Below are 55,452 nucleotides of genomic sequence, written 5' to 3'. Positions count from 1 at the left end.
TATCCGCTCACGCACCCAACTGACTGAAGAAATCTTCGACTGCGCCAAGAAACTGGTCGCCGTTGGCTGCTTCTGCATCGGTACCAACCAGGTCGACCTGGAAGCTGCCCGCCAGCGCGGTATCGCGGTATTCAACGCCCCGTACTCCAATACCCGCTCGGTGGCCGAGCTGGTACTGGCCGAGGCCATCCTGCTGCTGCGCGGCATCCCGGAGAAAAACGCATCCTGCCACCGTGGCGGCTGGATCAAGAGCGCGGCCAACTCCTTCGAGATCCGTGGCAAGAAGCTGGGCATCGTCGGCTATGGCTCCATCGGCACTCAGTTGTCGGTACTGGCCGAAAGCGTTGGCATGCAGGTCTATTTCTTCGACCCGCTGACCAAGCTGCCGCTGGGTAACGCGGTACAGGTCACCAGCCTGCACGAACTGCTGGGCCTGGCCGACATCGTGTCGCTGCACGTACCTGAGCTGCCCTCCACCCAGTGGATGATCGGCGAGAAGGAAATCCGCGCGATGAAGAAGGGCTCGATCCTGATCAACGCCGCCCGCGGCACCGTCGTAGAGCTGGACCACCTGGCCGCCGCGATCAAGGACAAGCACCTGATCGGCGCCGCCATCGACGTGTTCCCGGTAGAGCCGCGCTCCAACGATGAAGAGTTCGAAAGCCCGCTGCGCGGCCTGGACAACGTCATCCTCACCCCGCACATCGGTGGCTCCACCGCAGAAGCCCAGGCCAACATCGGCCTGGAAGTCGCCGAGAAGCTGGTCAAGTACAGCGACAACGGTACGTCCGTGTCCTCGGTCAACTTCCCTGAAGTGGCCCTGCCGGCGCACCCTGGCAAACACCGTCTGCTGCACATCCACGAGAACATCCCGGGCGTGCTCAGCGAGATCAACAAGGTGTTTGCCGAGAACGGCATCAACATCTCCGGTCAGTTCCTGCAAACCAACGAGAAAGTGGGTTATGTGGTGATCGACGTCGACGCTGAATACTCCGACCTGGCGCAAGAAAAACTGCAACAGGTCAAGGGCACCATCCGCTCCCGCGTGCTGTTCTAAGTACGCTGCCCCCGCGGCAAGCAAAGCCCAGGTTGCTGACACCCGTCAGTCAAGCAACCTGGGCTTTTGCTTTGGCGCTTGATCTTCGCAACTTCAGGGGCCGGACTTGCCACGGCTGAGAGTCGCCGATAACCCGTCTGCCACATACCTGCCTGTGCAGAAAATTTTGGCCTGCGGTCAAACATCGCCGAGACTTCAATGTCATAGGCTGCGCTCGATCACGGCGAGGAAGAAAGCCATGACGACAGGTACTCATTAGCTGAAAGAAAGGGGCAAGCATGCGTTCGACCATAGGAGTACTGCTGGCAGTACTGATCAGCCCACTGGCTCAGGCAGAGCTGCTGGACGAAATCGCCGACCGCGGTGAACTGCGTATTGCCGTGCAAGCCGACAACTCGCCGTATGCCTTCAAGCAGGACGACCACTTGACCGGTTTCGACATCGAGTTCGGCCAGGCACTGGCTACAGAGCTGGACCTGCGCGCCGAGTTCATCGAAGCCCCGGCACCGGACGTGATCCCGGGTGTGGAAAGCGGCAAGTACGACGTAGCGCTCACGCCTGCCAGCGAGGCCCCCAAGGCCGATAGCCCGCTTGACGCCAGCCAGTCATTCGGCGGCGAGCAGAAGCTGGTGATCCCCTTCCAGCAAGACAACCCCGCGTTCGAAAGCGCGCTCAACAACGCCCTGCAGCGCCTCAAGGACAGCGGCCGCACCGCCGAGCTTGAGCAAAAATGGTTCAGCCCCTGACCCCAGCGGCAGCCACACCGGTCAGCGGCGGGGCGCAGCTTGCGATAGCACGCACCCCAGTGCCTGCTCCGCCTCCGGCAGCTCCAGCTCGCTGAACACCTGCACCCCGGCCCGCAGCAACAGGGCAGCAGTCACCCCCTGCCCGGCCACCTTCACCCCACTGAAGGACCCATCGTACGTCAGCAGGTTGCCGCACGATGGGCTACCGGCCTTCAGCACCGCCACCTGAATGCCATGCCGTTGCACCAGCGCCAATGCCTGGTGTGCACCTGCGAGAAACGCGGGGGTTACATCCTCCCCCAGCAGCGTCAGCACCTGCGCATGGCCATCGAGCACCTGCGTGCCCTGCCCGCCCGGGATTTCTGCAGCGGGCCGCGGCGTGGGCAAACCGCCAGCCACTTCTGGGCACAACGGCACCACTCGCCCCTCTGCCTGCCAACGCTGCAGCAGGTCAGGGTGGCCGCTGGCACGCCCGTCATAACGCACAGGCTGGCCGAGCAGGCAGGCGCTCACCAGCACCTTGGGCAATTCAGAACGGGTCATTGCCGCGTCGCCTGTACCAGCCGGTCAACGACAACCGCTCGCGGCCTGCCGGCAGTACTTCATGGGGCACATCGCCCGACAGAAACACCACCAGGCAGCCGGCCACAGGCTCGACATCATGCTCAACGCCCTGGGCCAGGAACATGCGCAACTGGCCGCCGTCCTCGGGCTGCCAACCTTCGTTGAGGTACAGCACTGCCGACACCGTACGCCGGTCATCGTCGCGAAAGCGGTCCAGATGGCGGCGGTAGAACGCACCCGGCGGATACAACGCAAAATGGCACTCGAAGTCTTCCAGGCCGAGGAACAGGCCCTGGTTGATCGCCAGGCGCAATTGGTCCATCGCAGCCAGGTACTGGTCGCAGGCATCGGCCTGGCCCGGGTCGACCCACTGGATCTGGTCGCCGCGGATGGCTTCACGCACCTCCTGGGAGGCGCCGCGCCCTACGCCTGCAGGGTTCATCTCACCTTCGGCATTACGCCGCCGGCATTCGCTCGCAAGCGCCCGCACCAGGTCGCCGGGTAAAAAAAGCGCTTGCTGGGACCAGCCACGGGTGGCCAGATCGTCGACGACGGCCGCTAGCATCGGGTTTTCAGGGGAATTTTGCATGGCGCATCATATCCATTCGTCAGATCGGCGCACAGCGCCACTTGGCCGAGAACCACGCACATATCTCGACAAACAGCCGCTGCCACACAGACAATAGCCACCTGCCGACAGGAGTCTTGAATGCGCCGTCTGTTTTCCCTGATTCTGCTGATGATCTGCACCGTACCTGTCTGGGCAGATACCCTGGATCAGCTGTACAAGGTCGCTGGCTGGCCCGACCAGCGCGCCCACTTCACCGATGCCGTCACCGCCGCCCAGCAGCGCTACCGCAACAGCTTGCCGCCGGCCGTTTACCAGGCGCTGGTCAGCAACAGCAACCAGCGCTTCCAGGCCCAGGCCATGGACCGGCGTGCCCAAGCCCAACTGCGCACCGCCTTGCCCAACCCGGCGCCGGCCCTGGCGTTTTTCCAGTCGCCCCTGGGCCGCAAGGTGGTGGCCGCCGAGCTCAAGGCCACGCGCAAGGATGAACTGGCACGCAATGCCCAGGGCCTGCCAAAGATTCAGGCCAGCGATACTCGCCTGCTGATCATCGGCCACCTCGCGCAAGCCCTGCCGGCCCGGGAAGCCGGTGCCGAGGTCAGCCTGGCCATCGCAGGCGTGGCAGCCGACAGCCTCAGCTCCATGATCCCCGGCCTGTTCGGCGGTGGTCAGGCACAGGGCCTGCTCGACGGCCAGCGCCAGCGCCTGATGAACCAGATTGGCGAAGACCTGAACAACACCCTGCTGTACGTCTACCGTGATTTGTCGGATGCCGAGCTGGAAGAATTCGCCACCTTCGCCGAATCTGCCGATGGCAAGGCGTATTACCAGGCTGCCCTCACCGCCGTGCGCGCGGGGCTGGCTGTTGGCCAGGACGCCAACCAGCTGAATTGATCAGCCTATCTGCAGGTCGAGGAAATCGAAATAGCGCTGGCGGATAGCCGGTAGCTCGTTTGCCAGGTGATGGCGGGCCCCGGGCAGCATCAGCACCCGGGGCGTGTCGAACTTGGCCTTGAGCACGGCGAGGTTGTACGGCCAGTCCACAGTGCCGTCGTTCTCCCCTTGCACGATCACCGGGTGCCGTGCACTGCAGGGCGCGGCTTCTATGCGTTTGATCCAGGCGATCAGCGCGCCCACCCAGGCCGTGGGCAGGCGACGGGGCTGCAGCGGGTCGGCCTGAAGAAACGCCAGGAATGCCGGGTCATTGGTGTTGTCGCTGAAGCGCCGTTCGATACCGTTCACAAAGTGACGCAGCACCTGGTAGCTGAACTTCGACCAGCCCCAGGCACACGGGCGCACCAAGGGTGCCAACAGGATGACCTCGCCATCCACAGGGCTGTACTCGGCCTGGTGCAACAGGTGGTCGACGGCGATTGCACCACCGGTGCTTTGGCCGCACAGGTGCCACGGGTGGGGCAGCCGCAGTGCCCGAGCTTGTTCGAACAGGGCGTCGAGCACCTGCTGATACACCGCAAAGTCATCGATGCTGGCACGCTCGCCGCTGGACAAGCCATGGCCCGGCAGGTCGCAGCTGATCACCGCAAAACCATGTTTCAGCGCCCAGGCAATCACATGCCGGTACAAGCCCATGTGGTCGTAATAACCGTGCAGCAGAAACAGCGTTGCCTTCGGCTGCAGGGGCGACCACACCTGCCCCACCACCTCGAACCCAGCAACGGGGAAGCTGCCCAGCCAGCTGTGCACGGGCACATCCAGACCATAGAAGCGTTGATAATGCTGGGCATGCGCCGACAGCGGCTGGCGCGCGCCGAGAGGGGCCAGGCTGGTGCGCAACAGGTCGGGGTGAAAGGCAGCGGGCATCGGGTACATCCACAGTGCAACAAGTATTGACTTGGGATATTCAGCTCATGGCCGCGCCGTGGCAAGCTTGCCGTTCACCCCACACGAGCCTGCATCCGGTTCATGAATACCCGAACCCTCAAAACGTCGTGCCTGGCGCTTGGCCTGATCGTGGGCGCAGTCATCCTCTGGCAGGCCTACAGCAGTTTCCAGGCCCGCTACCTGCGCCCGTTCGACAACCAGGCCACGGTGTTCGATGGCAGCCAGCTGCAGTTGCCTGCAGCGCTTGCGGGCCCCGGGCCCATCCGCGTGGTGCATTTTCGCGACCCGGCCTGCCCCTGCAACGTTGGCAACCAACAGCACCTAGCCGACCTGGTTGGCCAGTTCGCAGGCAAAGGCGTGAGGTTTTATGTGCTGCAAAAGCCTGGCAGCCAAGGCCGCATGCCTGCAGACCTGACCGCCTTGCAGCCCCTGGCCAGCCTGCCGGGCAGCGAACGGCTGCCGGCCTCACCTGCGGTCGCCATCTGGGACCGCCAAGGCCATCTGGCCTACTTTGGCCCCTACAGCGAGGGCGCGGTGTGCAACGCCAGCAACAGCTTCATCGAGCCGATCCTCAAGGCACTGCTCGACGGCCGCCAGGTCCAGGCATCCAATACCTTGGCCGTTGGCTGCTATTGCCCGTGGGCCGGTTGACGGATACGCGCCGGGTTGCCCACCACCACAGCGCCCGCCGGCACGTCACGGGTGACCACGCTGCCAGCGCCCACCACCGCATCATCGCCAATGGTCACGCCAGGCAGGATGATCGCCCCGCCGCCGATCCATACATTGTTGCCAATGGTCACCGGCCGCCCGCTCTCAAGGCCGGTGCGACGCACCTCGGGGTCCAGGGGGTGGTCAGCCGCGTAGATCTGCACGTTGGGGCCGATCTGGCAATCGTCGCCGATGCGCACAGGCAGTACATCGAGAATCACACAGTTGAAGTTCATGAACGTGTTACGGCCCACACTGATGTTGTAGCCGTAGTCGCAGTGAAACGGCGGGCGAATCACCGTGTTGTCGCCGATGTGGCCGAGGTGCTCGGCCAACAGCCCATGGCGGGCTTGCGAGGGCATCTCTGCACCGCCGTTGTACCGTAGCATCCACTGCCGGTTGGCGCTTTGCTCGGCCTGCAGCTCTGGACAGGTGGCGTGGTACAGCTGGCCTGTCAGCATTTTCTGTTTTTCGCTGAGTGACATGGAAACTCCTGCCTGGGGGCTATGCTCTTTTCGCGAATGTGTCGATGATCGGACCACACAATCTGCCCAATCACTCAAAGGAGACTGCATGAAGCGCGGCCTGGCCCTGTTGGTTGTCGTTATCGCCCTGGCCGTCGGGGCTGGCTACGTATACGTACAGGGCAAACTGCCGCGCCGCGACGGCGAGGTAGTGGTCGCCGGCCTGCAGGCCCCCGTCAGCGTGCGTTACGACACCCGGGGTGTGCCGCACCTGCAGGCGCAGAACGAGCCTGACCTGTACCGGGCACTGGGGTACGTGCACGCCCAGGACAGGCTGTTCCAGATGGAGATCCTGCGCCACCTGGCACGGGGCGAGCTGGCTGAAGTGCTGGGTGAAAAACTGGTCCCTACAGATACCCTGTTCCGCAGCCTGCGCATCCGGGAGCAGGCCACCCTGATGGCCCAGCGTCAAGACCACCAGGCCCCTGCCTGGCGCGCACTGCAGGCCTACCTCGCCGGGGTGAACAGCTGGCAGGCCAGCCACCCAAAGCCCGTGGAGTTCGACTTGCTCGGCATCAGCCCGCGCCCCTTCACCGCCGAGGACACCCTGAGCATCGCCGGGTACCTGGCCTACAGCTTTGCCGCCGCATTCCGCACCGAGCCTGCACTCACCTTCATCCGCGATCAGCTGGGGCCTGAGTACCTGGGCATCTTCGACCTCGCCTGGCAACCAGGCGGCGCACTGGGCACGCCGCTGGCGGCTGCCGACTGGCGCAGCCTGGAAACCCTGGCCACGGTCAGCCACAACGCGCTGACGGCATTGGCCGTGCCGCAGTTCGAAGGCAGCAATGCCTGGGCAGTGGCCGGCAGCCGCACCCGCAGCGGCAAGCCGCTGTTGGCCGGCGACCCGCATATCGGCTTTGCAGCGCCGGCAGTGTGGTATGAAGCGGAGCTGTCGGCACCGGGTTTCAACCTGTACGGGTACTTCCAGGCCCTGAACCCTTTCGCCTTGCTGGGCCATAACCGTGATTTCGGCTGGAGCCTGACCATGTTCCAGAACGATGACATCGACCTGATCGCAGAAAGGCCCAACCCAGCCGATGCCCAGCAGGTACTGGTCAAGGGCCAGTGGCAGCCACTGGAGCACAGCGAACAGACCATTTCCGTAAAGGGCGGGCAGCCGGTCACCCTGCAACTGCGCCGCTCCCCCCACGGCCCGATCGTCAATGATGTGCTTGGGGAGTCGGCGGGCAACACGCCCATTGCCATGTGGTGGGCGTTTCTGGAAACCGAAAACCCCATTCTCGACGGTTTCTACCAGCTCAACCGTGCCGACACCCTGGGCAAGATGCGCCAGGCCGCCGCCCAGGTGCATGCACCCGGTTTGAACTTCGTGTGGGCCAACGCCCGTGGTGATATCGGCTGGTGGGCGGCGGCGCGCTTGCCGATCCGCCCTGACGGTGTGAACCCGGCATTCATCCTCGATGGCAGCAGTACCCAGGCGGACAAACTGGGTTTCTACCCCTTCAGCGCCAACCCGCAACAGGAAAACCCTGCCAGTGGGTACATCGTTTCGGCCAACTACCAGCCGCCGGCCGTCATGCCGATACCCGGCTACTACAACCTGCCCGACCGGGGCCGCCAGCTCGATCGCCTGCTGGCAGACACGCAAACCCAATGGAACACCGCCAACAGCCAGGCCCTGCAGCTCGACACCTCCAGTGACTACGGCCCGCGCACCCTGGCGCCACTGCTGGCGACACTGCGCGCAGTAGCCGAGGGTGATGAGGAAAAGGAGCTGGTGGAACAGTTGGCGGCCTGGGAGGGCGACTACCCACTGGGCTCCATCAACGCCACGGTGTTCAACCAGTTCTTGTATGAGTTGGCATTTGCCGCGATGCATGACGAACTGGGTGACGCCTGGTTCCCGGTACTCATCAGCACCCGAGCCATCGACGCTGCCTTGCCACGCCTCGCCGCCGACGCCGGTTCCCCCTGGTGGAACACCCGCGGCGCCAGCCAGCCCACCGACCGCACCGGGGTTGTGCGGGTGGCCTGGCAACAGACGGTGCAGCACCTGCGCAAGGCCCTGGGCGACGACCCCGCCAGTTGGCAGTGGGGCAAGGCGCATACCCTCACCCATAACCACCCGCTGGGTGTGCAAAAGCCCCTGAACCTGCTGTTCAACGTGGGCCCGATCCCGGCCCCTGGCACCCACGAAGTGCCCAACAATCTATCGGCCAAGATCGGCCCCGCGCCGTGGCCGGTCACCTACGGCCCGTCCACCCGGCGCCTGATCGACTTCGCCGATGCCAGCCAGGCACTGACCAGTAACCCGGTCGGGCAAAGCGGCGTGCCTTTCGACAAGCACTACGCGGACCAGGCCGAGGGGTATGTGCAGGGGCAGTACCAGAAAACACAGATGGGGGCCATTCCGGCGCACAGTACCTTGAGACTCGTGCCTGGCGGTTGATCAGCGGGGCTGCTACGCAGCCCCGGCCAGCCCGTCACCCCTGCCACTTGCCGCCTTCTACGATCACACTCTCGGGCTTGGTGTCGTCGCTCAGCTCCTTGCGTACATATTGGTCATACAGTTTCAGCAGGAACTTCTCTTCGCCCAGCTTGGCCAGCTCGGCGTTCACCCAGTCGCGCAGTTCGGTGTTGCCCTTCTTCACCGCCGGCGCAATGGGCGCCTCATCGCCCAGCAACTCAGGCAATACACGGTAGCCCGGGTTTTGCTTGGCCCAGCTGAACAGGATCAGGTTGTCCTGGGCGTAGGCATCGCCACGGCCGGTGGCCAAGGCCTGGAGCGACTCGCTGTTCTTCTCGAACTTCAACAGCTTCCAGTCCGGATGATGCGTTGTCAGCCAGATATCAGCTGTGGTGCCCGTGGTGACGATAATGGTCTTGTCGGCTAGGTCGTCGAGTTTCTGCACCGGGCTGCCATCGGCAACAATGGCTTGTACCGCCACCCGCAAATTGGGGTTGGTGAAATCCACGGCCTCTTTACGTTCGGGGGTCACGGTCATGTTGGCAAGGATCAGGTCCACCTTGTCGCTCTGCAAGAAGGGGATACGGCTGGCCGGCTCCACGGCAACAAACTCGACCTTGTTCTCGTCACCCAGCAGGTCCTTGGCCAGGCGACGGCCAATGTCGGTATCGAAGCCAACGTAGCGGCCCTTTTCGTCAACGAAACCGAACGGCGGCTTGTCGGTGAATACCCCGACGATCAGCTTGTCCCTGGCCTTGATGGTTTCCAGGTAACTGGTAGCCGGTGATGCCACACCGGGTTTGGGCGGCTCGTCGGCCTTGTTGCAGCCGGCAAGCAGGGCAAGGCCCAGGAGGGGTGCGAGCAGTTTGGTGTAGTGGGCAATTCTCATGACAGTTCCTTGTGCAATGTTTTCGGCAGGGTTTCTACGAAGGAGAATTTCTCCAGGAACTGCTGCGCGCGTGCGGTTTGCGGTTGGGTGAAGAAGCTCTCGGGGTCGCCCTGTTCAAGGATCCTGCCGGCCTCCATGAACACGATGCGGTCGGCCACCGCGCGAGCGAAGGCCATTTCGTGGGTAACAATCAGCAAGGTCATGCCGTCACGGGCCAGGCCCTGGATCACCTGCAGCACTTCCTTGACCATTTCCGGGTCGAGCGCTGCGGTGACCTCGTCGAACAGCATCACTTCGGGGTTCATGCACAGCGAGCGCACGATCGCGATGCGCTGCTGCTGGCCACCAGACAACTGCCGTGGAAAGGCGTCGCGCTTGTCCAGCAGGCCGACACGCGCCAGCAATGCCTCGGCCTGGGCCTGGGCCTCACCGCGTTCACGCCTCTGCACCTTCAACGGGCCCAGCAGCAGGTTATCCAGCACGCTCATGTGGCCAAACAGGTGGTAGCTCTGGAACACCATGCCGACACGCTGGCGAACCGCGCGCCAGTCCGTACCGGGCGCCAACAGCGCCTGCCCGGCAAGGCGCAACTGGCCGCTGTGGGCCTGCTCCAGGCCGTTGAGGCAACGCAGCAGCGTGCTCTTGCCGCAACCGCTGGGGCCGAGGATGACCACGACTTCCCCGGCGGCCACTTTCAGGTCGACGTTTTCGAGCACCTGGTGCTCACCGAAATACTTGTTGAAACCCTGAAATTCGATCAATGCGTTCATGAGTGGGCCCAGCGCCGTTCCAGCACGCGTGAAGCGGCCGACAGTGGATAACAAACGATGAAAAAGAACAGAAACAGCGCCCCATAAATGAGCACCGACTCGTAGGTGCGCTCGATGATCTGCTGGCCCGCCTTGATCACTTCGACCACGCCGATCAACACCGCCAGCGAACTGGTCTTGATGATCCGCGTGTAGATATTGATGGTGGGCGGGGTCATGCGCTTGAGCGCCTGCGGCAGCAGCACGTAGCCGTAGAGCTGCCACCCCGCCAGGCCGATCGACAGGCCCGCTTCACGCTGACCGCGTGGCAGTGAGCGCAGCGCGCCGCGTACCACCTCGCCGACTTCACTGGCACCCCACAGGCCCAGTACCAGTACGGCGCACCAGAAGCTGGGAATGCTGATGGCAAAAAAGATCGGCAAGCCGAAGAACACCAGGTACAGCCACACCAGTACCGGGATGGCGCGAAACAGCTCCAGGTACACCTGCAGCGCGATATCCAGCACACGGCTGCCCAGGGTTGCCAGTACGCCGTACAGCACACCCCCCAACGTCGCGAATACAATGCCCAGCGCAGAAATAGCCAGGGTTTGCGCGGCGCCGCCTGCCAGCTGCGGCAGCGCCTGGGTCAGCAGCTCAATTGCCGAACTGGCCATCTTGCAGCCTCCGTTCCACGTGACGCAGCAGCAATGAAAGGGGTAGGAACAGCAACACGCAGAGCAGGGTCAGCACCGTGAGCATTTCGTAGGTCTTGTAGTACAGGGCAATGTAGTTCTTGGTGGTGTAGAGGATCTCTGGCACCGCCACCGCCGATACCACTGTGGTTTCCTTCAACAGGAAGATGAAATTTGCGAACAGTGCCGGCAGGCTGAGGATGCCGGCTTGGGGCAGTACCACGTGGCGCAGCAACTGCCCTTCGGACAGCCCGATGGAGCGCCCGGACTCAAGCTGAGCCTTGGGGACGGCTTCGACACCGGCTCTGAGCACCTCGGTCAAGTAGGCGCCGCCCATGAAGGTCATGGTGATGATCGCGGCTGCAAACCCGGAAACCTTCACACCCAGGCTTGGCAGGGCGAAGTAGATGAAGAACAGCTGGATCAGTAGCGGTGTATTGCGTGCCAGTTCCACATAGGCTTTCACCAGCCGCCACAGGTAGGGAACACGCAGGACCAGCAAGCTGGCGTTGATCAGGGCAACCAGCAGTGACGTGGCAATGGCGATCAGGCCGACCTGCAACGTCACCCCAACGGCCTTGAGAAAAGTGGGTAGTGTGCTGAGGATGAAGGCGGTGTCGAGGGTCATGGGAGCATGTCTACAGGGTGAGGGGCGGCACGACAGATAGACTCTAATGCTCTAAAAGACTTTAGATAAATACCTTTATGGAATATCCATAGTTTGCGTATGAAGGGGGGCCAAACCGCCACCCGCAGCCCGCCCAATGCCCCAATAAATAAAAACGCCGACACATCAGTGTCGGCGTCAGGTCACACTACCAGCAGCAAACGCATCAGAACGCTGGCAGCACAGCACCCTGGTACTTCTTGGCGATGAATGCCTTCACCTCGGGGCTGGTCAGGGCCTTGGCCAGTTTCTGCATGGCGTCGCTGTTCTTGTTGTCCGGGCGGGCTACCAGGAAGTTCACGTAAGGCGAGTCGCTGCCTTCGATCACCAGCGCATCCTTGGCCGGGTTCAGGCCGGCTTCAAGGGCGTAGTTGGTGTTGATCATGTCCAGGTCCACCTGGTCCAGTACGCGGGGCAGCATGGCCGATTCAAGCTCGCGGAATTTCAACTTCTTGGGGTTCTCGGCGATGTCCTTGGGCGTTGCCAGGGCGTTTTTCGGATCCTTCAGGGTAATCAGGCCTTCCTTCTGCAGCAGCAGCAATGCACGGCCGCTGTTGCTGCCTTCGTTGGGGATGGCAACCGTGGCGCCTTCTGGCAGGTCTTTCAGGCTCTTGAATTTTTTGGAGTAGCCACCGAAGGGCTCCACGTGTACGCCGATCACGGTTTCCAGGTGCGTGCCCTTGCCCTCGTTGAAGCTCTGCAGGTACGGCAGGGTCTGGAAGTAGTTGGCGTCCAGACGCTTCTGGTCTACCTGCACGTTAGGCTGCACGTAGTCGGTGAAGACCTTGATCTGCAGGTCCACCCCTTCCTTGGCCAAGGTCGGCTTGATCAGCTCCAGGATCTCGGCATGGGGTACGGGGGTTGCAGCAACCACCAGTTTTTCGGCGGCAGCGGCCAGGCCGGCGAACGACAGGGCGGCAGCCAGGGCGGTGGTCAGCAGGGTCTTCTTCATGGTGATCCTTGTTCTGAATGCGGGCCATCGGCGATGGCAGATATATGTGCCTACCGACGATTCAGCGGGCGTGAGGCGGACAATACCTAGATTTTTTATGCCGGAACAATATCTTTTAATTAGCTGCTTATTCCAAAATCAAAATGCCACCTACCCATTTGCTTATTAGCGCGTGCTACCGCGCAGCGCTGGGCAAATCGAGGTCTTGAGGCAGGATCTCTTCCCCGTCGTTGACCAGCAAGGCAAAGTGGATAACGTTCTCCAGTTCCCGGGTATTGCCCGTCCAGGGGTGAGCCTCAAGTAACTGCTGCGCCGCCTCGCTCACCAGCGGTACCGACCGTTGCAGGCGAACGCTGTAGATCCCCACGAAATACTCGGCCAACGCCAGGATATCGCCGGGCCGCTCGCGCAAGGGTGGCAACTCCAGCGCACCTTCGCGCAAGTATTGATACAGGCGCTCATTGAACCGCCCGGCCTTGACCACCCGGGCCAGGTCGATGCTGGTAGCAGCCACCAGGCGGACATCCACCGGCTGCGGCTTCTGCGCGCCTACCCGCGTCACTTCACGGTTCTCCAAGGCTGCCAGCAGCTTGCCCTGTATGGTCAACGGCAGGTCAGCAATTTCGTCCAGGTACAGCGTGCCGCCGTTGGCCGAACCGAACCAACCGGCGCGGCTACTGGCCGTGCCCCCCTGGCTGCCGGCGCTGTAGCCGAACAGCTCGGCATCGGCGTAGGTCGCACTGATGGCGGCGCAGTTGACCGAGACGAACAGGCCGCTGCGGTCACTGGCGCGGTGGATCTGGCGGGCCAGCAGTTCCTTGCCCGAACCTGTTTCACCCCGGATGAGCACTGGCAATGGCAGTGGTGCCAGGCGTTCCAGGTCCTCACGCAGTTGCTGCGAGCGGGGGTCGATGAACACCAGGGCCTTGGCACGAATGCTCAGTGGGCTCTTGTCCAGTTCGGGAAAGGTCAGCAGCGGCTGGCCAAACGGGTTTTGAAACGTCATGACAAACTCCCACACCGGCCCTGCTGGGCCCGGCTTCACGCCGACAATAAACAGAAAAGGCTGTCAGGCACGGCGCAGTGCGCGCTGCTCCACCCGGCTTTGCAGGCGGTACAGGTAAGCGAAACCGCCCTCCCAGCGCTCATGGCCTGACTTCACGTTGATGTGCCCCGCATTGCTCAGCAACCCCGCTTCGGCACCCCAGGCCTGAGCCAGCGACAGCGCCCGCGGTACGCTCACCGCCGGGTCGTTGTCGGAGCTGACGACCTGGCTTGGAAACGGCAGTGGCGCGCCGGGGATGGGCGCGAAGTTGCGCAGCGCCGCCGCGCAGGTTGGCCGCTCCACATCGGCCGGCGCCACCAGCAATGCCCCCCGTACCCGCCGTAGCAGGCCGGGGCTGGCTTGCGCGGCCCAGTGGGCAACCGTGATGCAGCCAAGGCTGTGGGCAATCAGGATAACGGGCGAGCGCTCGGCGGCAATCGCCTGCTCCAGCGCCTGCACCCAGTCCTGGCGCTGCGGGGTGAGCCAGTCGTGCTGCTCCACCCGCGCGCTGTTGGGCAGGGTGCGCTGCCAGTGACTCTGCCAATGGTTGTCTGGCGATCCTTGCCAGCCCGGCACAATCAGGTAACGAATTGACTCATTGCGCATGGGACGCCTCCAGGGGTGTTTGCGTGCTTGGAGACCAGTATAGGGTGGGGGTTATATTCGTAAAGGAATAAGAAGCTATTTGTTAATAACTAAAACTTTAAACTGTGGGAGCGGGTTTGCCCGCGGCGCCTGTTACCCACAGCGGCGAAAAAAAGGGCCATCCCCTGCCAAGAGATATGGCCCATAAGCATTGCCTGAAGAGGTTGATGGCATCAGCGCGCAGTAATGACCGCCAGTTTGCTGATGCCGGCACGTTCGATGGCGGCCATGGCGCGCGCCACCTCACCGTAGTTCACGCCGTCGTCGGCCTGCAGTTGCACACGCAGGTCAGCATCCTTGGCCTTGGCGGCCTTGAGGCTGCCTTCCAGCGCGTCAGGCTGGATCTCGTCCTTGTTGATGAACAGCTTGCCGCTGCCATCGATGCTGACCACCAGCGGGTCCTTCTGCTCCACCGGGGCCACGGCCTCGGTCTTGGGCAGGTTGATGGGGATGGCATTGGTGAGCAGCGGTGCAGTGACGATGAACACCACCAGCAGCACCAGCATTACATCCACCAACGGCGTCACGTTGATTTCGCTGAGGACTTCGTCGCTGTCCTGGGTCGAGAACGCCATGTCAGGAGGCCTCCTTCACGGGCTGGGTAAAACCACCCTGGGGCTTGTGTACAGCCGGGTGGACCAATACGCGGAAGGCACTCTTCTGCGCCAGGCTGTAGAAGTCGTGGGCGAAATCGTCCAGGTCAGCGGCTGTCAGCTTCAGGCGGCGCAGGAAATAGTTGTACACAAGCACCGCCGGCACGGCCACGGCGATGCCCACGCCGGTAGCAACCAGCGCAGCGCCAATCGGCCCGGCTACGGTCTCCAGGCTCGCAGAGCCCGCCGCACTGATGCCCTTGAGCGCCTCCATGATGCCCCACACGGTGCCAAACAGCCCGATGAAGGGTGAGGTACTGCCGATGCTCGCCACCACCGCCAGGCCGGTTTCCAGCGAACGCCGCTCACGCACGATCTGCTGGCGCAGGGCCCGCTCCAGGCGGTCCTGGTGATTGATGGCGTGGCTCAGGTCACTGGCCTGGGCATCGCCTACTGCGATGGCAGCGTAACCGGACTGCGCCACCCGTGCCGCAGGGCCTGGCAGCTCGTGGCTGAGTTCGGCAGCCGAGTCCAGGCTGGACGCCGCCCAGAATTGTTGATGGAAGCGTCTGTCCTGATTTTTCAGGCGCACGAACTGCAAGGTTTTCACCAGGGCCAGGCCCCAGGTGACGACGGAAAAGCCGACCAGCAACCAGATGACGGCGCTTTCTACGGACTCGAGGGGGGATGCCAGCACGCTCATGGGATGTCTTCCTGTGTTCTGCAAAGGGGGAGTTAGCGAAGCTTGAAGTCGATGGGCACACTGACCCAGCCGGTCTGGGCAACGTCACCCTGCTTGGCGGGGACGAAGCTCCAGCGCTTGACTGCAGCCAGGGCTGCGGCGTCCAGCGCATCACGGCCACTGCTTTTCTGGACCTGGATCTGCCCGGGCTTGCCGCTGGGCAGCACTTCTACACGCAACAGCACCGTGCCTTCCCAGCCCCGCCGTTGGGCCATCTGCGGGTAGTCCGGCGCCGGGTTCTTCAGGTAAGCGGCGTTGGCCGAGGCCGGTGTAACCGGCGCGGGCGCAGGTGGCGCTGGTGTGGCCGGGGCCGGGGCCGCGACCGGAGCTGGTGGTGGAGCCTCCACCGGCTTGGGCTTGGGTGGCGGCTTGGGCGCCTGCTTGACCACGGGTTTGGGCACGGGCTTGGGTTTTGGCTTGGGCTTGGCAGCCAGCTCGTCAACCACCGGCGGCGGAGGTGGCGGCTCGACCACCGGCGGTGCAGGTGCAGGCGGCGGGGGCTCGACCACAGGCGGTGCGGGTGCCGCGAACTCGATGGTCATGGGCGGCACCTGTGGCGGCACCACAGGCAGCTCGGGTGTGGGTGCTTGGCTGATCCAGTAAGCGGCAGCGCCGTGCAAGGCCAGCACCAGCAGCCCCAAGGCCAATTTGTCCCGCCGTTTGAGGCCGCTGACGGGTGAGCGTTGCAGGCGCAGTTGGCCAAGGGGAAGGCGCGCAGTGCGTCCAAGCTCGACCAGTTCGCCCGGTGCTGGGCGCCATGGCAGGTCGTAGGCCCTGACGGCCGAGTGGGCATTACCCATTGATGAAACTCCTGGGGCTGGATTCAGGTAAGTGGCTGAATCATCGGGCCAGAGGCATATCTCTGAAAGTAATGTTTAAATTTATTGTTATAACTTTATTGAATATTGGTTTGGTAGGGTTGCGCGAAGGGCCCAGTTTTACGGGGCTTTGCAGGCGGGGGGCTGAAATGATGCAACGTAGGCATTAAAACTATTCGTCAACGGCATGGAAGATGCCCCTGTAGGAGCGACCGCCAGGTCGCGATGGGGTGTTGTAGGAGCGACCGCTAGGTCGCGATGGGCTGCATAGCAGCCCTAAGGGCATAACCCGTACGGGGCTGCTGCGCAGCCCATCGCGACCTAGCGGTCGCTCCTACGGCACCCCATCGCGACCTGGCGGTCGCTCCTACGCGCTCCTACGCGCCCCTACAACGGCAGCTTCGGCCGGAAGAAGAGGGTTTCGCCACGGGCCAGGTCGGTCAGGCTGTCGTGGTCCTTGACCACTTCGGCCTCGATCAGGTCGCTCTGCCCTTCCACCTTCAGGGTGACCCGCGTGGTGGCACCCAAGGGCCGGATGTCACGCACCTCGGCGGCCTGATGCCCTTCGGTTTCGTGCCGCGACAACGACACTTCGTGCGGGCGGAACAGCACATGGTGGCCCTCGCTCAATGCCAGGCGGTTCGAATCCCCGAGGAAGTGGTAGACGAAGTCGTTGGCCGGTTGCTCGTACACCTCACCTGGCGAGCCGATCTGCTCGATCACGCCCTTGTTCATCACCACAATGCGGTCAGCCACCTCCATGGCCTCCTCCTGGTCATGGGTGACAAACACCGACGTCAGGTTGATGTCCTCATGCAGCCGTGCCAGCCAGCGGCGCAGCTCCTTGCGCACCTTGGCGTCCAACGCCCCGAACGGCTCATCCAGCAACAGTACCTTCGGCTCCACCGCCAATGCCCGCGCCAGAGCGATACGCTGGCGCTGGCCACCGGACAGCTGTTCCGGGTAGCGGTCGGCCAGCCAGTCCAACTGCACCATGTTCAGCAGTTCATGCACCTTCTCGGCGATGCGGCTTTCACTCGGGCGCTCGCCCTTGGGCTTCATGCGCAGCCCAAAGGCGACGTTGTCGAACACGCTCATGTGGCGGAACAGCGCGTAATGCTGGAAGACGAACCCCACGTTGCGGTCACGCACGTCGTGGCCGGACACATCCTCGCCATGGAACACGATGCTGCCCTGGTCCGGGGTTTCCAGGCCGGCGATGATGCGCAGCAAGGTGGTCTTGCCGCAGCCCGACGGGCCAAGCAGGGCGACCAGCTCGCCACTGTTGATATCCAGGTTGATGTTGTCCAGGGCCTGGAAGCTGTTGAAGCGCTTGCTGACGTTACGAACTTCGATCGACATGAATCATTCCTCCGCGGCGCTGTGGCGCAGGCGGTTAATACGGTTCTCGCTCCACTGCTTGAGCAGCAGGATGAAGAGCGCCAGGATCAGCAACAGGCTGGCCACGCTGAAGGCCGCCACGTGGTTGTATTCGTTGTAGAGGATCTCCACATGCAGCGGCAAGGTGTTGGTCACACCGCGGATATGGCCGGACACCACCGACACCGCGCCGAACTCGCCCATTGCCCGCGCGGTACACAGCACCACGCCGTAGATCAGGCCCCATTTGATGTTGGGCAGGGTCACGTGCCAGAACATCTGCCAGCCATTGGCCCCCAGCAAACGTGCGGCTTCCTCTTCCTGCGTGCCCTGCTCCTGCATCAGCGGGATCAGCTCACGGGCCACGAACGGCACGGTGACGAAGATGGTGGCCAGGACGATGCCCGGCAGGGCGAAGACGATCTGGATGTCGTGGTCCTGCAGCCACGGGCCGAGCAGGCCCTGGGCGCCGAACATCAGCACGTAAACCAGGCCGGCGATTACCGGCGATACCGAGAACGGCAGATCGATCAGGGTGACCAGGATGCTTTTGCCACGGAAGCTGTACTTGCTGACGCACCATGCCGCGCTGACGCCGAACACCAGGTTGAGCGGCACCGATATCGCCACTGCAAGCAGGGTGAGCCGCAAGGCCGCCAGTGCGTCGGGTTCGAAGATGGCTTCGAAGAAGGTGCCGAAACCGTTTTTCAGCGCCTGCGATACCACAATCACCAGCGGCAGCAGCAGGAACAGCGCGAACACCAGCCAGCCAAGGCCGATGAGCACCCGGCGCGAGGTGGCGCTGCCGCGGCGGGCGGCATTGGCAGCGGCGGTTGCATTCAGGGATGAACTGGACATGCCGGCCTCCTTCAAGGGGTTTCGATGCGGCGCTGCAGCAGGTTGATCAGCAGCAGCAGGATGAAGGAAACCACCAGCATCAGCACGCCGATGGCGGTCGCGCCGGTGTAGTCGTACTGGTCGAGCTTGACCATGATCAGCAGTGGCAGGATCTCGGTCTTCATCGGCATGTTGCCGGCAATGAAGATGACCGAACCGTACTCACCCACGCCACGGGCAAACGCCAGGGCAAAACCGGTGAGCCAGGCTGGCAGCAATGCCGGCGCCAGCACATGGCGGAACACTTGCAGCGGCTTGGCACCCAGGCACGCAGCGGCTTCCTCGACCTCGCGTGGAATGTCGGCCAGCACCGGCTGCACCGTGCGCACCACGAACGGCAGGGTGACGAAGGTCAGCGCCAGGGTGATGCCCAGCGGGGTGTAGGCGATCTTGAAACCAAGGTCGGTGGCGAACTGGCCAACCCAACCGGCCGGCGCGTACAGGGCGGTCAGGGCGATACCGGCAACCGCGGTGGGCAGGGCGAACGGCAGGTCGATCATGGCGTCGATGATCTTGCGGCCGGGGAAGGTGTAGCGCACCAGCACCCAGGCCAGCAGGGTGCCGATCACGCCGTTGATGATGGCCGCGAACAGGGCAGTGCCGAAGCTCAGCTTCAACGCGGCGATCACTCGCGGCGCGCTGATGATGGTCCAGAACTGCTCCCAGGTGAGCTGGGCGGCATGCACGAACATGGCGGCCAGCGGTATCAGCACGATCAGGCTGAGGTACACCAAGGTGTACCCCAGCGTCAGCCCGAAGCCGGGTATGACGGGGGAAATGCGACGTGACATAAATATCCCTGGTTGAACGCACGAGGCCCGGCAGTCATGCCGGGCCGGTGCTGGCTTTCGATTCTGGGGCTGTCACACAGCCCCGCATCATCCTGGCCGCTTACTGTGCCTGATAGATCTGGTCGAAAACACCGCCATCATTGAAGAACTTGGGTTGCGCAGTCTTCCAGCCACCGAAATCCTTGTCGATCGTCACCAGGTCCAGTTTCGGGAACTGCTTGCCGAACTCGGCCGCCACCTTCTCATCACGCGGGCGGTAGAAGTTCTCGGCGGCGATCTTCTGCCCAGCCGGGCTGTACAGGTGTTTCAGGTACTCGGTGGCAATTTCCGTATTACCCTTTTTCTCGGCGTTCTTGTCCACCACCGCAACCGGTGGTTCAGCCAGGATCGACAGCGACGGCACCACGATGTCGAACTTGTCGGCGCCGCCGTCTTCCTTCAGCGCCAGGAACGCTTCGTTTTCCCAGGCCAGCAGCACATCGCCCTGGCCATTGTTGACGAAGGTGATGGTGGAGCCACGCGCCCCGGTATCCAGCACCGGCACGTGCTTGAACAGTTCCTGCACGTAGGCTTTGGCTTTCTCTTCGCTGCCACCGGTTTTCAGGCCATAGGCCCAGGCCGCCAGGAAGTTCCAGCGTGCGCCGCCGGAAGTCTTCGGGTTGGGCGTGATCACCGAGACGTCTTTCTTGATCAGGTCGCCCCAGTCCTTGATGCCCTTGGGGTTGCCCTTGCGCACCAGGAACACGATGGTGGAGGTATAGGGGGTGCTGGCATCGGGCAGGCGCTTCTGCCAGTCCTCGGGCAGGGTCTTGCCCAGTTTCGCGATTTCGTCGATATCACCGGCCAGGGCCAGGGTTACCACGTCGGCACGCAACCCGTCGATCACCGCACGGCCCTGCTTGCCCGAGCCACCGTGGGACTGCTGGATTTTCACCTTGTCGTCCGGGTGGGACTGCTGCCAGTGCTTGATGAATTCGGCGTTGTACTGCTGGTACAGCTCACGGGTGGGGTCGTAGGACACGTTCAGCAGTTCGTAGTCCTTGGCGACGGCGGAACCGGCAAAAACAGCGCTGGCCAGGGCGGCGAGTGCATAGCGGCGGATGGACATGGTGAAGCTCCCGATTGGCATTTTTCTAGTTCTGAAGGGTAAGGCGGGTCAGCTGGGCTTGTTGCCAGGCTGTTGCAGGCGGAATTTTTCCTTGCGTTCGATCTGCACCACCTGGGCGTTGTGCACGGTGATCTCCACCGCACCGAAACGCAGGTCGCGCAGGGCGCTCTGGATTTCCCGCAGGATGGTGGCTTCGTCCTGACCGTCGATACTGCGCAGCGATGCACTCATGCTCGTTCTCCTTGGAGTGAGGTGCCGGGCTGAGAGATGGGAAGGGGAATGCGCCTGGCTTGAGGGCAATAGTAGTGAGGCGGGGATATTCTTAAAAATACTGTTTAAGAATGTTTATATAACCAAAAATCTTAGGCCGGTTTTGAGGTGAGAAACCTGATCCCTGTGGGAACGGGCTGGCCCGCTCCCACAGGTTTTCATGTCAGGTTGGGCGCTGTGCTTGCGTAGTATTTTCAGGCTCGCGGATCTTGTACCACGCCACATACAGCGCCGGCAGGAACAACAGCGTCAGCAAGGTGGCGACGATGATGCCACCGATCATGGCGTAGGCCATCGGCCCCCAGAACACTTCCCGGGCAATCGGGATCATGCCCAGGCTCGCGGCGGCTGCCGTCAGCAGGATCGGCCTGCGACGGTGGTTGGTAGCCTCCACCACAGCGTCCCAAGGCGAGAAGCCCTGCGCTTCGAACTCGTCGATCTGCGTCACCAGAATCACCGAGTTACGAATGATGATGCCTGCCAGCGCCAGGATGCCGAGAATCGCTACGAAGCCCATCGGCGTACCCGTAGGAACCAGCGCCAGCACCACGCCAATCAGCCCCAACGGTGCCACGCTGACCACCAGGAACAGCTTCTGCACGCTGTGCAGCTGAATCATCAGGAAGGTCGCCATCAGGAACAGCATCAGCGGAAGCACCTTGGCGATCGGGCCTTGCGCCTTGCCGCTCTCCTCCACCGTGCCGCCGGTGGCTACCTCGTAACCGGTCGGCAACTCGCTAGCGAATTTCTCGATATCGGGTTTCAGTTGCGCCACCAGGTCGGTCGGCTGGATATCGCCATTGACCGACGCCTTGAGGGTGATGGTGGGCTTGCGGTCACGGCGCCACACCAGCGGCTGTTCCAGCTCGTAGCGCACCGTGGCGAACGCCAGCAGCGGGATGGAGGTGCCGCTGGGGGTGAGGATCTGCAGGTTCTGCAAGGTGTCCGGCGAGCCACGCTCGCTGTCCACGGCACGGGCGACCACGTCGATCAGGTAGATATCGTCGTTGACCTGGGTGACCGGCACACCGGTGACGATACTGTTCATCACGTTGGCCACGTCTTCCGAAGACAGCCCCAACTGGCGTGCCTTGTCCTGGGCGATCTCGATGCGCAGCACCTTACCGGGCTCGTTCCAGTCGTAGATCATCTCGCCAACATTGGGGTTCTTGTCCAGCAAGGTAGCCAGTTCGATGGCGTGCTTGCGCACCTGGTCGATGTCCTTGCCACTGACCCGGTACTGGATGGGGCGGCCAACAGGCGGGCCCATCTCCAGTGACTGCACGTTGGAACCGATGCCCACGAAGTCTTCACGCAGGCGCTTCTGCAAGCGGGCGATCAGCTCGCCGCGCTGCTCCAGGCCTTTGCTGACGATGACCAACTGGGCGTAGTACGGGTTCTGCAACTGTTGGTCCAGCGGCAGGTAGAAGCGCACCGCGCCCTCGCCGATATAGGTGCTCCAGTGGTCGATGTCCTCATCGTCCTTGAGCGTCGCTTCCAGGCGGTCGACCACCTTGCGCGTCTCTTCGATAGAGGCGTTCTGCGGCAGGTTGAGGTCGACCAGGATCTCCGGGCGGTCCGAGGCCGGGAAGAACTGGTTCTGCACATACCGCATGCAGAACACCGACAGCGCGAACAGCACCACCGTGCCGATGATGGTCAGCCAGCGGTGGCGCATGCTCCACAACAGGCCATGTTCGAAGGCGCGGCCCACCCTGCCCGGCTGGTTGTCGTGGGCCTTCATTTTCTTGGCATTGAGAATATGCACGCCAAGCACCGGCGCGAAGAACACGGCCACCACCCAGGACACCAGCAACGCCACGGCAATCACCGCAAACAGGGTGAAGGTGTATTCCCCTGCCGAACTGGCATTGAGGCCAATGGGCACGAAGCCTGCCACGGTCACCAAGGTGCCGGTGAGCATGGGGAATGCAGTGGAGGTGTAGGCGAACGTAGCTGCCTGCTCCCTGGTCTCGCCCATTTCCAGGCGCGTGACCATGACCTCCACGGTGATCATGGCATCGTCCACCAGCAACCCCAGCGCGATAATCAGCGCACCCAGCGAGATGCGCTGCATGGTGATGCCGCTGTACTCCATGAACACGAACACCATGGCCAGCACCAGCGGTATCGAACACGCCACCACCAAACCGGCGCGCACGCCCAGGCTGACGAAGCTTACCGCCAGCACGATGATCACCGCCTCGAACAGCGCACTGGTAAAGCCGCCGACCGCCTTCTCGACCACCACCGCCTGGTTGGACACCGTGTGCACGTCAACGCCTACGGGCAGCTCATGGGTGATGCGCTGCATGGTCTCTTTGAGCGCTGTGCCGAACACCTGGATGTTGCCGCCTGCCTTCATGCCGATGGCCAGGCCCAGTGCCGTTTGCCCGTTGTAGCGGAACATCGGTGACGGCGGGTTGCTGTAGCCGCGCTCCACATCGGCGATATCCGCCAGCCGGAAGAAGCGGTCGTTGATGCGCAAGTTGACGTTCTGCAGGTCTTTCTCAGAGGCGAACTGCCCGGTGGTGCGCACCGATATGCGCTCTGGCCCGGCTTCGATCACCCCGGCCGGCGTTACCGTATTCTGCGCCTGCAACGCCTGCATCACCTGGCGCTGGTCGATACCCAGCGCAGCCAGCTTGCGCGTGGAGAAATTCAGGTACAGCACCTCGTCCTGAATGCCGACCATCTCGATCTTGCCGATGTTGGGCACTTCCCGCACTTCGGCCCGCGCCCGCTCCACGTAGTCGCGAAGCTGGCGCAAGCTGAGCCCGTCGGCGGTAAAGGCATAGATCGAGCCGAACACGTCGCCGAACTCGTCGTTGAAGCCAGGGCCCTGGATACCGTCGGGGAAGTCACCGCGGATGTCCTGGATCTTCTTGCGCACCTGGTACCAGATCTGCGGAATGTCGCCGGCCTTGGTGGTGTCGCGCAGGTAGACGAATACCGTCGACTCCCCGGGGCGCGTGTAGCTTTTGGTGTAGTCGAGCGAGTCCAGTTCCTCGAGCTTCTTCTCGATGCGGTCGGTGACCTGCAACAGGGTCTCGTCCTGGGTAGCGCCTGGCCAGCGGGTCTGGATGACCATGGTCTTGATGGTGAAGGACGGGTCCTCCTCACGGCCCAGGTTGAAGTACGAGAAGATGCCCATCAGCAGGCCAACGAACATCAGGTACCAGACGAACGACTGATGCTTGAGCGCCCACTCGGACAGGTTGAAGCTTCCTTTCATTGCGCGTCCTCGTCGAAGGCGACTTTCTGGCCAGGCTTGAGGCTGTTGACGCCGGCGATCACCACTCGCTCGGCAGGCTGCACGCCGGCGGACACGACAATGCTGTCGCGGGTGCGGTCGATCAGGGTCACATCGCGCAGGGCAACGGTTTTTTGCTGCGGGTCGATGACCCACACCTGGGTTTTGCCCTCGCGCTCCAGCAATGCGGTGGCGGGCAGTTCGCTGCGGGGGGTGACCTGCGAGCTCAGGGTGACGCTGATGGCCGTGCCCAGGTGAAACGCCGCAGGGGTACTGGCCAGGGTCAGCCGCGCACGGCGGGTACGGGTGGTGGCATCGGCCCTGGGCTCCAGCTCGCGCAAGGTGGCTGTGGTGCTGAGCGCAGGGTCAAGCTGCGAGGCGACGATGAAGGTCAGGTCGGGGTTCAACTGCTCGGCAACGCCGATCGGCAAATCGATCACGGCTTCCTTCACATCGGGCCGGGCCAATGTGACCACGGCCTGGCCGGCAGTAACGGTTTGCCCCGCTTCGGCCTGCCAACCGGTGATAACGGCGCCGTGATCACTGCGCAGGGTGCTGTAGCCCAGCTGGTCACGGGCCTGGTTGACCGAGGAACGGGCCTGTTCCAGCGACGCACCGGCGGTTTTCAGGTTGGTCTGCGCAATGTCCAGCTGCGCCTGGGCTCCCACGCCACGGTCGTACAGCTGCTGCTGACGGCGGGCATCGGCCTGGGCGTTTATCCACTGCGCCTGAACGCGGGCCAGGTCACCCTCGGCTGCGCGCAGTTGGTTCTGCTGGTCGGTCGGGTCCAGGGTGGCCAGGGTGTCGCCAGGCCTGACCTGTGCGCCTACATCCAGCCACCTGCGGGCGATACGGCCGCCGACACGAAAGCCCAGGGTGCTCTCATAACGCGCCTCGATCACCCCGGCGAACCGGCCCAGCAAGGCTTCCACCTGGGGCTGCACCACCACGGAAAGTACCGGGCGGACCGGGTCAGCGGGCGGCTCATCTTCACTGCAGCCGGCCAGCAGCAGGCCTGCACACATCACCCACAGCAGCGGTTTCATAGCGGGCTCTCCGCAGCATCGGCTGCCACCTTTTCCACCTGCATGCCAGGGTGCAGCAACTGCCCACCGGTAACCACCACGGTTTCGCCCCCTTCAAGGCCCTTGCCGATCACCACCTTGCCGGTGAGATAGCGGCTGACTTCCACTTCACGCAACTGCACCTTGTCGCCCTCGCCTACCACCCATACCGCTGGCTGCTTGATGCCCTTGGTCAAGGCCGACCAAGGCAACGCCACGCTGGATTTGCCCCGGCCCTGTGTGCTGACCGTCACCGGTGCCCCCAACTGCATGGCCGCCGGTACATCCTTCAGCCCGACCTTCACCTGCACCGTGCCGCTCTGGGCAGAAACGGTGGGGGTGATCTCGCGTACGGCGCCTCGGGCCTGCACCTTGGGGTCGTCCAGCAGGCTTACCACCACGCTGGCATCGCTTGGCTGGGCCGCCAGCAGGGATTCGTAAACGTTGAACACGGCATCACGGTCGCCGTCACGGGCCAGGCCGAAAATCGGCATGGTCGCCTGCACCACCTGCCCGACTTCAGCCTGGCGCTCGGTGATTACACCGTCCGCTTCAGACACCAGCGCGGTGTAGCTCAACTGCTCGTTGGCATTGGCCAGTTGTGCCTGGGCGGCCTTGAGGGCGCTCTGGTTGCTGCGCAGGGCGGCCTCGGCGGCGTCGTATTCACTCTGGCTGGTATAGCCTTTGGGCAGGAGTTTCTGTTGGCGCACAAAAGCGGCTTGCGTCTGGGTGACCCGCGCCTGGGCAGCAAACACCTCGGCCTTGGCAGAGGTGACGTTGTTCTGCAGGTCTTTAGGGTCCAACCGCGCCAACACCTGGTTGGCCTTGACATGGTCCCCCACATCCACGCTGCGCGAAATGATCTTGCCACCCACGCGGAATGAAAGGTCCGTCTGCACACGCGCCTGTACGTCGCCGGTCAGGGTGACCCGCGCAGCGAAGTCGGCAGGCTGCACCTGCTGCACGCCTACCCTGGGCAGCGTTGGCGGCAGTTCTTCCTGGCTACAGCCGGCAAGCGCACACAGCAGCCCCAGGCCCACAACCGATAGCGCACGCGTCAACGTCATGCAGGCTCCTTTCTTGCGCGCAAAAGATTCTTGGCATGCGACTGTTAGCGTAGGTCAGGGTTCGATAAAGATCATCGACATGTTGCTTGCCTCGTACCTGGCATATTCAGAAACCCTCTACTTCGTCCCTGTTCCTGGCCTGCACTAACCTGAACAGTGAACCACCCTGCAAGGAAGAACTGATTGCCCAGGGCTAACTCCCAACTGCTTCGTCGCGGCCGTTTCTCAGAACCTGGCAGGCTGTATCTGCTGACCACGATCACACACGGGCGTAAGCCCCTCTTTCACAATTTCGCTCATGCGAGGCTGGTCATCCAGCACCTGTACCAGTCGGACAAGGAGCAAAGCTGTCGTTCCCTCGCCTGGGTGTTGATGCCAGACCACTTGCATTGGCTCATACAATTGGAGAACGCAACGCTAGGTACATTGATGCGCAGGTTCAAATCCAGGTCCAGTCGCGCATTACACCAGGCAGGGCTTGAGCATGATCCAGTGTGGCAACCTGGGTATCAGGATCGAGCTCTGCGACGGGAGGAAAGCATCGTGCATGTGGCCCGGTACATCGTCGCCAACCCCTTGCGGGCTGGCTTGGCAAGGCGTGTCGGGGACTATCCACACTGGGATGCGGTATGGCTCTGAGTCATGACTTCAGGCATTCGCGGGTAAACCCGCTCCCACAGAGGCACCCCACACTGCTAGTCAGAAAAATTGCGCAATCCTTGTAGGTGAAACTGTCTTCCACAAGATCTCAAAGCTGGCGCAATCACTTTGGGAACAACTGTCTTCCGCAAGATCTCAAAGTTGGCGCCATCACTGTGGGAGCGGGTTTACCCGCGAACACCGGCGAAGCCGGTGCCATGCACCGCGCTGCCTGCTTCGCGGGTAAACCCGCTCCCACAGGAGAGGGGTCCACCCGCAAAAGCACCTGGTCAGGCGGAAGCGCCCAACTGGCCTGGGCGTCGCACCTGGGGCTGCGGGGCATTGGCGGCTGAAGTACCAGACGAAGAGGTCACCAACGAGACAGACAGCAGAATCAGGCCCCCACAGAGGCACCCACACTGCTAGTCAGAAAAAAAGCGTAATCCCTGTGGGTGAAACTGTCTTCCACAAGATCTCAAAGCTGGCGCAATCACTGTGGGAGCGGGTTTACCCGCGAACACCGGCGAGGCCGGTGCCATGCACCGCGCTGCATGCTTCGCGGGTGAACCCGCCCCCACAGGATGGGGGTTCACCCGCGAAGGCGCCTGGTCAGGCGGAAGCGCCCAACTGGCCTGAGCGTCGCACCTGGGGCTGCGAGGCGTTGGCGGCTGCGCCTTCTTCAATAGCCTGCTGAATCGCCTTGCGGCGGCGTTCTTCGGCGCGGCGGCTGAAGTACCAGACGAAGAAGGTCACCAACGAGACAGACAGCAGAATCAGGCTGGCCACCGCGTTGATCTCGGGCTTCACACCCAACCGCACCGCCGAGAACACTTCCATCGGCAAGGTGGTCGAACCCGGGCCCGACACGAAGCTGGCCAATACCAGGTCATCCAGCGACAGCGCAAACGACATCATGCCGCCAGCCGCCAGCGAAGGCGCGATCATCGGGATGGTGATCAGGAAGAACACCTTCCACGGCTTGGCACCCAGGTCCATCGCCGCTTCCTCGATCGACAGGTCCAGCTCGCGCAGCCGCGCCGATACCACCACCGCCACATACGCCGCACAGAACGTGGTGTGGGCGATCCAGATGGTGACGATGCCACGCTCCTGCGGCCAGCCGATCATCTGCGCCATGGCCACGAACAGCAGCAACAGCGAAAGGCCAGTGATCACCTCGGGCATGACCAGTGGCGCTGTGACCAGGCCACCGAACAGCGTCCGCCCCTTGAAGCGGGTGACCCGGGTCAGCACGAACGCCGCCATGGTCCCCAATGCCACCGCCGCCACCGCCGTGTAGCAGGCAATTTCCAGCGAGCGCATCACCGACCCCATCAACTGGGTGTTGTCGAGCAGGCCGACATACCACTTGACCGACCAGCCGCCCCACACCGTCACCAGCTTGGAGGCGTTGAACGAATAGATCACCAGGATCAGCATCGGCAGGTAGATGAACAGCAAGCCGAGCACCAGCATCAGCTTGGAGAAACTGAAGCGCTTCATGCCCTGCCCTCCATTTCTTTGGCCTGGCTACGGTTGAACAGCAGAATCGGCACAATCAGAATCGCCAGCATCACCACCGCCAGCGCAGACGCCACCGGCCAGTCGCGGTTGTTGAAGAACTCCTGCCACAGCACCTTGCCGATCATCAGGGTTTCCGGCCCGCCGAGCAGTTCAGGGATCACGAATTCACCCACCACCGGAATGAACACCAGCATGCAGCCGGCAATGATGCCGTTCTTCGACAGCGGCACGGTGATTTTCCAGAAGCTGTTGAAGGTGCTGGAGCCAAGGTCGGACGCGGCTTCGAGCAAACTTGAGTCATGCTTAACCAGGTTGGCGAACAGCGGCAGGATCATGAACGGCAGGTACGAATAGACCACGCCGATATACACCGCCAGGTTGGTATTGAGAATCTGCAGTGGCTGGTCGATCAGGCCCGTCCACATCAGGAAGCCGTTGAGCAGCCCGTTGTTGCTCAAAATGCCCATCCACGCATAGACGCGGATCAGGATCGCCGTCCAGGTGGGCATCATGATCAGCAACAGCAGCACCGTCTGGGTTTCTTTCTTGGCATTGGCAATGGCATAGGCCATGGGGTAGCCGATCAACAGGCACAACAGGGTGCTGAAGAAGGCCATCTTCAGCGAGCCGAGGTAGGCCGAGATGTACAGGTCGTCCTCAGTCAGCAGGCCGTAGTTGGCCAGGTTGAGCACCAGCTGGATCTTGTCTTCGACGTAGCTGTAGATCTCGGTGTACGGCGGGATCGCCACGTCAGCTTCGGCAAAGCTGATCTTCAGCACGATGAAGAACGGCAGCATGAAGAACAGGAACAGCCAAACGAACGGCACACCGATCACCAGGTGCCGCCCCTCAGGGGTGATGCGCCGGAAGGCTCGCTTGAGCTTGCGCAGCTTCATGACCGCAGTACCACGCCGCTGTCGTCTTCCCACCACACGTAGACTTCATCGTCCCAGGTGGGGCGGGCGCCCTGGCGCTCGGCGTTGGCGACGAACGACTGGACGATCTTGCCGCTCGGCAGTTGCACATGGAACACCGAGTGGCCGCCCAGGTAGGCGATGTCGTGGATCTTGCCGCGTGACCAGTTGTATTCAAAGTCTGGCTGCTGGGTGGTGACCAGCATCTTCTCGGGGCGCAATGCGTAGGTGATGTGCTTATCTTCCACCGAGGTGGAAACCCCGTGGCCCACATAGATCTTGCGTTCGAGCTCTGGCGAGGCGATCAGGGCGTGGCCCTCGGCATCGTCGATCACCTCGGCGTCGAACAGGTTGACGTTGCCGATGAACTCGCACACCAGGCGGCTGGTGGGGGTTTCATAGATGTCCACCGGCGAGCCTATCTGGGCGATCCAGCCCAGGTGCATGATGGCGATGCGCTGGGCCATGGTCATGGCCTCTTCCTGGTCGTGGGTGACCATGACGCAGGTCACGCCCACACGCTCGATGATCTCCACCAGCTCCAGCTGCATCTGCGAGCGCAGCTTCTTGTCCAGCGCGCCCATCGGTTCATCCAGCAGCAGCAGCTTGGGGCGCTTGGCCAGCGAACGGGCCAGGGCCACACGCTGGCGCTGGCCACCGGACAACTGGTGCGGCTTGCGCTTGGCGTACTGGGTCATGTGCACCAGTTTCAGCATCTCGGCCACACGGGCTTCGATGTCGGCCTTGGGCATGCGGTCCTGCTGCAGGCCAAAGGCGATGTTCTGCGCCACGGTCATGTGCGGGAACAGCGCGTACGACTGGAACATCATGTTGATGGGCCGTTCGTAGGGCGGCATGTCGGTGATGTCGACACCATCGAGGAAAATGCGCCCCTCGGTGGGCCGCTCGAAGCCGGCGAGCATGCGCAGCAAGGTGGACTTGCCAGAGCCGGACCCACCGAGCAAGGCGAAGATCTCGCCCTTGCGGATTTCCAGGGACACATCGTCCACGGCGACCGTTTCGTCGAATTTTTTCGTGACCCGGTCGATCTTGACCAGCACCTGCTTGGGTTGCTGGCCACCCTCGAGGGCTTTTTTATAGGCACCGGAGGCAACTGCCATGAGTGAAACTCCCAACAAGATTTTTTATGCCCGCCGGGCCTGACGCGCAGGCACCGGTGCGGGCCTGGTGGATTACTTGCCCGACTTGACCTTGGTCCAGCTACGGGTCATCAGGCGCTGCACCTTGGGCGGCAGCTCTGAGTTCACGAACATCTTGTCCAGTACGTCCTGCGGTGGGTAAACCGCGGCGTCAGTCCTCACGGCCTGGTCCATCAGGTCGCCAGCCTTCAGGTTGGGGTTGGCGTAACCGACGTAATCACTGACCTGGGCGATAACCTCAGGTTTCAGCAAATAGTTGATGAAGGCATGGGCCTGTTCGACGTTCTTGGCGTCCTTGGGGATGGCCAGTACGTCGAACCAGAGGTTGCCGCCTTCCTTGGGAATGGCATAGGCCAGGTTCACGCCCTTCTTCGCCTCTGCGGCGCGGGCCTTGGCCTGGAACACATCGCCCGAGAACCCCGCTGCCACACAGATATCGCCGTTGGCCAGGTCGGTGATGTATTTGGAAGAATGGAAGTACGTCACGTACGGGCGCACGGCCAGCAGCTTCTGCTCTGCGGCCTGGTAATCCTTGGCATTGGTGCTGTTGGGGTTCAGCCCCATGTAGTTGAGCACTGCCGGGAGCATTTCGTCTGCCGAATCGAGGAACGCCACCCCACACTTGGAGAGCTTTTTCATGTTCTCGGGTTCGAACAGCACAGCCCAGGAGTCGATGGTGTCCACGCCCAGCGCAGCCTTCACCTTGTCGACGTTGTAACCAATGCCGTTGGTGCCCCACAGGTAGGGCACGGCATACAGGTTGCCCGGGTCGTTCTTGTCCAGCCGCTTCATCAGCGACGGGTCAAGGTTGGAATAGTTTGGCAGCAGGTTTCTGTCGAGCTTGCGGAAGGCGCCCGCCTTGATCTGCTTGCCGAGAAAGTGGTTGGACGGCACGACCACGTCGTAGCCGGTGTTACCGGCCAGCAACTTGCCCTCCAGGGTTTCGTTGGAGTCGAACACATCCAGCACAGGCTTGATGCCAGTGGCTTTTTCGAAGTCCGCGAGTGTGGTTGGGCCGATGTAGTCGGACCAGTTGTACACGTGCACCGTCGGCGCCGCTTGGACGCTGCATGCCAGCGTCAGGCCCGCTGCAGCCATGAAGGCCTTGCGTAATACAGAATTGGACAAGTGGGAGGTCCTCACAATCAGTGCCTGGGTAGCGACAATGCTGCCGCACACGCAAAACCGGCGCGCAACTTACCTTCGCAGCCTCGATGACGCAATCATCAATTGCCATTCTTGGCCTCCAGGCCGGAAAAGCCCGGCCCAGAGGTGCTGCAACGGGCTTACTTGCCCGATTTGATCTTGGTCCAGCTACGGGTGATAACCCGCTGTACAGCCGCATCAGGCGCTGCAATTGCGTACAGCTGCTTTTTCACTTCGGCGGACGGGTAGATGCTCGGGTCGCTGGTGATGTCCTTGTCCACAAATTGAGTGGCGGCCTTGTTGCCGTTGGGGAAGCGCACGGCATTGGTGATCTCGGCCATGACTTCTGGCTGCATCAGGAAGTCCATGAACTTGTAGGCCGCTTCCTTGTGCTCGGCGTCCTTGGGCATGGCGACCATGTCATAGAACGTGCCGGCACCTTCCTTCGGAATCACGTAGTCCAGCTTGACCTTGTCGCCAGCTTCGTGGGCGCGGGTCTTGGACTGTTCCAGGTCACCCGAGTAGCCGACCGCCAGGCAGATGTTGCCGTTGGCCAGGTCGCCGATGTACTTGGAGGAGTGGAAGTAGGTGATCGAAGGACGGATGGAGAGGAACAGGTCCTCGGCGGCCTTCAGGTCTTCTTTCTTGGTGCTGTTGGTCGGCAGCTTCAGGTAGTGCAGCGCAGCCGGCAGCATCTCGGTGGGGGCGTCGAGGAAGCTCACGCCGCAGCTCTTGAGCTTGGCGATGTTCTCGGGCTTGAACACCACATCCCACGAGTCGATCTTGTCGACACCCAGTGCGGCCTTGATCTTCTCTGGGTTGTAGCCGATGCCGATCGAACCCCACATGTAGGGGAAGGCGTATTTGTTGCCCGGGTCGCTGGCATCACCCACGGCCTTGAGCAGATCTTCGTCCAGGTTTTTCCAGTTGGGCAGCTTGGAGCGGTCCAGCTCCTGGTAGACACCCGCCTTGATCTGCTTGGCCAGGAAGTTGTTGGACGGCACCACGATGTCGTAGCCCGACTTGCCGGCCAGCAACTTGGCCTCCAGGGTTTCGTTGCTGTCGAAAACGTCGTACTTGACCTTGATACCCGACTGTTTTTCGAATTTGGCGATGGTGTCCGGAGCGATGTAGTCCGACCAGTTGTAGACGTTCAATTCCTTGTCTTCAGCCTGTGCAGCACCCGCCATCGCGCCCATCAGGGCTGCGGCCAGCAACGTCTTGCCCATTTTATTCATGCGTCATGCTCCAGATTGTTCGGTTAGCCATCCGTTCAGCTGCCAGGCCACGCAGTACCTGCGTTTGGGCGACTGCAGCAGCCGCTAGTCTGGCAAGTTACGAGGCTGTGTTTCAAGAAAACCACAACCTTGTAACGACTTAATGTCACATCGCTAGGTTCATTTGATCGCTTCGAGGGTGAGGTCCAGGCACTTGCGGGCCTTTTCCACCAGTTCGTCGATCTCCTGATGGCTGATGACCAGGGGCGGCGCGATGATCATCGTATCGCCCACCGCGCGCATGATCAGGCCGTTGTCGAAGCAGAAATTGCGGCAGATCATGCCAACACCCATGCCCTCGTAACGGCTGCGCGTGGCCTTGTCCTTCACCAGCTCGATAGCGCCGAGCAGGCCCAGGCCACGCACTTCACCCACCAGCGGGTGGCCCTGCAGCTCACGCAAACGCTGTTGCAAATACGGTGCCGCTTCGCTGCGGGCCTTCTCTACGATGTGCTCGTCGCGCAGGATTCGCAGGTTTTCCAGGCCCACTGCTGCGGCCACAGGGTGGCCAGAATAGGTAAAGCCATGGTTGAAGTCGCCGCCTTCGCTGAGTACCTGGGCCACCGTGTCACGCACGATCACACCGCCCATGGGGATGTAACCGGAGGTAAGGCCTTTGGCGATGGTCATCAGGTCGGGCGTGAGGCCGTAGTAATCCGAGCCGAACCACTCGCCGGTACGGCCGAAGCCGCAGATTACCTCGTCGGCCACGAACAGGATGTCGTACTTGGCGAGGATCTGCTTTACCTTCGGCCAGTAGGTGTCTGGCGGGATGATCACACCCCCGGCGCCCTGAATAGGCTCGGCAATGAACGCCGCAACGTTCTCTTCGCCGACCTCGAGAATTTTCTGTTCCAGCTGTTCGGCAGCCCAGACCCCGAAGGCGTCCGGCGTCATGTCGCCACCCTCGCCGTACCAGTACGGCTGGGGGATGTGCACGATGCCGGGTATCGGCAGGCCGCCCTGCTCGTGCATACCGCTCATGCCGCCCAGGCTGGCGCCGGCTACCGTGGAGCCGTGGTAGCCGTTGATGCGGCCAATCACGGTCTGCTTCTGCGGTTTGCCCTTCAGGGCCCAGTAATGGCGAACCATGCGCAGCACAGTGTCGTTGCCCTCGGAACCTGAGCTGGTGAAGAACACATGGCTCATGCCTGCCGGGGCAACCTCGGTGATGGCCTTGGCCAGTTCCAGGGCCGGGGGGTGCGCGGTCTGGAAGAACAGGTTGTAGTAAGGCAACTCACGCATCTGCCGCTCTGCCGCCTGCACCAGTTCTTCACGGCCATAACCTACCGCCACGCACCACAGGCCGGCCATGCCGTCGAGAATCTTGTGCCCCTCGCTGTCCCACAAATGCACGCCCTGGGCCTTGGTAATGATGCGCGGCCCCTTTTCCTTCAACTGTTTGTAGTCGCTGAAGGGGGCGAGGTGGTGCTCGCCACTCAGGGTTTGCCATTCACGGGTTTGCGGGTTGTTGAGGCTCATGTGCTTCTCCGTAGACAGACAGCCGCGCTGCTGCGGCACCAGGGTTGATCAGACAGCAAACAGCAGGAACTCACGCTCCCAGGAACTGATGACGCGCTTGAAGTTCTCGTGCTCGGCACGTTTGGTGGCGACATAGCCGGTGATGAACTTCTTGCCCAGGTACTGCACCAGGGCACGGCTGTTCTCCATGCGTTCCAGGGCGTCTTCGATGGTGAGCGGCAAGCGCAGGTTGCGCCGCTCGTAACCACGCCCCTGTACCGGCGCACTGGCGGCAATGCCTTCGACCATGCCGATGTAGCCACACAGCAGGCTGGCTGCAATGGCCAGGTAGGGGTTGGCGTCGGCGCCAGGCAGGCGGTTTTCCACCCGCCGGTTTTGCGGGCCGGCGTCCGGTACGCGCAGGCCGACGGTACGGTTTTCTTCACCCCACTCCACGTTCACCGGTGCCGAGGTGTCGGGCAGGAAGCGGCGGAACGAGTTGACGTTGGGGGCGAACAGCGGCAATGCCTCGGGGATGAACTTCTGCAGGCCGCCAATGTGGTTGAGGAACAGCTCGCTCATGCTGCCATCGGCATTGCTGAAGATATTCTTGCCAGTGGCCACGTCCACCACGCTCTGGTGCAGGTGCATGGCGCTGCCGGGCTCACCGGTCATGGGCTTGGCCATAAAGGTAGCCGCCACGTTGTGCTTGAGCGCCGCCTCACGCATGGTGCGCTTGAACACCAGGATCTGGTCTGCCAGGTGCAGGGCATCGCCGTGACGGAAGTTGATTTCCATCTGCGCCGTGCCGTCTTCATGAATGAGCGTGTCCAGGTCGAGCTGCTGCAGTTCGCACCAGTCGTAGACGTCTTCAAACAGCGGGTCGAATTCGTTGGCGGCTTCGATCGAGAACGACTGGCGCCCCGTTTCTGGGCGGCCTGAACGGCCTACGGGCGGTTGCAGCGGGAAGTCGGGGTCTTCAACGCGCTTGGTCAGGTAGAACTCCATCTCGGGCGCGACGATGGGCTGCCAGCCCTTGTCGGCGTAGAGCTTAAGCACCTTTTTCAGCACGTTGCGCGGCGACAGCTCGACTGGGTTGCCCTTCTTGTCGTAGGTGTCGTGGATCACCTGCGCCGTCGGTTCGATGGCCCAGGGCACCAGGAACACGGCGCCCTCGTCGGGGCGGCAGATCATGTCGATGTCCGCTGGGTCCAGCAGCTCGTAGTAGATGTCGTCGTCCACATAATCGCCGGTCACGGTCTGCAGCAACACGCTCTCGGGCAGGCGCATGCCTTTTTCGGCGATGAACTTGTTGGTGGGCGAAATCTTGCCGCGCGTGATGCCTGTCAGGTCGCTGATCATGCATTCGACTTCGGTGATCTTGTGCTCTTTCAACCAATCGGTGAGCTGGTCGAGGTTGTTACTCATAAATACCTCAGGAGGTAAGGTGGTCCGCGACTTGATTCTGGCTGCAGTAGGTAGCTAAAGCAAAACCCTCCGCCCACGCGGGGGGTGGATACACTGCACGTGGAGCGTATCCGTAATGGGGTATCGGGGCAGGAATACAGAGAAAAGGCGAAAACCAATGACGAGGGCGGGCCGAGCGATGCCAGACGTCAATTATTGCGGCCAGTACGGACCTTGTGTCGACGCACCGCGCAAGCATGACTGGAACACCCTGCAGCACTGTACGTGCAGTGCTTTCAGGCCGTGACAAGCGGACCATGTGACCCTCGTTTTATTGTGTTCTGGGGTGTGATCGAGCTTAGCCTCGTTCATTTTTTTACACAACTACTGCGTAAAAAATAAACGACGGCAAGCTTCAGATAGCCCTTCTCGATGGAAATAGCGGATAATGGCACGCCCCGATATGCAGCAAATCTGCCGTAGATGAGCCATTTCAGGGCATCATGGGGTCGGCTTGACATCAGTTGGGCTTTTCGATTGACTGGTCCTGCAAGCCCCCCTTGATTGATATTTTTAACAACAAAGGTGTTGCATCATGTCGGTACCCCCGCGTGCCGTTCAGCTTAACGAAGCGAACGCGTTCCTTAAGGAACATCCTGAGGTTCTCTACGTTGACCTTCTGATTGCAGATATGAATGGTGTGGTGCGCGGCAAGCGCATAGAGCGCACCAGCCTCCACAAGGTTTACGAGAAAGGCATCAACCTGCCGGCCTCCCTCTTCGCCCTGGACATCAACGGTTCCACCGTCGAAAGCACCGGGCTTGGCCTGGACATCGGCGATGCTGACCGCATCTGCTACCCGATTCCGGACACCCTCTCCAACGAGCCATGGCAAAAACGCCCGACTGCCCAGCTGCTGATGACCATGCACGAGCTGGAAGGCGAGCCGTTCTTCGCCGACCCGCGTGAAGTGCTGCGCCAGGTGGTGAGCAAGTTCGATGACATGGGCCTGACCATCTGCGCCGCATTCGAACTGGAGTTCTACCTGATCGACCAGGAGAACGTGAACGGCCGCCCGCAGCCACCACGCTCGCCTATTTCAGGCAAACGCCCGCAGTCGACGCAGGTCTACCTGATCGACGACCTCGACGAGTATGCCGACTGCCTGCAGGACATCCTCGAAGGCGCCAAGGAACAAGGCATCCCGGCTGACGCCATCGTCAAGGAAAGCGCCCCCGCCCAGTTCGAAGTCAACCTGCACCACGTGCCCGACCCGCTCAAGGCGTGCGACTACGCGGTACTGCTCAAGCGGCTGATCAAGAACATCGCCTACGACCATGAGATGGACACCACCTTCATGGCCAAGCCCTACCCGGGCCAGGCAGGCAACGGTTTGCATGTACACATTTCCGTGCTGGACAAAGATGGCAACAACATCTTCACCAGCGAGGATCCCGAGCAGAACGCCGCGCTACGTCACGCTGTCGGCGGTGTGCTCGAGACCCTGCCCGCGTCCATGGCGTTCCTGTGCCCGAACGTGAACTCGTACCGCCGCTTTGGCGCGCAGTTCTACGTGCCCAATGCGCCGAGCTGGGGCCTGGACAACCGTACCGTCGCCCTGCGCGTGCCTACTGGCTCGCCGGACGCGGTGCGTATCGAACACCGCGTGGCCGGTGCCGATGCCAACCCGTACCTGATGATGGCTGCCGTGCTGGCAGGCGTTCACCATGGCCTGACCAACAAGGTCGAGCCTGGCGAGCCGATCGAAGGCAACTCGTACGAGCAGCTGGAACAGAGCCTGCCGAACAACCTGCGCGATGCACTGCGCGAGCTGGATGACAGCGAGATCCTCAACAAGTACATCGATCCGAAGTACATCGACATTTTTGTCGCGTGCAAGGAGAGCGAGCTGGAGGAGTTCGAGCACTCGATCTCTGACCTCGAGTACAACTGGTATCTGCACACCGTGTAAATGAAAACGCCGCCTATCCAGGCGGCGTTTTTTTGGGGGCTCCCGCGAAGAGCCCACCCCAGGTTTACAGAGCCTTCTCGAAAATCTTCGAATTGCGCTGGTAGTTGTACAGCGAAGCCCTCGCCGCCGGCAGGCGCTCGACACCACTGGGTGCAAAACCGCGCTCGCGGAACCAGTGCGCCGTACGCGTGGTGAGCACGAACAAGGTACTCAACCCCAACTGCCGGGCGCGGCTCTCGATGCGCTCCAGCAGCTCGTCACCGCGCCCGCCGTGGCGGTACTCCGGGTTTACCGCCAGGCATGCCAGCTCGCCGGTATCGGACTCGGCAATCGGGTACAACGCCGCGCAGGCGATGATCATGCCTTCACGCTCCACCACGCTGAACTGCTCGATCTCGCGCTCCAGCACCTCACGGGAGCGACGCACCAGGATGCCTTGCTCTTCCAGCGGGCTGATAAGGTCGAGCAAACCGCCCACGTCTTCGATGGTGGCCTCGCGCACGATCTCGAACTGCTCTTGCGACACCAGCGTACCGCCACCTCCCCGGGTGAACAGCTCGTTCAGCAGCGCACCGTCTTCGGCATAACTGACGATATGGCTGCGCGCCACGCCGCCCTTGCACGCCTCGGCTGCAGCGTCCAGCAACTCGGCCTGGTAGTCACTGCCCAGCCGCTGCAGATGGGGCGCCACCTGCTGCGGGCGCAGCTCACGTATCAGGTTGCCCTGCTCGTCCAGCAAGCCCGACTCGGCACCGAACAGCAGCAACTTGTCGGCGCCCAGTTCGATGGCAGCACGGGTGGCGACGTCTTCGCAGGCCAGGTTGAAGATTTCACCGGTGGGCGAATAGCCCAGCGGTGACAACAATACGATGGAGCGCTCGTCGAGCAGCCGGCTGATGCCTTTGCGGTCAACCCGGCGCACTTCGCCGGTGTGGTGGAAGTCCACACCCTCCACCACCCCGATGGGCCGTGCGGTGACCAGGTTGCCGGAGGCTACCCGCAAACGTGAACCCTGCATCGGCGAGGCGGCGATATCCATCGACAACCGTGCCTCGATGGCCAGGCGCAGCGCCCCCACCGCATCGATCACGCAGTCCAGCGTGGGCGCGTCGGTGATGCGCAGGCCGCGATGGTAGCGCGGGGCAAGGCCACGCTCGGCCAGGCGGTTTTCGATCTGCGGGCGCGAACCATGCACCAGCACCAGGCGCACGCCCAGGCTGTGAAGCAGCACCAGGTCGTGGACGATGTTGCCGAAATTAGGGTGTGCAACCCCATCGCCGGGGAGCATGACCACGAAGGTGCAGTCGCGATGGGCGTTGATGTACGGGGAGGCATGACGCAGCCAGTTGACGTAATCGGGCATGACAGGGCCTGTGGGTAAGTGGACGGAGAACGGCGGTACAGGGGGCGTTCGGCATCATCGTCGGAACAGGCTTGCGGTCACGCGCGGTCTCCTCTAGGCAGAAACGATTGAATGCGATGGACGTTTACTGCAGGCAATAGTGCCTGATCAGGTCACGCAATAGACGCACGGTGGGCTCGATACGTGACATTTCAAGGTATTCGCCAGGCTGGTGGGCGCAGGCGATATCACCCGGGCCCAGCACGATGGTCTGGCAGCCCAGCTGCTGAAGATAAGGCGCTTCAGTGCCGAATGCCACCGCTTCGGCGCGGTGGCCAGTGAGGCGCTCGGCCACCTGGACAAGCTCGGCGTCGGCCGCCTGCTCGAACGGCGGCACCTCGGGGAACAGCGGCGCGTAGTCGATGCGCACTTCGTGGCGCTCGGCGACCGGCTGCAACTTTTCACGGATGGCGGCACGCAACTGTTCCACGTCCATGCCCGGCAACGGCCGCAGGTCGAACTCCAGGGCGCATTGCCCACAGATACGGTTGGGGTTGTCGCCCCCGTGAATACAGCCGAAGTTCATGGTCGGCGTAGGTACCGTGAACTGCGGGTTACGGTAGGTCGCCTGCCATTGCCGGCGCAGGCCCATCAGTTCGCCCATGGCCTCGTGCATGGCCTCCATGGCGCTGTGGCCCAGGCTCGGGTCGGAGGAGTGGCCGCTGCGCCCGAGGATGTCGATGCGGTCCATCAGGATGCCCTTGTGCATGCGGATGGGCTTGAGGCCGGTCGGCTCGCCGATGACGGCTGCACGGCCAAGCGGCTGGCCGGCCTGCGCCAAGGCGCGGGCACCGGACATCGAGCTCTCTTCGTCACAGGTGGCCAGGATCAGCAAGGGCTGCTTGAAGCCATGCTCGAGCAGCGGGATGACCGCCTCGATGACCAGCGCAAAAAAACCTTTCATGTCGCAGCTGCCCAGCCCCACCCAGCGGCCGCCCACCTCGGTGAGTTTGAGCGGGTCACTGGTCCACAGTTGCTCGTCATACGGCACCGTGTCGCTGTGCCCGGCCAGCACCAGCCCGCCCGGGCCGGTACCACGGCTGGCCAGCAGGTTGAATTTGCCGGGGGTGACCTGCTGAATGTCGCAGGCAAACCCCAGGTCACCGAGCCAACCCGCCAGCAGGTCGATCACCTGGCGGTTGGACTGGTCCAGCGCAGGCTGGGTGCAGCTGACCGAAGGCGCAGCGATCAAGGCGGCAAATTGGTCTTTCAGCGGCGGCAACGGCATGCGCGTACTCCTTGGAAGCGTTGCCCATCATAGGACTATCCGCTGTCTGGAATAAACCGTTGGCGGTCGACTGCTGTAGACTCTGCGTCAACCACGCCCCCTCCTTCGAGCCTGTGATGCACAAAGAAACCGAACTCAAGCTGCGCGCCAGCCGCGAGACCCTTGCCGCGCTACGCGAGCACCCGCTGCTGAAAAAGCGCAACAAGTCTGGCTGGCAGACCCGCGAACTGCTCAACCAGTACTTCGACACCCCCGAGCGCGAGCTTTCTGCCGCCCGCGTCGCCCTGCGCCTGCGCCGCGACGGCGATGCCGTCATCCAGACCTTGAAATGCCGCGGCCAGAGCGTGGCCGGGCTGTCCGAGCGCAACGAGTACGAGTGGCCGCTGGACAAGGCCAAGCTGGACCTCAAGAAGCTCGACGACAGCTGCTGGCCGGTACAACTGGCCAGCCTGGACAAAAAAACCATCAAGCCGCTGTTCACCACCGACTTCAGCCGTGAATACGCCGAAATCGCCTGGGGCCGCGGCAAGAGCAAGGTTGTGATCGAAGCAGCCCTGGACCAAGGCTTTGTGGTCGCCGGCAAGCGCAAGGAAGCCATCTGCGAGTTGGAGCTGGAACTGCGCGAGGGTGACCCGCAGGCCTTGCTGGAGCTCGCTGCGGAGCTTGCCGCCAGCCTGCCACTGATGCCATGCGACATCAGCAAGGCCGAGCGTGGCTACCGCCTGCTGGAGCCTGACAGCTACGACCTGGGGCTGCCAGCCACCGAGCTGGACGCCGAGATGGCAGTGGACGATGCCTACGCCGCCCTGGCCTGGCAACTGCTGGGCAGCAGCCAGCGACTGGCCGAGCAGTACCGCCACAATGGCCATTGGCGGCTGCTGCAGGACTGGGTGGAATGCCTGGGCGAACTGCGCGCCCTTACCGCCAGCCTGGGCCAGGCAGCCCCGCGTGCTGCTACCCGCGACCTGCGCGGCCGCCTTGATGCGCTGCTGGAAGACTGGCGCCCGCTGGTACAGGCTGGCAACGACGACGAAGACGTGCGCCGCGCAGCCCCCGAGCAGTTTGCCGAAGAGCTCGAAGACACCCGCTGGGGCCAGTTCTCGCTGGAAACCTCGCGCTGGCTGCTGGCCCGTACCTGGACGGTGGAGCGCAAGGGCCGTGGCGAGCGTCAGGGCAAGGCGCAACTGGCCAGCTGGCTGGCACACCTGGTGGGTGAAGAAGGCCGCGCGCTCAAGTTGCCGCTGTACACCCAACGCCCCGAAGACCTGGCAGAACAGCTGCCGCGCATCGAACAGTTGCTGGCCTGGCTGCACCATGCCCGGCAGGTACTGGAAGCGCCGCAGATGGACCGCCTGTACGGTGACCTGAAGAAGCTCCATGAGCTGGCGGAGCAACCCATCAGCGATGAGTTGCTGGAAGCCCGCATCGAACAGGCGCGTGCCGTGGATCAGAGCCGGGGCTGGAAGCACCTGCTCAAGGCCTGAACCCCGCTCAAGCCCCGCTGCGCCCTCAACGGGCCAGCGGCAGGCTGGTGGTGGACTTGATTTCCGAGAGGGCCACGATCGAGTTCACCTCCTGTATGCCAGGCACATTCGACAGTTTTTCGAAGAAGAACCGCTCGTAGGCTTCGATGTCGGGCGTGACGATGCGCAGCAGAAAGTCCACAGACCCCATCAGCACATAGCATTCCAGCACCTCCGGAAACCCACGGATTGCGTCGGTGAACTCGGTGAAGTTGGAGCGCCCGTGTGCGTTGAGTTTCACCTCGGCAAATATCTGCGTGTTCAGGCCAATTTTCTTGCGGTCCAGCAAAGTGACCTGGCCCCGGATGACGCCTTCCTCGCGCAACCGCTGAATACGGCGCCAGCACGGCGATTGCGACAGGCCCACACGCTCGGCGATCTGTGCGCTCGACAGCGACGCGTCTTCCTGCAGCAGTTCCAGAATGCGACGGTCGTAAGCATCCAGTTCGCTGCGCATTGATCAGTCTCCAATATGTGTTTTGTCGAATAACTTTATTCGCCTTACCAGCGAACAAGCTCGATCATAGCGAAACAATGCCGTTTCAGGCATGCAAGAATTTCTGCATGAACCTGGAGATGCCCATGAACCCGACGCCCCGTACCGACGCCTGGGCTGCCAGCAACGCCCACAGCACCGTGAGCTACCAGCTGCAGGCCGAAGCCGAGCCGGACAGCCTGTGCCGCGTGCTCAACCTCTTCGCGTTGCAGTTTCTGACGCCGCACAGCGTCCACGTGAGCCAGCACGAGGATTGGCTGGCCATTGAAATCGGCATTGCCGGGCTAAGCTGGCACCGCGCCGAGGTGATTGCACAAAAACTTCGTAACCTGGTGTGCGTAGCCGATGTGAACCTGACCAACCAACACCGTGTGGAACTGGCAGTGATCTAGCGCCAGCGCAGCCCTGCAAAACCTCGAAACCCTTTGCAGCTGCCGCCTGCGGTCGCCCGGCTAGCCTTGATGGGCGTACCCATCAGGCACGGACGCCCTCATGCACAACCCCGACACCCTCACACTCGACCTGCACCGCATACTCGAAGCTCTGCTCGCCGACAGGCTGGTGGATGCCAACGACAGCCTGCGCGTGCTGCAACACGCGGCCGAACACCCCGTCGACCACCCGCTTGAGCAGATCGCCGCCTGCGCCTTGGACAACCGCAAATGCCCCGGCCAGCCACTGGACCTGGACCATTTGTGCCAGTGGCTGGCGGGCAAGGTCGACCAGCCCTACCTGCGCATCGACCCTCTGCAACTGAACCTGCCCCAGGTGTCGGGCCTTGTATCACCCGCCTTCGCCCGGCGCCACGGCATCCTGATCGTCGCCGCCGACGCCCTCAGCGTCACCGTGGCCAGCGCCCAGCCCTATCAGGACGACTGGCAGGCAGACCTTGCGCGCAGCCTCGGCCGCAAGGTGCTGCGGGCGGTGGCCAGCCCCGTGCACATACGCGAGTGCGGGCAATCGTTCCAGCGCCTGGCGCAGTCGGTGAAAGGCGCCCAGACCCAGCAATCGACCAGCCTGGGCGAGCTGGAACAATGGCTGGAAGCGGGCAGGCGCCACACCGACGCAAGCGCAGATGATGCCCACATCGTGCACATCGTCGACTGGCTGCTGCTGTATGCCCTGGAACAACGCGCCAGCGACATCCACCTGGAGCCGCGCCGCGATCAGGGCCACTTGCGCTACCGTATCGACGGCCTGCTGCACGCCGTCTACAGCTTCCCGGCCGGGGTGTCGCTGGCGCTGGTCAGCCGGCTGAAGCACCTGGCCGGCATGGACGTGGCGCAGAAACGTCGCCCTCAGGACGGCAGGTTGCATAGCCGTTTACCCAGCGGCGAGGCAGTGGAGTTGCGGCTATCCACGCTGCCTACCTCGTTCGGCGAAAAGCTGGTATTGCGCCTGTTCGACCCGCAGCGGCTGCATGAGAGCTTCGAGCAACTGGGCCTGCACGCGCAGCAACTGGCACAGTGGCAAACCCTGCTTGGCCAGCGCCAGGGCATCATCCTGGTCACTGGCCCTACCGGCTCGGGCAAGACCAGCACGCTTTACGCCAGCCTCAACTACCTGGCCACGCCCCAGGTCAACCTGTGCACCATCGAAGACCCTGTGGAGCGGATCGAGCCCGCCTTCAACCAGTTTCAGGTGCAGCACAGCCTGGGCCTGGGGTTCTCCGAGGGCGTAAGGGCGATGCTGCGCCAAGACCCGGACATCATCATGATCGGCGAGATACGCGACCGCGAAACCGCCCTGGTCGCCGTGCAGGCCGCACTCACCGGGCACCTTGTGCTGTCTACCCTGCATACCAACGATGCCTGTGCAACGATCATCCGTTTGCAGGAACTGGGCGTGGCCGACTACCTGATAAAAGCGACCCTGGTGGGGGTGATGGCGCAGCGGTTGGTGCGCACGGTTTGCCGGCGCTGCCAACCCAACGCATCCGCAGCCTGCCGCACCTGCCGCGGCACAGGCTTCTGGGGCCGCACGGGGCTGTTCGAGCTGCTGGTACCCAGTGAGCGCCTCAAGGCAATGATCGGCCCCGGAACGGACCTGGCAGACCTGCGCCGCCAGGCACTGGCCGATGGCCTGATCGACTTGCGCCGCGCTGCCCAGGCAAAGCTGGCAAGCGGCCATACCGTGGAGCAGGAAGTGCTGCGAGCCTGCAACTGACCCACCTTGGGCATCAAGGAACTTGGCGTGCTGGAAAAGATCCAAATCGCATCTTAAACCCCCACCCTTCGAGGTGTTCAATCATGCGTCTCAAAACCGCCATCACCGTCGCTGCCTTGCTTTCGCTGCCCGTCGGCTCGGCCATGGCCGATACGTTCTGGCGTAATGTGCTTTCGTCCGGCGCAACCACCGGGTCGACGTACCTGACCTCACGCGACCACAAGCTGGTCATGGCTGCACAGGACGATGCTGGCAGCTTCGTGGCCAGCGATGGCGCCATTCGCGGCCCCTTCCTGGAGTCGGCGATGCGCCAGGTACGGGTGGAGAACCCGGGCCTGAAGGCGACTGACATGGAGCTGGCCAACGCCATTCTGGCGAAGAATGCGGTGGCCGAATAAACCTGTAACCGGTGACTGCAAAAGGGCTGCTCGGCAGCCCTGAGCATTGCATCACTCGCCGATGGCTGCCTTGTAACCGGCAGCATCCAACAGCTTTTCCAACTCTGCGGCATCGCTTGGCTTGAGCTTGAAGATCCAGGCATCGTAAGGCTGTTCATTCAATTGCTCAGGGCTGTCAGCCAAAGCCTCGTTGACGGCGATCACTTCGCCACCCACCGGGGCGTAGATGTCCGAGGCCGCCTTCACCGATTCCACCACGCCCGCTGCGTCGCCAGCGGCGAACACCTTGCCCACTTCGGCCAATTCCACGAAAACCACATCACCCAAGGCTTCCTGGGCGTGGTCACTGATGCCTACGGTAACCGTGCCGTCGGCTTCCAGGCGAGCCCACTCATGGCTGTCGGCAAAACGCAGTTCGGCGGGGATATTGCTCATGTCTTGAATTCCTCGATTGGCTCAGCGGTACGCCCGCCGTTATGTGATGGTTCAGATCAGGACCTTGCCATGGCGCACGAAGGTCGGCTTGACCACGCGCACCGGGTACCATTTGCCACGAATTTCTACCTCGGCCCGGTCACCCGTGGCCATGGGCACGCGTGCAAGGGCGATGGACTTGCTCAGCGTAGGGGAGAAACTACCACTGGTTATCTCCCCTTCGCCAATCCCTGCTACACGCACGACCTGATGGGCGCGCAGAACACCGCGTTCTTCCAGTACCAGGCCGACCAGTTTTTCCTGGACACCCTGCTCGATTTCGGCCAGCAGGGCGGCGCGACCGATGAAGTCGCGAACGGGCTCCCAGGCAATGCTCCAGCCAAGGTTGGACGTCAACGGGGTGTGGGTTTCGTCGATATCCTGGCCATACAGGTTCATGCCCGCTTCAAGGCGCAGGGTATCGCGGGCGCCCAGGCCACTGGGCGCGATGCCGGCACCCACCAGGTCGTTGAAAAAGTTCACGGCCTGGTCGCCGGGGAAGATGATCTCCAGGCCATCCTCGCCGGTGTATCCGGTGCGCGCGAAGAACCAGTCGCCGTCGGCGAGGCCCTCAAAAGGGCGCAGTTGGCGAATCAGGGCAGCACGCGAGGCACTGACCAGCGCGGCGACCTTTTCTCGGGCATGGGGGCCCTGAATCGCCAGAATGGCCAGGTCGGGGCGCACCTGAAATTGCATGGCAAAGCCCTCGCCCTGCAATTGCAGCCAGCCGAGCACCCGGGCCCGGGTGGCCGCGTTGGTGACCAGGCGGTAGCCATTGGCGGTGCGATAGGCGATCAGGTCATCGATAACGCCGCCATGCTCGCTCAGCAGTGGGCTGTAGAGGGCCTGCCCGACCTCGCCCAAGCGGGCGACGTCGTTGGCCAGCAGCCGCTGCAGCCAGCCGGTGGCCTCGTCGCCCTGGACATCAATGACGGTCATGTGGGAAACATCGAACACCCCACAGTCCTTGCGCACCTGGTGGTGCTCCTCAACCTGCGAGCCGTAGTGCAGCGGCATGTCCCAGCCGCCGAAATCGACCGTCTTGGCACCGAGTGCCAGGTGCAGGTCATACAAAAGCGTGCGCTGTCCCATGGGTTTCTCCTTCCGGGCGTGGCGAAGCGGCGGCGGTGCGAAACTGGGCGCCGTCCGGCTGTGCCAGACCTGCTGCTACGCCATCACCCGCCGCGCGAATGCCGCGCATTGTAGCGGCAAGCCCGCCAAGTGGCACCCTCAGCGCGACTGACCGGGCCGCCGTGCAGAACGCCTGATAAGGCCGACAACCGGCAGCAGGCCCACCAGCACCAGCGTCAGCGCCGGCAGCGACGCACGCGCCCACTCCCCCTCGCTGGTCATCTCGAACACCCGCACAGCCAGCGTATCCCAACCAAACGGGCGCATCAGCAGGGTGGCCGGCATCTCCTTGAGCACGTCGACGAACACCAGCAACGCGGCACTGAGTACACCGGGCACCAAGAGCGGGAGGTACACCCTGAAAAACAACCTGGGGCCGCCCACGCCCAGGCTGCGGGAGGCCTCCGGCAGCGAAGGGCGAATCCGTTCCAGGCTGCTTTCCAGCGGCCCGTAGGCTACGGCGATGAACCGCACAAGGTAGGCCAACAGCAGCGCCGCAAGGCTACCCAGCAACAAAGGCTTGCCGGCACCACCCAGCCAAGTGGACAGCGGAATCACCAGGTGGTTATCCAAATAGCTGAACGCCAGCATGATCGACACGGCCAGCACAGAGCCCGGCAAGGCGTAGCCCAGGTTGGCCAGCCCTACCCCCATGCGGACACCGGGCGCAGGTGCCTGGCGCCGGGCAAAGGCCAGCAGCAAGGCCACGCAAACCGTGAGCAACGCCGCCGTCCCCCCCAGATACAGGGTATGCAGCACCAGGCCCACATAGCGCTCATCCAGGTCGAAACGCCCGCGCTGCCAGAACCACCACAGCAACTGCAGTACCGGGATGACGAATGCACAGGCGAATACCAGCAGGCACCAGCCACTGGCCAGTAGCGCCTTCAGGCCGCGCAGCCGGTACAACGCCTGCCCGCGCGGCCGTTCGTTGCCACTGCGGCTGGCCCCCCGGGCGCGACGCTCGCCATACAGCACCAGCATGACTGCCAACAGCAGCAGGCTGGCCAGCTGCGCGGCAGTGGAGAGGCTAAAGAAGCCGTACCAGGTTTTGTAGATGGCCGTGGTGAAGGTGTCGAAGTTGAAGACCGCCACGGCGCCGAAGTCGGCCAGGGTTTCCATCAGCGCCAGCGCGATGCCTGCGCCGATCGCTGGCCGCGCCATCGGCAGGGCCACCCGCCAGAACGCCTGCAACGGCGACAGGCCAAGCACCCGCGCCGCTTCCATCAGGCCTTTGCCCTGGGCCAGGAAGGCCGTACGCGCCAGCAGGTACACGTAGGGATAGAACACCAGCACCAGCACGATGATCACGCCACCGGTAGAGCGTACCCGCGGCAGGCGCATGGGCCCGAAGGCCTCACGCAAGGCCGTCTGCACCGGGCCGGCGAAGTCCAGCAGCCCAACGAAGACGAACGCCAGTACGTAGGCGGGAATCGCAAATGGCAGCATCAGCGCCCAATCCAGCCAGCGCCGCCCCGGAAACTCGCACAAGCTGGTCAGCCAGGCCAGGCTGACGCCCAGCACGGTGACACCGATGCCCACACCCACCACCAGCGTCAGGGTATTGCCCAGCAGCCGGCTCATTTGCGTGTCCAGCAAGTGTGACCAGATCTGCAGGTCCACCGCTTGCCAGGACAGCAGCAGCACGCTCAGCGGCAGCAGTACCAGCGTGGCGATCAGGCCGACTGGCAGGTACCAGCGGCGTTGGGGGGTGTGGGGCAAGGTCTGGGTTCCGAGTGGGGTGAGGCGGGCTTAGTTGTAGCCTGCACGGTCCATCAGGCGAATGGCTTCAGCCTGGCGCTTGCCGGCGATTTCCACCGGGATGCTGTCGGCCTTGAAGCTGCCCCAGGCGGCGACTTCATCCGAAGGCTTGACCTTCGGGTTGGCTGGAAACTCCTGGTTGATGTCGGCAAACAGCTTCTGCGCCTCTTCACCGGTCATCCACTCCACCAGCTTTTTGGCCGCTTCCGGGTGCGGTGCATGCTTGGTCAGGCCGATACCGGACAGGTTGACGTGCACACCGCGGTCGCCCTGGTTGGGCCAGAAGATTTTCACCGGCAGGTTCGGGTTCTGCTTGTGCAGGCGGCCGTAGTAGTAGGTATTGACCACGCCTACGTCGCACTGCCCGGCCTCGATGGCCTGGATCACTGCGTTGTCGTCGGAGAACACATCGGTGGACAGGTTGTTGACCCAACCCTTCACGATCTGCTCGGCCTTGGCTTCGCCGTGGTTTTCGATGAGGGTGGCCGTCAGCGACTGGTTGTACACTTTTTTGGCCGTGCGCAGGCACAGGCGGCCTTCCCAGTCCTTGTCGGCCAGCGCCTCATAGGTGCTCAGCTCTTCAGGCTTGACCCGGTCACTGGCGTAGACGATGGTGCGGGCGCGCAGGCTCAGGCCAGTCCAGTCATGGGACGAGGCGCGGTATTGTGCAGGGATGTTGCGGTCGATGATGTCCGACTTGATCGGTTGCAGAATGCCCATCTGCTCGGCCTGCCAGAGGTTGCCGGCATCGACGGTAAGCAGCAGGTCCGCCACCCCGTTGTCGCCCTCGGCCTTGATGCGTTGCATCAGTGGCGCTTCCTTGTCGGTGATGAACTTGATCTTGACCCCGGTCTTGGCGGTATAGGCATCGAACACCGGCTTGATCAGCTCATCGATGCGCGAGGAATACACCACCACTTCGTCAGCTGCCTGGGCAGCGCCACCGAACAGGGTAAGGGCCAGTGCGGCAAACAGGGGCTTGCGTGGCAACATGGAAAGCGCTCCTCGGATCGTTAGAGAGGCGCAAATGGTAGTGAATCCCATTTTCCAGCTCATCCACTTAGCCGTTACCGGATGTTGCAGTGGGCCACGGGGTGCCCCCGGCGTTTCAGGCCTTGGCCAGTTGCGGCAGGTCGCCACTCAGGCCCAGCGCCTGGCGCACGAACACCGCCTTGGCTTCTGGCATCTGTTCCACCAGCTTCAAACCGCTGTTGCGCAACCAGCGCAGCGGCAGGGGGTTGGCCTGGAACAAACGCTCGAAGCCTTCCATGGCCGCCATCAGCGCCAGGTTGTGCGGCATGCGCCGGCGCTCATAGCGGCCCAGCACTTTCACATCGGCCAGCCGCTCGCCCCGCTCGCAGGCACCGATCAGTACCTCGGCCAGCACAGCAGCATCCAGGAAGCCCAGGTTCACGCCCTGCCCCGCCAGCGGGTGAATGGTGTGGGCGGCATCGCCAATCAATGCCAGGCCTTCATCCACGTAGCGTTTGGCATGGCGCTGGCGCAGCGGCACGCACACCCGAGGGTCGGTTTGCAGCACATCGCCCAGCCGCCCTTCGAATGCCTGCTGCAGCGCCTTGTTGAATGCCGGTTCGTCCAGCGCCATCAGCCGCTCGGCGTGCTCCGGGGTGGTCGACCACACGATCGAACACCAGTCTTGCGCGCCATCACGGCTTAGCGGCAGGAACGCCAGCGGGCCATCATCGGTAAAGCGCTGCCAAGCGGTGGCCTGGTGGCCGGCCGTGCAGCGCACGCTGGTGACGATGGCGTGGTGAAGGTAGTCCCACTCGCGGGTTTCGAACCCGGCCAGGCGGCGTACCGCAGAGTTGGCGCCATCGGCAGCGACCACCAGTGGCGCTCGCAGTTGCCGGCCATCGTGCAAGGTCACCAGCCAGTCCTTGCCGGACCGGCGCAATTGCTCCAGCCGGGCGTTGGGCAGCAGGCCGACATCGCTGTCGTGCAGGCGCTCCAGCAGGCCGTCCTGCACCACACGGTTCTCGACAATGTGGCCGAGTACCTGGGCATGCACACTGGCGGCCGAGAAGTGGATCTGACCCGTGCCGCTGCCGTCCCACACCTGCATGTGGCAGTACGGTGTAGCACGGCGCTGCGCGATGCCTTCCCAGGCCCCCAGCCGCTCGAGAATGCGCTGGCTGGCGGCCGAGAGGGCACTGACCCGTGGCTCGAAGGCGGCACTGGCATCGAAAGGCCGCACTGTCAGCGGCCCGCCATCGAGCAGCAGCACGTGCAAGCCGCTGTGGCGCAAGGCCAAGGCCAGGGCACTGCCGACCATGCCGGCACCTACTATCAGAAGATCTGCGCGCATTTCCATGCCTTACGCCAGCCTCGCTTGCGGCTTTAGCCGCACGTATAGGGTTTTGTCGACCCGCGCCACCAGCTCGCCGGCACCGTCGCGGATATCCACCTGCAGCCTGGGCAGGCATTTTTTGCCAGTGGCGGTCTGTTGGCGGATTTCGTCCAGCAGCCCGTCATCGATGTGGAATTCGGCATACACCGGGCCCTTGCCCGGCGAAATGAAATCGATGCTGGCGGCCTTGTCCCAGACAATGTAGTCGCGCCCCAGTTGCTCGATCAGCAGCAGCATGTAGAACGGATCGACCATGGCATACAGGCTGCCGCCGAACTGGGTACCGACGTAGTTGCGGTTCCAGCGCGTGAGCTTCATCGCCACCTGAATGCTGCGCATGTCCGGGCTGATGTGCTGCACACGGATACCAGCCCCCAGGTACGGCGGGTAGAGGTTGAGCATCCAGCGCAGCATGCGTGCACGCCGCGCCAGCTTGCGGGGGTTGCTCATGCTTTGCTCCGCAGGTCCGGCCGGGTACCCAGGCCCATGGCCTGGCGCGCGAACCAGCGCTTGGCCGGCGGCAGCAGGTCGAGGCCGAGCAGGCCAAGGTTACGTGCCGCCGCTACCAGCGGCTGGTTGCTGCCGAACAGGCGCGTGACCTGATCGGAAAAACCAATGGTCAGGGCCTGGTCCAGTTGCTGGCGACGATGGTACGCCTGCAGGGTCGGCAGGTCGCCCGGTATCGCGGGGCCGGCCAGAAGTGCCTCGGCCAGGGACTGCACGTCACGCAGCGACAGGTTGAAGCCCTGCCCGGCGATGGGGTGCAGGCTGTGCGCGGCATTACCCAGCACCACCAGGTGCGGCCGCACCTGTTCCTGGGCTTCGACCAGCGAAAGCGGATACAGGTGCCGGGCACCGACCTGGCGCAGCGCCCCCAGGCGATAGCCAAAAACACCCTGTAGCTCACGCAGGAAGCTGCGTTCGTCCACCTCGGCCAGGCGCTGTGCATCCATGCCCTGGCGCGTCCAGACCAGCGCGCAGCGGTTTTCAGGCAGCGGCAGCAAGGCCATGGGCCCGGCTTCGGTGAAGCGTTCGAAGGCCTGGCCGCCATGGGCTTCACCCGGCGTGATGTTGGCAATCAGCGCGCTCTGCTGGTAAGGCGTGGTGCGCACATGGATGCCCAGCTGCTCACGCAGCCCCGACCGTCCGCCATCGGCGAGCACAGCCAGGTCGCACTCGAACAGCGTGTCGTCGTTGAGCCGCACGCGGTAACCGCCTTCGATGGCCTGCAGCGCAGACACCTCTGCGGGGCAGCGCCAGCTCACCACGTCACGGTCCAGGCCTTGCCACAGGCACTGCCCCAGCCAGGCGTTTTCTACCACGTAGCCAAGCGCTGGCACGCCCTCCTGGCCGGCGTCCAGGCGGGTGGTGCCAAAGCGGCCACGGTCCGACACATGGATTTGCGTGATCGGTTCGGCCCTGCGGCCAATGGCCTTCCACAGCCCCAGTTGCTCGTAGATCTGCCGGGTACCAAAGGACAGCGCCGATGAACGGGCATCGTAGCTGGGCTGGAAGCTGTCGCCGGGCGCGAAAGGCTCGACCAGCAGGATCTTCCAGCCGCGGGCCTTGGCGCCCGCCTGCAGGGCCAGGGCCAGGCTTGCGCCCACCAGGCCACCACCGATGATCGCCAGGTTTACCCGGTTCATACGCGCGCGGCCTGCATCAACGCTTCGATTTCGGCGACCGTGCGCGGCACGCCCGACGTCAGGATTTCACAACCTTGCCTGGTCACCACCACATCGTCCTCGATCCGTACACCAATGCCGCGCCACTTCCTGGCCACAGCCTGATTGTCGGCACCTATGTAGATACCGGGTTCGACGGTCAGGGCCATGCCAGGCTCGAGCACCCGCCATTCACCCCCGACCTTGTAGTCGCCCACATCGTGCACATCCATGCCCAGCCAGTGCCCGGCACGGTGCATGTAGAACGCACGGTAGGCTTCGCTGTCGATCAACGCCTGCACCTCACCCTCAAGCAGGCCCAGTTCCACCAAGCCCTCGGTAATGACCCGTACCGTGGCCTCGTGGGCGTGGTTCCAGTGCTTGCCGGGGGCGATTTCGGCGAACGCCGCCGCCTGGGCCTTGAGCACCAGCTCGTAGATGGCCTTCTGTTCAGGTGAAAAGCGCCCGCTGACCGGGAAGGTGCGGGTGATGTCGCTGGCGTAGCAGTCGATCTCACAACCGGCATCGATCAGCACCAGGTCGCCGTCCTTGAGCAGGGCGTCATTCTGCTGGTAGTGCAGGATGCAACCGTTGCGCCCGGCGGCCACGATGGACCCATACGCCGGCATCTTCGCCCCGCCCTTGCGGAACACGTAGTCCAGCTCGGCCTCCAGGCTGTACTCATACAGCCCGGCCCGGCACGCCTGCATGGCCTGCACATGGGCCCGCGCAGAAATATCCGCGGCGCTACGCATCACCTTCACTTCCGCCGCCGATTTATACAGGCGCATGTCGTGCAGCAGATGATCCAGGGCAACGAACTCGTTCGGCGGCTGCGCGCCCAGGCGAGCCTTGGAGCGGATCACGTTGATCCAGTCCATCAGCCGGCGGTCGAATTCCGGGTTGCTGCCCATGGCGCTGTACACCCGCTCGCGGCCTTCGATCAGGCCCGGCAGGATTTCGTCGATGTCGGTGATGGGGAACGCATCATCGGCGCCGAACTCGCGTACCGCGCCTTCCTGGCCGGCACGCAGGCCATCCCACAGCTCACGTTCGGGGTTGCGCTCGCGGCAGAACATCACGTACTCGCCATGCTCGCGGCCAGGGATGAGGGCGATCACCGCCTCGGGCTCGGGGAAACCACTGAGGTACTGGAAATCACTGTCCTGCCGGTACACATGCTCGACGTCGCGGTTGCGGATGGCAACCGCAGCGGCGGGCAGGATGGCAATGCTGTTGGGGACCATCTGCGCCATCAGCGCCTTGCGCCGGCGGGCATACTCGGCCTTGGGAATACGGCTCATGGGCAGACTACCCCCGGGTTGGTCAGTGCAGAGATGGCTTGGGCGCGGGTGCAGCCGGCGTGGCCAGCTCGGAGAACAGCAGCAGCGGCGCTACACGCAGGTATTCCATGACTTCCATGTAGTCGCTTTCGCCGTCTTCGGACTCTTCCAGGGCTTCTTGCACCTGGGAGATGGCGACTAGGTCCTGCAGCACTTCCTTGGCCTCGATAGACAGGTCCTTGCCGCCGGCGTTCAGGCCGAAGCCGGTAATGAAGCCCTGGCACCACTGGCCCAGCGCGGTGGCGCGGTCGGTGAGGGCAGCATCATCGGAAGGCAACAGCAGGACGATGGCCATTTCGTCGCCGGTGAGTTCACCCTTGACCATTTCCTGCAGGCCGATCAGGGCGTTGCGTACGGTATCGCCGGGTTCGGTTTCCAGCAGTTGGGCCGCATCGGCCAGCCAGGCATCGGCATCGAAGCCGGCACCGGCGCAGCTGCGGCCAATGAGCAGGCCGTGCAACTCGGCCGGGGTGACAGGGTGACCATTGCTCGACAGCAGCATGGCGAAGGCGACGTAGGGCGATTGGGTATTGGGCATGGGCAGCTAGGCGCCAGACGGCGCAATGACTAGAATGGAGGCCTTGTATCCTAGCACCGGCAGGCGCGCCAAGACCATCGGCACTGGCCGGCGCCACCCAGGGAGAGGCATCATCGTCAGGTGAGTCAACGACGGAGCGAATCGAGTGCAACCCACGCAAGACAAAGACCTGCAGGCACTGATGAGCCGATTCGAGCTGCTGATCGAACGTGTCGAGCAACTTAAACGGCAAAATGCACTCCTAGTAGCTCAGGAAAAGTCCTGGCGCGAAGAGCGCGCCCACCTCATCGAAAAGAACGAGATCGCCAAGCGCAAGGTCGAGTCGATGATCTTACGCCTCAAGGCTCTGGAGCAAGACTCATGAGTTCAAGCAATAGCGTCACCGTGCAGATCCTGGACAAGGAATACTCGATCATCTGTCCACCCGAAGAGCGCAACAACCTGGTGAGCGCCGCGCATTACCTGGACAGCAAGATGCGCGAGATCCGCAGCAGCGGCAAGGTGATCGGGGCCGACCGCATCGCGGTGATGGCGGCGTTGAACATCACCCACGAAATGCTGCACCGCCAGGAAGACCGCACCGCTGCACCTGCGGGTGGGGCGAGCCGCGAGCAGGTGCGCGACCTGCTGGAACGGGTCGATCAGGCGCTGTCCGACGATGCGGATACCAAAATCAGCTGAGATTGGTATACTGGCGCCACTCCCTGGGGGATGCGCCAGTCGGTTATGTCCCTGAGCCGATACGCACAACCACGGGGGTTGCACGCTGGGGCCGGTGTGCATGTCCGCTCGACGGAAAGCCTTAACGCCCCCTGCAATCTCCACCTTGAACTTTCGGGTTCAAGGGCTACACCGATAGCGGTCTTATCGGGGAGCCTGAATTCTCTTGCCCGCCCTTCGGCGGGCAATTCGTTTTGGCCGCAAGCGTCGGCCAGCACTCCTGGGACCGCCTGTGCCATGACCGACACCGCGCCGCTCACCCGCCCCCAGCTTCGTCGCCTGCTTCGCAAAGCCCGCCGCGCACTCACCCCCGCCCAGCAACGCCAGGCCGCTGCCGGCCTGTATCGCCAGCTGGCGCAGCACCCGCTGTTCCGGCGCGCCCGGCACATTGCCCTGTACCTGCCCAACGATGGTGAAATAGACCCTCGCCTGTTGCTGCGTGAAGCCCAGCGACGGGGTAAGCGCACCTACTTGCCGGTACTGCATGCATGGCCGCGCACGCGCATGGTGTTCCAGCGCTTCGAACAGGGCGAAGCCCTCAAACCCAACCGGTTTCGCATCCCTGAGCCGGTCATCGACCGCAGGCGGCAGCGCCCGATCTGGGCCCTGGACCTGATTTTGCTACCACTGGTCGGTTTTGATGATGCGGGCGGGCGGCTGGGGATGGGCGGC

At 63.0% G+C, this 55,452-nt stretch carries 55 protein-coding genes and 1 other RNA gene (1 of these 56 only partly in view); 15 read left to right on the top strand and 41 right to left on the bottom strand.

The window, feature by feature from the left end:
- Positions 1–1,057, top strand: the 3' portion of a protein-coding gene (serA, locus tag IAE38_RS16085) for a phosphoglycerate dehydrogenase (RefSeq protein WP_028632095.1). It extends 173 nt beyond the left edge of the window; 1,057 of the gene's 1,230 nt are visible here — the last part of the coding sequence; the start codon falls outside the window, past its left edge; its stop codon occupies positions 1,055–1,057.
- A 278-nt stretch (positions 1,058–1,335) separates the two neighbouring features.
- Entirely contained in the window at positions 1,336–1,803 is a 468-nt protein-coding gene (locus IAE38_RS16080) for a transporter substrate-binding domain-containing protein (RefSeq protein ID WP_201218285.1), read from the top strand.
- Positions 1,804–1,824: 21 nt separating this feature from the next.
- On the opposite strand, the gene IAE38_RS16075 is transcribed toward IAE38_RS16080, so the two are convergent.
- The gene (locus tag IAE38_RS16075; RefSeq protein WP_201165462.1) at positions 1,825–2,346 is read right to left on the bottom strand and encodes a DUF523 domain-containing protein; all 522 of its coding nucleotides are present in this window, start codon (positions 2,344–2,346) and stop codon (positions 1,825–1,827) included.
- A complete protein-coding gene (locus tag IAE38_RS16070; RefSeq protein WP_201218284.1) occupies positions 2,333–2,956 on the bottom strand; it encodes a 2OG-Fe(II) oxygenase in 624 nt (207 codons plus the stop codon). The genes IAE38_RS16075 and IAE38_RS16070 overlap by 14 nt, the downstream gene beginning before the upstream one ends.
- Positions 2,957–3,076: 120 nt before the next feature.
- Here IAE38_RS16070 and IAE38_RS16065 point away from each other — a divergent pair, with 120 nt between their 5' ends.
- Positions 3,077–3,829: a DUF2059 domain-containing protein gene (locus IAE38_RS16065; protein ID WP_201165464.1), complete on the top strand. Its 753-nt coding sequence runs from the start codon at positions 3,077–3,079 to the stop codon at positions 3,827–3,829.
- On the opposite strand, the gene IAE38_RS16060 is transcribed toward IAE38_RS16065, so the two are convergent.
- Positions 3,830–4,756 carry an alpha/beta hydrolase gene (locus IAE38_RS16060; protein WP_201218282.1) on the bottom strand — a complete coding sequence of 309 codons (927 nt, stop codon included), beginning with the start codon at positions 4,754–4,756 and terminating at the stop codon, positions 3,830–3,832.
- A 102-nt stretch (positions 4,757–4,858) separates the two neighbouring features.
- Between IAE38_RS16060 and IAE38_RS16055 the strand changes: the two genes are divergently transcribed.
- On the top strand, positions 4,859–5,428 hold the full coding sequence (locus IAE38_RS16055; protein WP_060480845.1) for a DUF6436 domain-containing protein: 570 nt from the start codon (positions 4,859–4,861) through the stop codon (positions 5,426–5,428).
- On the opposite strand, the gene IAE38_RS16050 is transcribed toward IAE38_RS16055, so the two are convergent.
- On the bottom strand, positions 5,407–5,973 hold the full coding sequence (locus tag IAE38_RS16050; protein WP_201218281.1) for a sugar O-acetyltransferase: 567 nt from the start codon (positions 5,971–5,973) through the stop codon (positions 5,407–5,409). The genes IAE38_RS16055 and IAE38_RS16050 overlap by 22 nt on opposite strands.
- 88 nt (positions 5,974–6,061) lie before the next feature.
- Here IAE38_RS16050 and IAE38_RS16045 point away from each other — a divergent pair, with 88 nt between their 5' ends.
- Complete coding sequence (locus IAE38_RS16045; protein WP_201218280.1) at positions 6,062–8,425, top strand: penicillin acylase family protein; 2,364 nt, start codon at positions 6,062–6,064, stop codon at positions 8,423–8,425.
- A gap of 34 nt (positions 8,426–8,459) precedes the next feature.
- Here IAE38_RS16045 and IAE38_RS16040 read toward each other — a convergent pair whose 3' ends face one another.
- From IAE38_RS16040 to IAE38_RS15955, 18 genes are all read right to left on the bottom strand, one after another.
- The gene (locus IAE38_RS16040; RefSeq protein WP_201218279.1) at positions 8,460–9,332 is read right to left on the bottom strand and encodes a transporter substrate-binding domain-containing protein; all 873 of its coding nucleotides are present in this window, start codon (positions 9,330–9,332) and stop codon (positions 8,460–8,462) included.
- Positions 9,329–10,102, bottom strand: coding sequence for an amino acid ABC transporter ATP-binding protein (locus IAE38_RS16035; protein WP_201218277.1), 774 nt, complete (start codon positions 10,100–10,102; stop codon positions 9,329–9,331). The genes IAE38_RS16040 and IAE38_RS16035 overlap by 4 nt, the downstream gene beginning before the upstream one ends.
- The gene (locus IAE38_RS16030; RefSeq protein ID WP_060480850.1) at positions 10,099–10,758 is read right to left on the bottom strand and encodes an amino acid ABC transporter permease; all 660 of its coding nucleotides are present in this window, start codon (positions 10,756–10,758) and stop codon (positions 10,099–10,101) included. Before IAE38_RS16030 ends, IAE38_RS16035 begins: the two co-directional genes overlap by 4 nt.
- Complete coding sequence (locus tag IAE38_RS16025; RefSeq protein ID WP_201165474.1) at positions 10,739–11,404, bottom strand: amino acid ABC transporter permease; 666 nt, start codon at positions 11,402–11,404, stop codon at positions 10,739–10,741. The genes IAE38_RS16030 and IAE38_RS16025 overlap by 20 nt, the downstream gene beginning before the upstream one ends.
- A gap of 205 nt (positions 11,405–11,609) precedes the next feature.
- The gene (locus tag IAE38_RS16020) at positions 11,610–12,395 is read right to left on the bottom strand and encodes a MetQ/NlpA family ABC transporter substrate-binding protein (protein ID WP_201165475.1); all 786 of its coding nucleotides are present in this window, start codon (positions 12,393–12,395) and stop codon (positions 11,610–11,612) included.
- A gap of 175 nt (positions 12,396–12,570) precedes the next feature.
- Entirely contained in the window at positions 12,571–13,401 is an 831-nt protein-coding gene (locus tag IAE38_RS16015) for a sigma 54-interacting transcriptional regulator (RefSeq protein ID WP_201218276.1), read from the bottom strand.
- Positions 13,402–13,464: 63 nt separating this feature from the next.
- Positions 13,465–14,046 (bottom strand): alpha/beta hydrolase, encoded by a 582-nt coding sequence (locus IAE38_RS16010; RefSeq protein ID WP_201165476.1) that lies wholly within the window; start codon positions 14,044–14,046, stop codon positions 13,465–13,467.
- A 212-nt stretch (positions 14,047–14,258) separates the two neighbouring features.
- Entirely contained in the window at positions 14,259–14,660 is a 402-nt protein-coding gene (locus IAE38_RS16005) for an ExbD/TolR family protein (protein ID WP_201214847.1), read from the bottom strand.
- A 1-nt stretch (position 14,661) separates the two neighbouring features.
- Entirely contained in the window at positions 14,662–15,381 is a 720-nt protein-coding gene (locus tag IAE38_RS16000) for a MotA/TolQ/ExbB proton channel family protein (protein ID WP_028632108.1), read from the bottom strand.
- 32 nt (positions 15,382–15,413) lie between these two features.
- Positions 15,414–16,220, bottom strand: coding sequence for an energy transducer TonB (locus tag IAE38_RS15995; protein WP_201165480.1), 807 nt, complete (start codon positions 16,218–16,220; stop codon positions 15,414–15,416).
- A 405-nt stretch (positions 16,221–16,625) separates the two neighbouring features.
- Positions 16,626–17,600: a sulfate/molybdate ABC transporter ATP-binding protein gene (locus tag IAE38_RS15990; RefSeq protein ID WP_028632110.1), complete on the bottom strand. Its 975-nt coding sequence runs from the start codon at positions 17,598–17,600 to the stop codon at positions 16,626–16,628.
- A 3-nt stretch (positions 17,601–17,603) separates the two neighbouring features.
- The gene (cysW, locus tag IAE38_RS15985; RefSeq protein ID WP_028632111.1) at positions 17,604–18,476 is read right to left on the bottom strand and encodes a sulfate ABC transporter permease subunit CysW; all 873 of its coding nucleotides are present in this window, start codon (positions 18,474–18,476) and stop codon (positions 17,604–17,606) included.
- 11 nt (positions 18,477–18,487) lie between these two features.
- Positions 18,488–19,306: a sulfate ABC transporter permease subunit CysT gene (cysT, locus tag IAE38_RS15980; protein ID WP_028632112.1), complete on the bottom strand. Its 819-nt coding sequence runs from the start codon at positions 19,304–19,306 to the stop codon at positions 18,488–18,490.
- A gap of 100 nt (positions 19,307–19,406) precedes the next feature.
- Positions 19,407–20,414 carry a sulfate ABC transporter substrate-binding protein gene (locus IAE38_RS15975; RefSeq protein ID WP_028632113.1) on the bottom strand — a complete coding sequence of 336 codons (1,008 nt, stop codon included), beginning with the start codon at positions 20,412–20,414 and terminating at the stop codon, positions 19,407–19,409.
- A gap of 48 nt (positions 20,415–20,462) precedes the next feature.
- Positions 20,463–20,645 carry a sulfur starvation response protein OscA gene (oscA, locus tag IAE38_RS15970; RefSeq protein WP_012274726.1) on the bottom strand — a complete coding sequence of 61 codons (183 nt, stop codon included), beginning with the start codon at positions 20,643–20,645 and terminating at the stop codon, positions 20,463–20,465.
- 202 nt (positions 20,646–20,847) lie between these two features.
- Complete coding sequence (locus IAE38_RS15965; protein WP_201165481.1) at positions 20,848–23,919, bottom strand: efflux RND transporter permease subunit; 3,072 nt, start codon at positions 23,917–23,919, stop codon at positions 20,848–20,850.
- Positions 23,916–24,983, bottom strand: a complete 1,068-nt coding sequence (locus tag IAE38_RS15960; protein WP_201218275.1) for an efflux RND transporter periplasmic adaptor subunit — start codon at positions 24,981–24,983, stop codon at positions 23,916–23,918. Before IAE38_RS15960 ends, IAE38_RS15965 begins: the two co-directional genes overlap by 4 nt.
- A complete protein-coding gene (locus IAE38_RS15955) occupies positions 24,980–26,068 on the bottom strand; it encodes an efflux RND transporter periplasmic adaptor subunit (RefSeq protein ID WP_201218274.1) in 1,089 nt (362 codons plus the stop codon). The genes IAE38_RS15960 and IAE38_RS15955 overlap by 4 nt, the downstream gene beginning before the upstream one ends.
- A 183-nt stretch (positions 26,069–26,251) precedes the next feature.
- On the opposite strand from IAE38_RS15955, the gene IAE38_RS15950 reads away from it, so the two are divergent.
- The gene (locus IAE38_RS15950) at positions 26,252–26,707 is read left to right on the top strand and encodes an REP-associated tyrosine transposase (RefSeq protein WP_201218272.1); all 456 of its coding nucleotides are present in this window, start codon (positions 26,252–26,254) and stop codon (positions 26,705–26,707) included.
- Between the two features lie 609 nt (positions 26,708–27,316).
- Here IAE38_RS15950 and IAE38_RS15945 read toward each other — a convergent pair.
- From IAE38_RS15945 to IAE38_RS15915, 7 genes are all read right to left on the bottom strand, one after another.
- The gene (locus IAE38_RS15945) at positions 27,317–28,210 is read right to left on the bottom strand and encodes an ABC transporter permease subunit (RefSeq protein WP_201218271.1); all 894 of its coding nucleotides are present in this window, start codon (positions 28,208–28,210) and stop codon (positions 27,317–27,319) included.
- A complete protein-coding gene (locus tag IAE38_RS15940) occupies positions 28,207–29,127 on the bottom strand; it encodes an ABC transporter permease subunit (protein ID WP_028632976.1) in 921 nt (306 codons plus the stop codon). Before IAE38_RS15940 ends, IAE38_RS15945 begins: the two co-directional genes overlap by 4 nt.
- Complete coding sequence (gene potA, locus IAE38_RS15935; RefSeq protein WP_028632975.1) at positions 29,124–30,266, bottom strand: polyamine ABC transporter ATP-binding protein; 1,143 nt, start codon at positions 30,264–30,266, stop codon at positions 29,124–29,126. The genes IAE38_RS15940 and potA overlap by 4 nt, the downstream gene beginning before the upstream one ends.
- 72 nt (positions 30,267–30,338) lie before the next feature.
- On the bottom strand, positions 30,339–31,433 hold the full coding sequence (locus IAE38_RS15930; protein ID WP_201218270.1) for a polyamine ABC transporter substrate-binding protein: 1,095 nt from the start codon (positions 31,431–31,433) through the stop codon (positions 30,339–30,341).
- A gap of 158 nt (positions 31,434–31,591) precedes the next feature.
- Positions 31,592–32,689 (bottom strand): polyamine ABC transporter substrate-binding protein, encoded by a 1,098-nt coding sequence (locus tag IAE38_RS15925; protein WP_028632973.1) that lies wholly within the window; start codon positions 32,687–32,689, stop codon positions 31,592–31,594.
- Positions 32,690–32,848: 159 nt separating this feature from the next.
- Entirely contained in the window at positions 32,849–34,210 is a 1,362-nt protein-coding gene (locus tag IAE38_RS15920) for an aspartate aminotransferase family protein (RefSeq protein ID WP_201218269.1), read from the bottom strand.
- Positions 34,211–34,258: 48 nt separating this feature from the next.
- Positions 34,259–35,617 (bottom strand): glutamine synthetase family protein, encoded by a 1,359-nt coding sequence (locus IAE38_RS15915; protein ID WP_028632971.1) that lies wholly within the window; start codon positions 35,615–35,617, stop codon positions 34,259–34,261.
- Positions 35,618–36,191: 574 nt separating this feature from the next.
- On the opposite strand from IAE38_RS15915, the gene IAE38_RS15910 reads away from it, so the two are divergent.
- Positions 36,192–37,568 carry a glutamine synthetase family protein gene (locus IAE38_RS15910; RefSeq protein ID WP_028632970.1) on the top strand — a complete coding sequence of 459 codons (1,377 nt, stop codon included), beginning with the start codon at positions 36,192–36,194 and terminating at the stop codon, positions 37,566–37,568.
- Between the two features lie 64 nt (positions 37,569–37,632).
- On the opposite strand, the gene argA is transcribed toward IAE38_RS15910, so the two are convergent.
- The gene (gene argA, locus IAE38_RS15905; protein ID WP_028632969.1) at positions 37,633–38,931 is read right to left on the bottom strand and encodes an amino-acid N-acetyltransferase; all 1,299 of its coding nucleotides are present in this window, start codon (positions 38,929–38,931) and stop codon (positions 37,633–37,635) included.
- A gap of 124 nt (positions 38,932–39,055) precedes the next feature.
- Complete coding sequence (argE, locus tag IAE38_RS15900; protein WP_201218267.1) at positions 39,056–40,198, bottom strand: acetylornithine deacetylase; 1,143 nt, start codon at positions 40,196–40,198, stop codon at positions 39,056–39,058.
- Between the two features lie 116 nt (positions 40,199–40,314).
- Here argE and IAE38_RS15895 point away from each other — a divergent pair, with 116 nt between their 5' ends.
- On the top strand, positions 40,315–41,682 hold the full coding sequence (locus tag IAE38_RS15895) for a CYTH domain-containing protein (RefSeq protein WP_201218266.1): 1,368 nt from the start codon (positions 40,315–40,317) through the stop codon (positions 41,680–41,682).
- A gap of 25 nt (positions 41,683–41,707) precedes the next feature.
- Here IAE38_RS15895 and IAE38_RS15890 read toward each other — a convergent pair whose 3' ends face one another.
- Positions 41,708–42,178 (bottom strand): Lrp/AsnC family transcriptional regulator, encoded by a 471-nt coding sequence (locus IAE38_RS15890; RefSeq protein ID WP_201163822.1) that lies wholly within the window; start codon positions 42,176–42,178, stop codon positions 41,708–41,710.
- Between the two features lie 125 nt (positions 42,179–42,303).
- On the opposite strand from IAE38_RS15890, the gene IAE38_RS15885 reads away from it, so the two are divergent.
- The 3 genes from IAE38_RS15885 (at position 42,304) to IAE38_RS15875 (ending at position 44,781) form a co-directional block, all read left to right on the top strand.
- Positions 42,304–42,609, top strand: coding sequence for a hypothetical protein (locus tag IAE38_RS15885; protein ID WP_201218264.1), 306 nt, complete (start codon positions 42,304–42,306; stop codon positions 42,607–42,609).
- A gap of 100 nt (positions 42,610–42,709) precedes the next feature.
- Positions 42,710–44,383 (top strand): GspE/PulE family protein, encoded by a 1,674-nt coding sequence (locus tag IAE38_RS15880; RefSeq protein WP_201218263.1) that lies wholly within the window; start codon positions 42,710–42,712, stop codon positions 44,381–44,383.
- A gap of 83 nt (positions 44,384–44,466) precedes the next feature.
- The gene (locus tag IAE38_RS15875; RefSeq protein ID WP_028632963.1) at positions 44,467–44,781 is read left to right on the top strand and encodes a DUF2388 domain-containing protein; all 315 of its coding nucleotides are present in this window, start codon (positions 44,467–44,469) and stop codon (positions 44,779–44,781) included.
- Positions 44,782–44,832: 51 nt separating this feature from the next.
- Here IAE38_RS15875 and gcvH read toward each other — a convergent pair whose 3' ends face one another.
- The 9 genes from gcvH to IAE38_RS15830 form a co-directional block, all read right to left on the bottom strand.
- Complete coding sequence (gcvH, locus tag IAE38_RS15870) at positions 44,833–45,216, bottom strand: glycine cleavage system protein GcvH (protein WP_201218261.1); 384 nt, start codon at positions 45,214–45,216, stop codon at positions 44,833–44,835.
- Between the two features lie 51 nt (positions 45,217–45,267).
- The gene (gene gcvT / locus IAE38_RS15865) at positions 45,268–46,347 is read right to left on the bottom strand and encodes a glycine cleavage system aminomethyltransferase GcvT (RefSeq protein WP_201218260.1); all 1,080 of its coding nucleotides are present in this window, start codon (positions 46,345–46,347) and stop codon (positions 45,268–45,270) included.
- A 138-nt stretch (positions 46,348–46,485) separates the two neighbouring features.
- Complete coding sequence (locus IAE38_RS15860) at positions 46,486–48,108, bottom strand: ABC transporter permease (protein ID WP_201218259.1); 1,623 nt, start codon at positions 48,106–48,108, stop codon at positions 46,486–46,488.
- Positions 48,109–48,138: 30 nt separating this feature from the next.
- Positions 48,139–49,140 carry an extracellular solute-binding protein gene (locus IAE38_RS15855; protein WP_201163816.1) on the bottom strand — a complete coding sequence of 334 codons (1,002 nt, stop codon included), beginning with the start codon at positions 49,138–49,140 and terminating at the stop codon, positions 48,139–48,141.
- 115 nt (positions 49,141–49,255) lie between these two features.
- On the bottom strand, positions 49,256–50,473 hold the full coding sequence (locus IAE38_RS15850) for a 2-octaprenyl-3-methyl-6-methoxy-1,4-benzoquinol hydroxylase (RefSeq protein WP_201218258.1): 1,218 nt from the start codon (positions 50,471–50,473) through the stop codon (positions 49,256–49,258).
- A gap of 9 nt (positions 50,474–50,482) precedes the next feature.
- Positions 50,483–50,965, bottom strand: a complete 483-nt coding sequence (locus tag IAE38_RS15845; protein WP_028632957.1) for a DUF4442 domain-containing protein — start codon at positions 50,963–50,965, stop codon at positions 50,483–50,485.
- Positions 50,962–52,161, bottom strand: a complete 1,200-nt coding sequence (gene ubiH / locus IAE38_RS15840) for a 2-octaprenyl-6-methoxyphenyl hydroxylase (RefSeq protein ID WP_201163814.1) — start codon at positions 52,159–52,161, stop codon at positions 50,962–50,964. The genes IAE38_RS15845 and ubiH overlap by 4 nt, the downstream gene beginning before the upstream one ends.
- Positions 52,158–53,483: a Xaa-Pro aminopeptidase gene (gene pepP / locus IAE38_RS15835; RefSeq protein WP_201218257.1), complete on the bottom strand. Its 1,326-nt coding sequence runs from the start codon at positions 53,481–53,483 to the stop codon at positions 52,158–52,160. Before pepP ends, ubiH begins: the two co-directional genes overlap by 4 nt.
- Before the next feature lie 22 nt (positions 53,484–53,505).
- The gene (locus IAE38_RS15830) at positions 53,506–54,060 is read right to left on the bottom strand and encodes a YecA/YgfB family protein (RefSeq protein WP_028632954.1); all 555 of its coding nucleotides are present in this window, start codon (positions 54,058–54,060) and stop codon (positions 53,506–53,508) included.
- 181 nt (positions 54,061–54,241) lie between these two features.
- Between IAE38_RS15830 and IAE38_RS15825 the strand changes: the two genes are divergently transcribed.
- The 4 genes from IAE38_RS15825 to IAE38_RS15810 form a co-directional block, all read left to right on the top strand.
- The gene (locus tag IAE38_RS15825) at positions 54,242–54,424 is read left to right on the top strand and encodes a TIGR02449 family protein (protein WP_029886233.1); all 183 of its coding nucleotides are present in this window, start codon (positions 54,242–54,244) and stop codon (positions 54,422–54,424) included.
- On the top strand, positions 54,421–54,741 hold the full coding sequence (locus IAE38_RS15820) for a cell division protein ZapA (protein ID WP_028632952.1): 321 nt from the start codon (positions 54,421–54,423) through the stop codon (positions 54,739–54,741). The genes IAE38_RS15825 and IAE38_RS15820 overlap by 4 nt, the downstream gene beginning before the upstream one ends.
- A gap of 17 nt (positions 54,742–54,758) precedes the next feature.
- Positions 54,759–54,938, top strand: a non-coding RNA gene (gene ssrS / locus IAE38_RS15815) — 6S RNA.
- Between the two features lie 79 nt (positions 54,939–55,017).
- The coding region (locus IAE38_RS15810; protein WP_201218256.1) for a 5-formyltetrahydrofolate cyclo-ligase at positions 55,018–55,452 on the top strand (435 nt) is incomplete at its 3' end.

Origin of the sequence: Pseudomonas sp. S32 (genome assembly GCF_016648095.1) — a bacterium.
Classification (GTDB): Bacteria; Pseudomonadota; Gammaproteobacteria; order Pseudomonadales; family Pseudomonadaceae; genus Aquipseudomonas; species Aquipseudomonas parafulva.
This window is presented reverse-complemented; position numbering and strand designations above follow the sequence as displayed.

What these genes read in the sequence shown, in the direction of transcription:
- IAE38_RS15910 (WP_028632970.1), top strand. Translation starts at nt 36,192, where the DNA reads ATGTCGGTACCCCCGCGTGCCGTTCAGCTTAACGAAGCGAACGCGTTC.
- IAE38_RS15855 (WP_201163816.1), bottom strand. Translation starts at nt 49,140, where the DNA reads ATGTTGCCACGCAAGCCCCTGTTTGCCGCACTGGCCCTTACCCTGTTC.
- IAE38_RS15920 (WP_201218269.1), bottom strand. Translation starts at nt 34,210, where the DNA reads ATGAGCCTCAACAACCCGCAAACCCGTGAATGGCAAACCCTGAGTGGC.
- argE (WP_201218267.1), bottom strand. Translation starts at nt 40,198, where the DNA reads ATGCCGTTGCCGCCGCTGAAAGACCAATTTGCCGCCTTGATCGCTGCG.
- IAE38_RS15960 (WP_201218275.1), bottom strand. Translation starts at nt 24,983, where the DNA reads ATGAAACCGCTGCTGTGGGTGATGTGTGCAGGCCTGCTGCTGGCCGGC.
- oscA (WP_012274726.1), bottom strand. Translation starts at nt 20,645, where the DNA reads ATGAGTGCATCGCTGCGCAGTATCGACGGTCAGGACGAAGCCACCATC.
- pepP (WP_201218257.1), bottom strand. Translation starts at nt 53,483, where the DNA reads ATGAGCCGTATTCCCAAGGCCGAGTATGCCCGCCGGCGCAAGGCGCTG.
- IAE38_RS16070 (WP_201218284.1), bottom strand. Translation starts at nt 2,956, where the DNA reads ATGCAAAATTCCCCTGAAAACCCGATGCTAGCGGCCGTCGTCGACGAT.
- ubiH (WP_201163814.1), bottom strand. Translation starts at nt 52,161, where the DNA reads ATGAACCGGGTAAACCTGGCGATCATCGGTGGTGGCCTGGTGGGCGCA.
- IAE38_RS16055 (WP_060480845.1), top strand. Translation starts at nt 4,859, where the DNA reads ATGAATACCCGAACCCTCAAAACGTCGTGCCTGGCGCTTGGCCTGATC.
- IAE38_RS16020 (WP_201165475.1), bottom strand. Translation starts at nt 12,395, where the DNA reads ATGAAGAAGACCCTGCTGACCACCGCCCTGGCTGCCGCCCTGTCGTTC.
- IAE38_RS16030 (WP_060480850.1), bottom strand. Translation starts at nt 10,758, where the DNA reads ATGGCCAGTTCGGCAATTGAGCTGCTGACCCAGGCGCTGCCGCAGCTG.
- IAE38_RS16060 (WP_201218282.1), bottom strand. Translation starts at nt 4,756, where the DNA reads ATGCCCGCTGCCTTTCACCCCGACCTGTTGCGCACCAGCCTGGCCCCT.
- cysW (WP_028632111.1), bottom strand. Translation starts at nt 18,476, where the DNA reads ATGTCCAGTTCATCCCTGAATGCAACCGCCGCTGCCAATGCCGCCCGC.
- IAE38_RS15885 (WP_201218264.1), top strand. Translation starts at nt 42,304, where the DNA reads ATGAACCCGACGCCCCGTACCGACGCCTGGGCTGCCAGCAACGCCCAC.
- IAE38_RS15890 (WP_201163822.1), bottom strand. Translation starts at nt 42,178, where the DNA reads ATGCGCAGCGAACTGGATGCTTACGACCGTCGCATTCTGGAACTGCTG.
- IAE38_RS16005 (WP_201214847.1), bottom strand. Translation starts at nt 14,660, where the DNA reads ATGGCGTTCTCGACCCAGGACAGCGACGAAGTCCTCAGCGAAATCAAC.
- IAE38_RS16015 (WP_201218276.1), bottom strand. Translation starts at nt 13,401, where the DNA reads ATGACGTTTCAAAACCCGTTTGGCCAGCCGCTGCTGACCTTTCCCGAA.
- IAE38_RS15945 (WP_201218271.1), bottom strand. Translation starts at nt 28,210, where the DNA reads ATGAAGCGCTTCAGTTTCTCCAAGCTGATGCTGGTGCTCGGCTTGCTG.
- potA (WP_028632975.1), bottom strand. Translation starts at nt 30,266, where the DNA reads ATGGCAGTTGCCTCCGGTGCCTATAAAAAAGCCCTCGAGGGTGGCCAG.
- IAE38_RS16065 (WP_201165464.1), top strand. Translation starts at nt 3,077, where the DNA reads ATGCGCCGTCTGTTTTCCCTGATTCTGCTGATGATCTGCACCGTACCT.
- cysT (WP_028632112.1), bottom strand. Translation starts at nt 19,306, where the DNA reads ATGTCACGTCGCATTTCCCCCGTCATACCCGGCTTCGGGCTGACGCTG.
- gcvT (WP_201218260.1), bottom strand. Translation starts at nt 46,347, where the DNA reads ATGGGACAGCGCACGCTTTTGTATGACCTGCACCTGGCACTCGGTGCC.
- IAE38_RS16010 (WP_201165476.1), bottom strand. Translation starts at nt 14,046, where the DNA reads ATGCGCAATGAGTCAATTCGTTACCTGATTGTGCCGGGCTGGCAAGGA.
- IAE38_RS15915 (WP_028632971.1), bottom strand. Translation starts at nt 35,617, where the DNA reads ATGAGTAACAACCTCGACCAGCTCACCGATTGGTTGAAAGAGCACAAG.
- IAE38_RS15965 (WP_201165481.1), bottom strand. Translation starts at nt 23,919, where the DNA reads ATGAAAGGAAGCTTCAACCTGTCCGAGTGGGCGCTCAAGCATCAGTCG.
- IAE38_RS15880 (WP_201218263.1), top strand. Translation starts at nt 42,710, where the DNA reads ATGCACAACCCCGACACCCTCACACTCGACCTGCACCGCATACTCGAA.
- IAE38_RS15820 (WP_028632952.1), top strand. Translation starts at nt 54,421, where the DNA reads ATGAGTTCAAGCAATAGCGTCACCGTGCAGATCCTGGACAAGGAATAC.
- IAE38_RS16045 (WP_201218280.1), top strand. Translation starts at nt 6,062, where the DNA reads ATGAAGCGCGGCCTGGCCCTGTTGGTTGTCGTTATCGCCCTGGCCGTC.
- gcvH (WP_201218261.1), bottom strand. Translation starts at nt 45,216, where the DNA reads ATGAGCAATATCCCCGCCGAACTGCGTTTTGCCGACAGCCATGAGTGG.
- IAE38_RS15925 (WP_028632973.1), bottom strand. Translation starts at nt 32,689, where the DNA reads ATGAATAAAATGGGCAAGACGTTGCTGGCCGCAGCCCTGATGGGCGCG.
- IAE38_RS15940 (WP_028632976.1), bottom strand. Translation starts at nt 29,127, where the DNA reads ATGAAGCTGCGCAAGCTCAAGCGAGCCTTCCGGCGCATCACCCCTGAG.
- IAE38_RS16035 (WP_201218277.1), bottom strand. Translation starts at nt 10,102, where the DNA reads ATGAACGCATTGATCGAATTTCAGGGTTTCAACAAGTATTTCGGTGAG.
- IAE38_RS16000 (WP_028632108.1), bottom strand. Translation starts at nt 15,381, where the DNA reads ATGAGCGTGCTGGCATCCCCCCTCGAGTCCGTAGAAAGCGCCGTCATC.
- IAE38_RS15845 (WP_028632957.1), bottom strand. Translation starts at nt 50,965, where the DNA reads ATGAGCAACCCCCGCAAGCTGGCGCGGCGTGCACGCATGCTGCGCTGG.
- IAE38_RS16025 (WP_201165474.1), bottom strand. Translation starts at nt 11,404, where the DNA reads ATGACCCTCGACACCGCCTTCATCCTCAGCACACTACCCACTTTTCTC.
- IAE38_RS16075 (WP_201165462.1), bottom strand. Translation starts at nt 2,346, where the DNA reads ATGACCCGTTCTGAATTGCCCAAGGTGCTGGTGAGCGCCTGCCTGCTC.
- IAE38_RS15895 (WP_201218266.1), top strand. Translation starts at nt 40,315, where the DNA reads ATGCACAAAGAAACCGAACTCAAGCTGCGCGCCAGCCGCGAGACCCTT.
- IAE38_RS15990 (WP_028632110.1), bottom strand. Translation starts at nt 17,600, where the DNA reads ATGTCGATCGAAGTTCGTAACGTCAGCAAGCGCTTCAACAGCTTCCAG.
- IAE38_RS15875 (WP_028632963.1), top strand. Translation starts at nt 44,467, where the DNA reads ATGCGTCTCAAAACCGCCATCACCGTCGCTGCCTTGCTTTCGCTGCCC.
- IAE38_RS15825 (WP_029886233.1), top strand. Translation starts at nt 54,242, where the DNA reads ATGAGCCGATTCGAGCTGCTGATCGAACGTGTCGAGCAACTTAAACGG.
- IAE38_RS16050 (WP_201218281.1), bottom strand. Translation starts at nt 5,973, where the DNA reads ATGTCACTCAGCGAAAAACAGAAAATGCTGACAGGCCAGCTGTACCAC.
- IAE38_RS15975 (WP_028632113.1), bottom strand. Translation starts at nt 20,414, where the DNA reads ATGTCCATCCGCCGCTATGCACTCGCCGCCCTGGCCAGCGCTGTTTTT.
- argA (WP_028632969.1), bottom strand. Translation starts at nt 38,931, where the DNA reads ATGCCCGATTACGTCAACTGGCTGCGTCATGCCTCCCCGTACATCAAC.
- IAE38_RS16040 (WP_201218279.1), bottom strand. Translation starts at nt 9,332, where the DNA reads ATGAGAATTGCCCACTACACCAAACTGCTCGCACCCCTCCTGGGCCTT.
- IAE38_RS15955 (WP_201218274.1), bottom strand. Translation starts at nt 26,068, where the DNA reads ATGACGTTGACGCGTGCGCTATCGGTTGTGGGCCTGGGGCTGCTGTGT.
- IAE38_RS15830 (WP_028632954.1), bottom strand. Translation starts at nt 54,060, where the DNA reads ATGCCCAATACCCAATCGCCCTACGTCGCCTTCGCCATGCTGCTGTCG.
- IAE38_RS15995 (WP_201165480.1), bottom strand. Translation starts at nt 16,220, where the DNA reads ATGGGTAATGCCCACTCGGCCGTCAGGGCCTACGACCTGCCATGGCGC.
- IAE38_RS16080 (WP_201218285.1), top strand. Translation starts at nt 1,336, where the DNA reads ATGCGTTCGACCATAGGAGTACTGCTGGCAGTACTGATCAGCCCACTG.
- IAE38_RS15850 (WP_201218258.1), bottom strand. Translation starts at nt 50,473, where the DNA reads ATGCGCGCAGATCTTCTGATAGTAGGTGCCGGCATGGTCGGCAGTGCC.